We start from the raw sequence: 57,671 nt of genomic DNA on the forward strand, positions 1-57,671 counted from the left end.
TGATTGTCCGTCGGATCGGCCCCTCATGCACAATACAAGATCAGGGGCGCATTGGGTATCTGGATCAGGGTTTGTCCCGCTCTGGCGCTGCCGACATATTCGCTTTGCATGAAGGGGCTGCGTTGCTGGGGCAGAGCCCGGACCTTGCGGCGCTGGAAATGGCCGGGATGGGAGGCGAATTCGAAGCCGCGCAAGATATGCACATCGCTTTGACCGGTGCACCAATGCAGGTGACCGTTGATGGTAGCCCTGTGGCCTGGAATGCGTCGCATCATTTGGTCGCCGGGCAAAGACTGGTCATCGGGGCCGCTGTGAAAGGGAATTACGGCTATCTTCATTTAGGGGGTGGAATAGAGTCTGAGGTTTTTCTGGGATCGCGGGCGGCGCATTTAACGGCGCGGATCGGTCAAGCGATACAACAGGGCGACAGGCTGAGCTGTGGCCCTCATGCGGGTAAGAGCGGGTTGAAACTGCAGCCCGCTGATCGGTTTTCAGGTGGCACGTTGCGTGTGGTGGCCAGCTTTCAAACACCGCTGTTCGATCAGGCGACGTTGGATCGGTTTGCTGCGACCACATTCCGACGCGGTGCACGCGCAAACCGGATGGGGATGCAAGTGGACAGTAACGGCGACGGGTTCGCGGCATCGGGGCAGTTGAACATATTGTCCGAAGTAATCACCCCAGGCGATATTCAAATGACCGGCACAGGTGATCCGTTCATTCTGTTGCCAGAGTGCCAGACCACTGGAGGTTATCCTCGTATCGCAACCGTTTTGCCCTGCGATATGCCCTGTGCGGCACAGACACCTGCGGGCGGTTCCATCCATTTCGAATTTGTCAGCATGGAAGAGGCCAACGCGTTACACACAGCCTTCCTGTCAGATCTTGCGCGCCTGCCTTCGCGGGTTGAACCTCTGGTACGTGACCCGCATGACATACCGGACCTGTTGTCCTACCAATTGATCGGCGGAGTGATCTCTGCCACCGATTAAGGAGATATGCCAATGCCAAGCGTCGATCTGAACGCTGATATGGGGGAAAGCTTTGGCCCCTGGAAGATGGGCGATGACGAAAGCTTGTTGAAAATCATCACCTCTGCCAACATCGCCTGTGGGTTTCACGCAGGCGACCCGGATGTGATGGCTACGACAATGCAATTGGCAGCTGAGAACAATGTGGGCATTGGTGCGCATCCCGGCTTTCCCGATCTGCAAGGCTTTGGTCGCCGGAACATGAAAGTGCCCCATGACGCGTTGCGCAATCTGGTCCGGTACCAGCTGGGTGCCGCGATGGGCATGGCAAAGGCGGTCGGCACAAAAGTTCGGCATCTCAAGCTGCACGGCGCGTTGGCCAATATGTGCTCGGTCGATATTGATATGGCGCGGGCCTGCTATCAGGGCGCTTTGGATGTGGACCCCGACATCATTGTCATGGTGCTTGCGGTCACAAAGCAGGAAGACGCAGTGCGCGAACTTGGCTGCAAATGGGTGGGCGAGATCTTTGCCGACCGCGCCTACAATGACGATGGCACCTTGGTCGACCGAAGCCTGCCCGGTGCCGTGATCCATGACGCTGATGTGGCTGGTCCACGTATTCTTAACATGGTCCGCGAAGGCGCGATCATAACGGAAAGCGGCAAACGGCTAGAGACCTCCATCGACACGATTTGTCTGCATGGGGACGGACCAACTGCGGTTCAGATCGCCCGTTCCGTCAGGGAAAGCCTGATCAGCGGCGGCGTCGAGGTGACGAAGTTCGTCCGGTAATCTTACATACCTTTAGTGCTGCGTTGTCATGAAAAAAGGGCTGTGGAGAACCACAGCCCAGACCCAACAGGAGAGTATTTGCCGGACCTTATGATGGTCCGATCATGAAACAGGTCACATTGCGGGCCTGTAACCGACGACACGCCAGATCGGCCTGCTCGCGGGTCATGCCCTGAAAAGTTGCGTCAAACCCGCGCGAGCTTTGGTTCACCTTGCGCAGCGTGCCCTCCAGCGTCGTCATTTCTGACAAAGCGGTTTTCAGCAGAACCTTCTCGGCCTCATACCGTGTGGTGTAACGCCCCACATTGACGCCCCACAGATGCCCGCCAGACGAAGAAAGCCGGGTGACAACTTCCTGCTCGGGCTCGGGTTGCTTCGCCGTTTCGGTTGAGGCCAGCACCAGATCGGACGGGCGTTGCGCCGGGCGTGTACCCGTTGCTTGTTCAGGCGTGGTGGTCGACGCGATATCTGCCTGGGCGATTGCCGCTGCGATACCGTTGGTGATCCGGTCGCGATTCTGATCTGCTGTCGCCGCCACTGCATTTGCAACCTGTGTCGAAGCGCTTGGGCGCACAACCGGACGCAGGCTGGTTTTGGGAGGCCCACTCAGGCGTGCAACCTGTGTGCCCAATCCTGCATTCCCCGCATAAGCCGGGCGTGCCGGTTTGCGAATAGGTGCACGCGACGGGGCACGACGGAAACCCAGATCCAAAAGCTCGGCAACTTTGGCATTGCGCGATGCGCCCGACTTTCCACCAAAAACGGTCGCTATGATCCGTTCATTTTTGCGCTTGGCTGACGCCACCAGGTTGAACCCAGCAGCGCGCGTATACCCGGTTTTGATGCCATCTGCACCTTTGTAAGCGGCCAGCAGGCGACGATTGGTATTTGGTACAGTCTTGATCCCGGCATGTGTCGATTGACGCGAGAACAGGTTATAATACTGCGGGTAATCATACAGCAGGTGCCGTCCCAGCGTGGTCATGTCACGCGCGGTGGACAAATGCCCCGACTCGGTCAGACCATGCGCGTTCTTGAAAGTGGTACGGCTCATCCCCATGGCTTTCGCGGTGCGGGTCATACGGCGGGCAAAAGCTGCCTCGGACCCGCTGATGGCGATCCCGATAGCAGTTGCCGCGTCATTGGCTGATTTCACCGCAGACGCTCGGATCAGATACCGGAAAGCAATCGTCTGTCCTGTCCGCAGGCCCAGCTTGGACGGCGGCTCAGCCGCAGCTTTCTTGGTGATCCGAACGGGGGTATCCAGCGTGATCTCACCGTTTCGCACCGCTTCGAACGCAATATAAAGCGTCATCATCTTGGTCAGCGATGCCGGATGCAGCCGCGTATCGGCATTGCGCGAATGCAAAACCTCACCGGTGCGGGCGTCAATTACCATTGCCGCGTAGGGTGCCGCCATGGGCTTGAGCGGCGCAAACGCCAGCGCACATAGCATCGCTATAAGGAATAAGCCCATTCGGGCCGGAACTGTCCGCCGAATCTGCACGATCTTTGCCTCTGTCTGCCTCGCGCCGCCGGGTTTTCCCGGTCGGCAAAATATATTTTATTGCGTTAAAGGCTAACACAGGGGGGGCATAAAAGAAACTGAAAGCTGCGCTTTTCGCGATTTCGTCATATGCGCCACAAAGCGCTATATGTAGATAAACCAATCGCGCAGACCCACCAAATGCGCGATTGTGGCATCGCTTTGCCAGAGCACAACAAGGTTTTTCCGGGACTGCGGCCAAAAGGCAACATCATCTCAAACTGCACACCAGATCGGCCAAGTCGCCCAAATCGCGCAGCTCGCGGAATCGCGGGCTGTCAACCGGGGCGTCAGCGTGCTCAACCTCCCACACCAGACCGTGTGGCACATAAACCCCCCAGCATCCGGCCTGAATCGGGGCCACCACATCCGAGCGCATGGAATTGCCGACCATCATCGCAGACGCCGGACCATCCCCGTGGGATTCGAAAATCGTCTGATAAGTTTCTGCGGTCTTTTCCGACACAATCTCGACCCCATCGAACAAGTCGCCAAGCCCGGATTGGGCCAGTTTACGCTCTTGATCGATCAGGTCGCCTTTGGTGATGAGTATGACCCGGTACGCGTCGGACACGCTCTCAATCGCATCACGGGCATGCGGCAACAGCTCGATCGGATGTGCCAGCATCTCTTGCCCGGCATCGATCAATTGCCGAATAACCGAGGCCGGAACACGATCTTCTGTCACTTCGATGGCGGTTTCGATCATCGACAGAACGAATCCCTTTATCCCATACCCATAGTGACGAATGTTGCGCTTTTCCGCGGCCAGAAGACGCTCCATCAGGTGATCCCGGTCAGCGTGATCCGCCAGCAATTCAGCAAAATGGGCCTGCGTCAGCTGGAAAAACCGTTCGTTGTGCCAAAGGGTATCATCTGCATCAAACCCGATTGTGGTCAGTTTTTCCGTCATCTTATTTACGTCCGCTTGCTCTTTTCACCGGCCATGCCCACGTTATATAAGCGCCAAGATAAACCCCAAGCCTGAATCGGACAGTTACACACGATGCTGGAAAAGACCTGGATGATGTCTGACACACCGGACGACGACGGAGACGCGTCAGTCCTGCTGCAGACGCGCCCAAAAACCAAGCGTCCGCCCCTGTACAAGGTGCTGTTGCTGAACGACGATTACACGCCGATGGAATTTGTCGTGCACGTGCTGGAGCGTTTTTTTGGCATGACCCACGCCCAAGCGTTCGAAATCATGCTGACCGTTCACAAAAAGGGCGTGGCCGTTGTCGGCGTCTTCAGCCATGAGATTGCCGAGACCAAAGTTGGCCAGGTGATGGATTTTGCCCGCAGGCACCAGCACCCGCTGCAATGCACCATGGAACGCGAAGAATAAGGCGCCCCGCCTGTCGCGCCCTCTCCTTTCTCTGCCGGAATTGCCCATGTCCCCTCGCCTGGTACTTGCATTGCAAAACGGTTTGTCGCTGTCGCAACCGCTAACTGTGATCGGCCCGGTGCCAGACCACAACCTGTCAGCGCTCCCCGCTGACGCGCAGGTGGTGCAACCGTTCAAACCTTTTCACGATCATTTTGCGGCGCAAGGCTTTGACACGGTGCCCGAAGCGGACGCACCCTGTCAGGACGCTATCGTGTTTTTGCCACGTGCCAAGGCGCTGGCGCGCGCGATGATCCAGCGGGCGTGTTCACGGGCTGCTGGGGTTGTCGTGGTCGATGGTGCCAAGACTGATGGGGTGGACAGCATATTGAAAGATGTGCGCAAGCGGGTTGATGTCGTGGGCCCCCTGTCCAAAGCACATGGCAAGATTTTCTGGTTTCAGGCTGATGCTTCTGCTTTCGAAGACTGGGCCGCGCCTACGGCGCAGATGGTCGGCGGTTTTCATACAGCGCCGGGGGTGTTTTCGGCAGATGGGATCGACCCGGCCTCGGCCATGTTGTTGAAGTCGCTGCCTTCCAAACTGGGCGCTCGCGTGGCTGATCTGGGCGCGGGTTGGGGTTTTTTGTCCGCAGACGTATTGAAGCGCGATGACGTCAAGTCTTTGCATCTGGTAGAGGCGGATCAGACCGCTCTGACATGCGCGCGCAAGAACGCTTCTGACCCAAGGGCTCAGTTCTATTGGGCAGATGCCGTCACTTGGACAGCACCCGAACCCATCGACACCGTTGTCATGAACCCCCCGTTTCACACCTCGCGCAACGCGGACCCGGCTCTGGGTCAGGGATTTATCGTCTCAGCCGCACGCAATCTAACCCGCAACGGAACCCTTTGGATGGTGGCCAATCGCCACCTGCCCTACGAGACCACACTGAACGAACATTTCGCTCAGGTCACTGAAATTGCCGGAGACAACCGGTTCAAGGTGCTTCAGGCCTCTCGCCCTCGGCGTTAAGGCTCGCTAACCTGCCCCCAATTCAGGAGGATTCGGATGTCCTTTTCCATCGCTGGCAAGACAGCAATCGTAACGGGCGGAGCCAATGGCATCGGGCTGGCCATCGGACGCCATTTCGCGGATGCAGGTGCAAATGTCATGTTCGCCGACATGGACGAAAAGCGCCTGGTCGATGAATTGGGCGAACAGGCAGAAGACGGAAATATCCGTTATTTCGCGGGCGATCTGCGCGAAAAACTGACCATAGCAAACCTGCTATCGGCCACTTTGGATGCTTTTGATCAGGTTGACATCCTGATCAATGGAGCGCGGCAAGTGATCCCTTCGGACCCATTGGACCCTGATGACGACTCGGTGCGCACCCTGCTGAACCAGAACCTGATGCCGGCCCTACGGCTGAGCCAATTGGTTGCGAAACGCATGATCAAACAGGCGGACGGGGACGAGGAAAACCTTGCCGGGTCGATCATCAACCTTTCGTCCATCGCAGCCCGCCGAACACATCCCGACCTGATGGCCTATTCCGTGTCGACTGCGGCGCTGGATCAAATGACCCGATCTCTTGCAGTTGCGCTTGCACCGAACCGTATTCGGGTCAACTCGATCGCATTGGGTTCGGTCATGAGCGCATCGCTACAATCGACCCTCAAGGAAAACCGGGACTTCCGAGACGATATCGAAAAGCACACGCCGCTGGCCCGTATCGCTTCGGCAACAGAGCTGACTGAAACCGCGCAGTTTCTGGCATCCGATGCAGCCGGTTTCATCACAGGTCAGATCCTGACAATCGACGGCGGGCGTACATTGCTTGACCCCGTAGCTGCCCCAGCCCACTAAGACACATGTTCGATACAGAAAAATCCACTGCCTCCGCCTGGTTCCGACAACTGCGCGACGATATTGTCTCTGCGTTTGAAGCCCTTGAAGACAGCCACGACACTGGACCGTTTTCCGATGCAAAACCCAGTCGGTTCGAGGTCAAAGAAACCAAGCGCCAGTCTGAGGATGGCTTGGATGCAGGGGGCGGGTTGATGTCTGTGATGCGTGGCGGTCGCGTGTTCGAGAAAGTTGGCGTCAACATCTCGACCGTCTACGGCACATTGGGTGAACGCGCGCAGCACGCAATGGCGGCGCGCAAGGGCATCCCCGGCATGACCGAGGATCCCCGTTTCTGGGCCTCGGGGATCAGCCTGGTGGCGCATATGCAAAACCCTCATGTCCCTGCGGTGCACATGAACACACGCATGTTCTGGACCCCACACGCCTGGTGGTTCGGTGGCGGATCGGACCTGAACCCCTGCATTGAATATGATGATGACACACGCCATTTCCACGCCACCCAAAAATACCATCTGGATCCGCATGGCGTCGCGCATTATCCGCGCCTGAAAGACTGGGCAGACGAGTATTTCTATATCCCTCACCGCAAACGTGCACGAGGCGTGGGTGGAATTTTCATGGATGACTACTGCACCGGTGACTGGCAGGCCGACTTTGCCCTGACTCAGGACATCGGTCGTGCCTTCCTGCCTGCCTTCCTGCCATTGGTTGAAAAACGGCGCGTTCAGGGTTTTTCGAACGCGGACAAGAACACCCAGCTGGTGCATCGCGGCCTTTATGCCGAATACAACCTGGTCTACGACCGTGGCACCAAGTTCGGGCTGGAAACCGGACATGACCCGGATGCGGTTCTGATGAGCCTGCCGCCGATGGCAAAGTGGGTCTGACGCTCAGAACGTATCCATGATGAAATTGTCATAGCAGTAATTCTGTGCCGACGACGCCGACATGTTTTCCCCAACCCGGCTAACCGTGATCGAATAACCTGGATTGGTATCGGCACCCGGAGGTGGGGTCAGCGAAAATTGCACGGTTCTGACGCCCTTTTCGTAAGCGCGCCAAATGTAGATACGCTGCGAATTTGGCACGCCCAGTGTACGAATCGCATAGTCGCCAATCCCGCACCAGTAAGTTACGGGTGCCGACGATCCAAGAGCTTTGACCTCATAGACCCCATCCGGAAGCGCTGTAATCTCGGTTCGAAATTGTGGCCGGATGTCCAGCCCGAAGCCTACCGCGTCGGCCATTGCGGGCATCAAAGCAAGCGCAGTTGGGGCGAAAATCCTTACAAATTGCATAACTTGAATATCCCGAGAATTGATCATGAGTACTTTGAACATAGCGGCAGCAGTCTTTGAGTAAAGTGGTGCAAACCTGCCTCGACGGTGACTGGGTGGCGCAAGGAATTTTTTCTACCCTTATTGCGCAGAGACGGTACAATAGACCTAAGTTTATGGTTTTAATCATATAATGGCGATCCTGTGAGCAAGAGCTTTCCAAAGGACTGGTTCGATTTCCCGCCCGAGAAATACGCTGACCTTGGCGCGATGTTCTATCTGGCGGGACTTACAAAAACTCATCAGAAACGCACCCTTGCACAGGTGCTGTATGCGTTCGAGACGCCGTTCCGCCTTGGTCAGTATCACATCTTCCGGCAAAACGGATTTCCCCGTGGCTTTGTCACCTTTGCCGGGCTTAGCACTGAGGCCGAGTACCGCTATGCAGTGCAGGAAAAACCGTTGAAGGAAGCGGATTTTACCGGTGGGCCTTCCTTTTGGATCGTTGATCTGGTCGCCCCTTTTGGACAGACGAGCCAGATTGTTGATATCCTCAAGCAAGAGATCCCTCATCCGCGTGTGCGGACAAACCGGATGGACAGCGACATGACGCGAAACCGGATTGTCGAGTGGACTCGGGATCAGGCAGGCGAAGTTCATATGCGCCTGTATCGGAAACGAGAGTTTGAACAGGTGTTGCAGCAGGGCGAAGAATAGGTGGTCTCGGTTACAATCACAGGCGAATTGACCGGCGACGTGACCGGTTCCCCACCCAACGTGGCGATGGGGCAACCGACGTTGGACAATGGCACGTTTACACCCGCAACCCAGACCTGGACCATTGCAACGCCGCCCGCCAACGGCACCGCTTCGATCGACCCGAATACAGGCGAGTGGACCTATACGGTAGACCCAGCCTTTTTTGACAGTCTGGACAACGGGCAGGTGGTTTTCGATACCTTCTTCATCAGTGTAACGGGCACCACGCTGATTGGGCCGTTCACCGTGCCGTTTTCCAACGATCCGGACCCTGTGGCTGTCACGATCAGGATCGAAGGTGTGTGCTTTGCCGCCGGTACGTTGATCGAAACCGAGGACGGCCCGCAGGCCATTGAAACACTGCGCGTGGGCCACAAGGTGGCAACCGCAGATCACGGGCTGCAACCTATTCGCTGGATTGAAAGCAGTGTGCTTGCGCCCGAACGATTATGCACAGAACCTGCAATGCAGCCGGTTCGAATCTCGGCAGGAAGTCTGGGGCCAAACACACCGTGCCGGGACCTTCTGGTTTCGCAACAACACCGCATTCTGGTGAAAGGGCCAAAGGTGGATTTGCTGTTTGGCGCTGCCGAGGCGCTGGTGGCTGCAAAACATTTATGCGACTGGCCGGGCATTTTTGTGGATGCCTCTGTGGAGGCGGTAGAGTACCTGCATATCTTGTTGGATCGGCACGAAATTCTGAATGCGGAAGGGGCGCAAGCTGAAAGCCTGTTTCTGGGGGAAGAAGCGCTTTACACTCTGTCCTCCGACGCGCTTCGGGAACTCGCTGCAATCTTTCCGGACCAGCCAGCCTCGGGTCACACCGGATTTGGCCGCGCCGCGCGTTTGATCCTGCGCGAACATGAGGCGCGCGCGCTTGCCTGAATTTACTGGCCCGCCCCGATACGCCCGCCAACATCCTGCGGCGCCAAGGCAACCGTCTTGATCACCGCGTGACATGGGCTGCCCACCTGCAAGTTTAGCGCCGCAACTGATCGACGTGTGACGCGTGCCAGAACACTACCTGCCGGGGTTGTGACGGAAACAATTGCACCAGGCCCCTCACCCGACCGGATCGAGGCCACCGAACCGCTGAGCACGTTCAACGCAGACAATCCCTCGGGCTTTTGGTTAGACAAGATCACCTCTTGCGCCGGGATACGGATGCGCAATTGCGCCCCGACGTCATGCGCAATGCGCGGCAGGAACAATCGTGCGCCGTTGGCATTCAACTCTGTCAGCCCGTCAGCGTGGTGCTGCGCGACCTGAACTTCCAAAACGGCCCCAACTGCGCGCACCCCTGCGGGGGCCACCGAAGGATCGGCTAAAACCTCGGAAGCGGGCCCATGACGCACGGCTTTTCCGTCTTGAAGCGCAACAACCGAGGTCGCCAGACGCGCGACCTCAGCCGCCGAGTGGGTTACATAGAGAATAGGAACCGACACCTCGTCCCTGAGACGTTCGAAATACGGCAGAATTTCCGCTTTCCGCGCTTCGTCCAGCGCAGCCAGAGGCTCGTCCGCAAGAATAAGGCGGGGACTTGCCAGTAGCGCCCGCCCGATAGCCACGCGTTGTTTCTCGCCCCCAGACAACCCGGCTGGACGGCGATCCAGCAGGTGGCCAATGCCCAGCATAGCAATGACCTTCTCAGGATCTTCCCGCTGCGCCCTTTTCGGAGCAAACCAGCGACCGTAAGCCAGATTTTGCCGTACGGTCAGATGGGGAAATAACCGCCCTTCCTGAAAAATATACCCCAAACGCCGACGGTGCGGCGGCAGCCATTGTCCGCGATCTGTGTCGAACAAAACCCAATCCTCGACCGCCACGCGGCCCGCCTCGGGCCGCAGCAGCCCAGCCACTGCATTGACGATGGTCGTCTTGCCCGACCCCGACCGCCCAAACAAAACGGTCACTCCGGGCGGTGCCTCAAAGCGGACATCCAGATCGAGATCCGGCAAACGATGTTGCAACCGAACGGAAAGGCTCATGACCCGGCCACCCGTGCAGCAGCGCGCCGTCCGACGTATTCTGACAAAAGAAGCGCGCTCATCGCGATAACGATTGAGATAAGAACCAGTCGCGTTGCCGCCGCCTCCCCGCCCGGCACCTGCAGGAATGCATAGACCGCGGACGGAAGCGTTTGGGTCTGGCCGGGGATGTTAGACACAAACGTGATGGTGGCCCCGAATTCGCCCATTGCCTTGGCAAAGGCAAGAATTGCACCGGCAATGACCCCCGGCAGGATCATCGGCAAGGTCACTGTCAGAAAAACCATCGGGCGTGACGCCCCCAGCGTGGCCCCTGCCTGTTCCAGCTTTTGATCCACCGCTTCGATGGACAAGCGTATGGCCCGGACCATCAACGGGAATGCCATGATCCCGGCAGCCAGCGCTGCCCCGGTCCAGCGAAACGCGACAACGATCCCGAACTCTGCCAGAACACGCCCAAGCGGCCCTTGAATGCCAAATGTCAGCAACAACAGATACCCCGTGACGACAGGTGGCAGGATCAGGGGCAAATGCACCAGACCATTCAACACCTGACGGCCGGGAAACCGCCAGCGGGCCAGCGCGTAGGCTACGAATATGCCAAACGGCAATGTCGCCAGCGTCGCCCAGAACGACACGCGCAGAGACAGCTTTAACGCTTCAACTTCGGCAGGGCCCAACCAGTCCACGAGGATCACCCGCCCGGCAGGGAAAACCCCTGCTCTTGAAAAACGGACAACGCCGCATCGCCGCGCAAATGATCCAGAAAGGCCTGTGCTCTACCCTGTGCAGATGATGTGACGGCCGCTGGATATATGATCTCAGGATGCAGGTCGTCGGGAAACGTCGCCAAAACACTGACCCGTGTTTCCACCTGTGCATCTGATCGATACACAATACCCAAGGGCGCAGCCCCTGCCGCCACAAGTGCCAGAGCTGAGCGCACATTGTCGGTCTGCGCCACATGGTCCTGTAATGCGTCCCATTGATTCAGGTTTTGCAACGCGGCTTTGCCGTAGATACCTGCTGGCACGGCATCAACCAGGGCCATCGCCAGAAAACCGCCATTCAATTCAGCCTTTAGGTCGTGACCAGGTTGGATCTCTCCCCAACTTTCTCGACCTGTCGCACCAATCACAACCAGACCATTGCCCAGCAAATCCACCCGTGAATTCGCCCGGATCAAACCGTCCTGCTCCAGTATGTCCATCCAGTCAGGATTCGCCGAGATGAACACGTCCGCAGGCGCGCCCTGCTGAATTTGTCTCGCCAGTACCGACGATGCCGCGTAAGAAACCGTGACACGGTGCCCCGTTTCCGTTTCATAGCTTTCAGCAATCTCGTCCAGCGCTGTCTTCAGACTCGCCGCTGCAAAAACCAAAACACCTTCGGCCCCGGCGCGGACTGGCGCCAACGCCAATACACCTAAGACCAGTGCCACCATCCAGAAACGGCGGGTGAAGGTTAGGGTCATGTACACTCCCGACCAGAAAATTGCAGTCCCTTCGGAAATATCGGAGGGTACAGCCCCCACGCAAGCGCCTTTGAGAAATTACCGAGTTCCGTGCCTCTGCGTTGCAGAAAGTCCAAAAGGGTCAAGGCGTCGATTAGACATGACCATCATCACACCGCGAATATTCAGATTTGCGGCAGCACGGGATTATTCAGTGTTCGGAACTCCAGACGGACAGGGCAACACGGATCGGCCAAACTATAGAATTCAAGAAAATCACTCAGACCCTCTTGCACCCGCCCTCAGGCTTGGCTACATGCAGCGTCACGGGTGATTAGCTCAGTTGGTAGAGCGCTTCGTTTACACCGAAGATGTCGGGAGTTCGAGTCTCTCATCACCCACCATCCTTTCCCCACATTGTATCAAAGTCTTACGCGACTAGCAGCTATAGCTGTGATGCGTATGAAGCTGTGTCCGCTGCGCCTCCGCTGCACTTAGACAGAAAAGATGTCTCCAAAACAGGAGATATGGGCCATGGCAACAATCGTAAAACGGCCTAGCGGAAAGTGGCAGGCGACGGTTAGGAAGGATGGGCAATCCCGATCTAAGTCCTTTCTAAAGCGTGCTGATGCGGCGAAGTGGGCGCGAGAGACGGAGTTGAGCGCGGACAGAGGATTGCTTACCCCAGCCCTCAGTGTGAGCGCATCCGAGATGACACTCGGTGAGTGTGCTGCGAAAATACCGAGATAACGTCACTAGCGAGAAACGGTGTGCGGACAATGAAAGCTATGCAATAAATGGGTTCCTGCGGAAGTACTCCAAGCTAGCCAACAGGAAGGTCAACAAGCTGCGATCCGCTGACTTTGTCCACTATCGTGACCAGCGCATTAAATCCATGAAGGCGGCGACTGTGGTGAGGGAACTGGGTTGGCTGCAGCACGCCCTTGATGTCGCCTGCGAGGATTGGGGGCAGAACCTGCCACAGGGGAACCTGGTCAAGCCTGTCCGGCGACCCAAGATCGACAACCGCCGCGAGAGGCGATTGCAGGAGGGAGAATGGCAGGCTTTGTTGGGTGCCGTGAACCAAGCTCGGTCTCCTTTTATGAAGCCGTTGCTGACGCTGGCTTTGGAGACCGGGATGCGACGCGGTGAATTGCTGTCGATACAATGGAGGCATGTAGGCATTGAGCGTCGGACAGTGTTCTTGCCGCAAACAAAAAACGGTCGCGCCCGTACAGTGCCTCTCAGCCCGAATGCCGTTGCCGTATTGATGGGCCTGCCACGCGGAGAGGACCGTTGTTTCCCCCTGTCTGGTAACTCTGTGCGATTGGCCTTTGAACGCCTCAGACAACGTGCAGGTGTGGTTGACCTTACATTTCATGATATTCGGCACGAGGCCGTGTCCCGCTTTGTGGAAAGCGGTTTATCGTTGGTGCAGGTCCAAATGATCAGCGGACATCGGGATTTGCGGATGCTGATGCGTTACACCCACCTGCAGGCCGATGACATCGTGGCAAAGTTGGCAGCCGTCGAACATGTCTAAATCGGCGTGATGCTGTTCAGGGTGGTCGTAGTCTCTCGATGCGTCAGTTTTTGACCACCCTTCTCCCTATCAAGCGACAACACTGCCCCCCTAGCCTTTTGGCTGTCCGGTGGCTGGCTTTCTGTCCCGCACACATTTGGAAATGACATTAACCCTTCCTCTTTGGAACACACAGGCGCTAACCCTCCGTCTTGTGAACTAACAAGCGTTACCACTCCTTCAGTTGAGCGAAACCCCTCCCTCAGTTGAGCATACAGGTTTCGCTTGGTCAGTGTTGATCGGGTCGCTTAGACGGCTTGGCCTTCCTTCACTCCAATGCGAGTGGAGAAAGTGGTAATTAAGCATAAGTAAATAAACACTAAATCACGCTGACCCGTAAGCAAAGGTACTAAAAAGTAGGCTATTGATCCCTCTAGTTTAGCCATTGCGTGTTCACCGGGATTTTCTCCCAATCGCCCTAACGGGGCAAATCCATCTGCTCGGCATCAGTCAGAGCGTTTTCCAAAAAATGGGTCCAATGGACCAAACACAGGAGACTTTAAGCCCCTCGGTCTATACAAGAAAGGGCCTATACGTCGCCGATCTGGTACTCACCTCAGGGATGAGTGATATTAGCTTAAGACTAAAACTCACTAAGTCTGATCTGGGCTCGATGCGGACCTTCGCTGCAGTACATCCGAACGACCACTCTGCGGACAAAGCGAACGCTCAATCGTTTGACTTTCGCCCCAATCTGTATTCTGGAAGTTTGGCCAAGGCCGATTTCAACGCGTCACCCCATCCATCGGAAACACTGCGAAAGTACTGGTCATCAGCTTCGAATCTTGACCGCGTACCGCCGTCAAGGCTGTCTTCATCGTAGAGAAGCATGTCAAGCGGAGCCCCGACAGACAGATTGGCCTTAATCGTGGAGTCAAAACTGACGAGCAAGAGTTTTACGGTTTCTGAAAAACTCATTTCCGGATCATAGGCTCGCACCAAAATAGGGCGACCATATTTTGTCTCACCAATCTGAAAGAACGGGGTGTCGTCGCCGGCTTCGATAAAATTGCCTTCAGGGTAGATCAAAAACAGGCGAGACGGGCCGCCCTTGATCTGACCTCCAACAATGAGTGTCGCGTGAAAAGCGCTGTCAGCTTGCTGACCGGATCTGGCATGTTCCTCGATGACGTCGTTCAGTGTAGCCGCGACCAGTTGCGCGACTTGAAACATTGTCGGCGCTTCCAGGATCGATGGCGAACGATCTGCGGGCGCTTTTGTACGCTCTTCCAGAAGGCTTATTGTGGCCTGAGTAGTCGCGAGGTTCCCGGCCGTCAGGATCGTGATCGACCGGTCACCTTCGACTGTCCAATTGAACATCTTGTTGAAGGTCGAAACATTGTCGACGCCAGCATTCGTGCGCGTATCGGACATGAATACCAATCCGCAATTCAACCGCATGCCCACAGCATAGGTCATCAAACTCTCCGTTACTGCTGTGCGACTTGCAATTGCACTGTCAATTGCTCGCCCGCTGTCCCAAATCTGTTCCCTATTACCGGGGCAGCTTGGGCATAGTCCAGACCAGTTGCGACACGTACGTATCGATCGTCAGGTGAGATCCCGTTAGAAACATCAAACCCGACCCAGCCAAGCCCGTCCAAATGAACTTCGGCCCAGGCATGGGTTGCGTCCTGTAGCTCCGTTTCGTTCATCATCAGGTAACCCGATACATAGCGCGCTGGCACTCCGATCTGTCGTGCGCAAGCAATGAAAACATGCGTATGGTCCTGACACACGCCGCACCCAGCTTTAAGAGCGTCCTCTGCGCTCCAGCCCGGTTGCGAACTTCCAATTTCGTACGCGACCAGAGTTCGAACGCTTTCAGACAGGTCATGCATCTGCTCCAGCGGTTCACCTTTGGGCAATGCACCAACTACACCGGCGACCCCTTTCCCTGGTGCTGTCTGAGGTGTGCTTCTTTGGAACAACCACAAAGGCGTCGACCCTTCGTGACGCCCGAGAACGCCGTGTGTGTCTTCCACCTCAACGACGCCTTCAGAAATCAACGAGATGTTTTGGGTATTGGTTTCGAAACTGATCAATTCCACCGTATTGCGGTGGTAGTCTTCAAATGTCAGTTCTTTGCGCCCGCCGGTGATTTGGGTGTTCCAACTCACTATGCTCTGATTGCGAAATGACTTTGGTGTTTTCCTCAGTTGCTGCAGCCCGAAGGGAACCGGCGCGTCGAAGTCGTATCGTGTCTCGTGTCGAATGTGCAGTTTCATTTGGCTACTCGTAGAACCGGTAATCAATCTCGATTTGACGGCTTAAGTTGCCGAGATCCGTCAAAAAATCCTGAATGTACTCATGGAGCCCAAATTCAAAGATATCGGAAATCTTCTGGTCCAGGTATTTTTCGTAGAGAGCATTTGACGCCTCGCATGACGGTCCGGCAAAACCATAGTCCTTCTTCAGGTAAGACAGGTTCTCTTGAATCTTTCTGCAGCAGAAGTGAAGACTGCGCGGCATCCGCTGATCCAGGATCAGGAACCGGGCAATATCTGACGGTCGGGTTTTTTCGCCATGGGTCATTCGATACCCCCCGCCTGCGCCGACGGACCGGAGGATGCTTTCCCATTGGATGTTGTCCAAGGACGAGCCGACCGAGAAGGCTGTGGGCAGAAGTACATAGTATTTCACGTCCAGAATGCGCCCGGTATTGTCGGCCCGCTCGACAAATGTGCCAATGCGGGTGAAGTCGAAAATGTCATTTCGCAGCATTGTTCCCAATGTGGCACCACGGACCAAAGCCGCCTGTTGCCGAATAAGCTCCAGCGTCGCTGGCAGGTCCCGCTCATTCACACGCCGCTTCATGACCTCATCAATCTGCATCCAAGTCGCATTTACAGCACTCCAGACATCGTGGGTCAGCGCGGTTCGAACGAGGCGCGCGTTGTCTCGTGCTTGCTTGATAACCGACTTGATCGAGGACGGGTTGTCAGCGTCACGCAGCATCCAATCGACGGCATTCTCTTTTGAGATGTCATCGTATTTGGCGTGATACCCGTCCAGAACCCCGGCCGTTTTCAGAACAGAGCCCCATTCTTCGGCGGAGTTCTTAGTACGGGTCAACGCCATCCTCTGACCTGTTTCCAGCAGCCTGGCCGTGTTTTCCGCTCGCTCCAGGTACCGGGACATCCAGAACAACCCACCAGCAGTTTTTCCCAGCATGGTCAGTCCTCCAGAACCCAAGTGTCTTTGGTCCCGCCACCCTGGCTCGAGTTCACGACCAGTGACCCTTTCTTCAGCGCTACGCGGGTCAGGCCGCCGGGTGTGATATTGATCCCTTCAGGTGACACCAAAACGAACGGACGCAAATCGACATGTCTGGGGGCAAGGCCCGAACGCGCGAAAATCGGCACCGTCGAGAGCGATAAGGTCGGTTGAGCAATATAGTTGGCTGGCCGCGATTTGAGCTTATCGCGGAAAGCCAAAATCTCCTTCTTGCTGGCAGTCGGGCCGATCAACATCCCGTAGCCGCCAGACCCGTGCACTTCTTTCACAACAAGCTCGGAAAGATTGTCCAGTACATAAGACAAAGAGTCGGGGTCACTGCACCGCCAGGTAGGAACATTCTGAAGCAGAGGCTTCTCGCCCGTGTAGAACTCAACGATCTCGGGCATGTAGGAATAGATCGCCTTGTCATCGGCAATACCCGTTCCGGGCGCATTGGCGATTGTGATGCCGCCTGCGCGGTAAACGTCCAGAATGCCAGGCACGCCCAATGCGCTATCAGGGTTGAAATTCAGCGGATCCAGGAAGTCGTCATCAACCCGGCGATAAAGCACGTCGATGGGAGTATAGCCTCTGGTGGTGCGCATGCAGACGCGTCCGTCGACAACCCGCAGGTCGTGACCTTCAACCAATTCCACGGCCATCTGATCAGCAAGAAACGCATGTTCGTAATAGGCCGAATTATAGATGCCGGGGGTTAAAACCGCGACAGTGGGTTCCCCGTTTGCGCAAGCCGGTGCACAGGCCGCCAGCGACCGTCGTAGATTGCGGGGGTAGTCAGAAACATTCCGAACATTGGTCGCGCTAAAAAGCTCAGGGAACATCTTCAGCATCGTCTCCCGGTTCTCCAGCATATAGCTGACCCCGGATGGCGTTCGGGCGTTGTCTTCCAGTACGAAAAACTCGTCTGGGCCGGTTCGCACCAGATCGACGCCGACAATGTGCGTATAAACCTGACCGGGCGGTGAGACACCAAGCATCTGCGGCAGGAACGCTTCATTTCCGGCAATCATCTCAGCCGGCACACGCCCGGCCCGGACTATTTCCTGACGGTGATAAATGTCGTGTAGAAATGCGTTGATTGCCCGCACCCGCTGTTCGATACCGCGTTCCAGCCGCTGCCATTCGCGCGTTGAAATGACTCGTGGCACGATATCAAACGGTATCAGGCGTTCCTCGGCCTCGGCTTTGCCGTAGACGTTAAAAGTTATACCCGTCAGCCTGAAAACCTCTTCGGCTTCGCGCTGTTTCGCCCTCAGTCGTGATGCGTCTTCCGCATTGAACCAGCGGCCGATCTCTTCGTATGGACCTCTGAGCGATCCATCGCCGTTGAACATTTCATCAAAATACACACTCATGCTTTGAGTTTTACGCATAGATCAGATTTTTCAAGTCATTCAGGCTTGGTTGGAAGCTGCCTTTAGAAGGAGCGTCTAATTTTCAGGCTAACTGGATAATTTCGTGAACTTAACAACGTGGCGTTCTTCGTGTCTCTAATTGAAGTCACATTCAGTGTTTTGAGTTCAACAGTATCTGGTTTTGTACTGCATCCGAACGTCCGCATTGGGCTCAACTCGGTCATTCGCTACCGATCTTAAAAACGTCCGCTTTGGGACCGGACGAGAATTTGCGGCACATTTTTTTGGGAGGGTATCTTACTTAAATGTGTAGCCAATTGCCCCCATACCCCCCACGGCAGGTGACGACCGCTGCGCCTCCGCTGCAAACGCGTTACTGCTCTTAATGAAATTCAGCTTTTAGGTTGAACCAAAACACACTTGCAGCATTGCATTGCTTTGTCGATTGTGAGAGCGTCAAGCTACTGGCAACGCAAGACATCTTTCAATGGGGTGTCGGTGGCGGCAGTGGAAAACAGCACCTTGTTGCACGTGCGGGTTGGGTTAGAGCGCTTCGTTTACACCGAAGATGTCGGGAGTTCGAGTCTCTCATCACCCACCATCCGTTCCAGAAAAACTTCGACACAGACACACCCCTCGGGGCCTAACTCCGTTGTTACATGTCTTGAAAACCTATCGCGAATAGAACCCATCTCGAAGTTCTTTTCTCAAAAGCAGACGCTCAGGGTATTCCTTCAGAAACTGTTCGGGTGGCTTGCCTTCCCATACCTGCGCGTAGACCCGCATCTTGTTACCGCCATATATCTTTGCAAGGTCTTCGTTGGAATAGCCACGGGCCCAAAGGTCATCGGTAATTGCCGCAAGGATTTTGGCCAGTTCGCCGTTACCGGTCGCTCCTTTGTTGAACGCATCGATCATATAGCCGCCATCGTCGTACATACTCGCGTTTGCGGTCGCCCATTGCACGACAAGTTCAAGCGAGAACATGTCATCCGTTGCAATTCCAACGTGGTCAACACCCACAAGCTGGACATAATAGTCGATCATATCAGCGGCCTGCTTAGGTGAGATATCCTCGGGCCAGACACCGTCCATCATCCATTCTGTGAACGTTGGGGAAACGTAGCCACCGGACTTGGCCGCGCGCAGCGCCTCATCGTCGGGAATGGCCCGATAACACCCTTTTAGCGTCGCATTGGGCCCATTCGCGTACAACCCTGCAGGAACTGAGTGCGTGTAAACATAGGGCACGCCGGGATAGTTCTCATCCATGTAGTCCATGGCGTCATTGGCCGTTTTCGAGCCCGTATGGCTTAGGTCCAGGAGGATGCCAAACCTGACCATTTCATCGATGACCGACTTCCCCCAGGGGGTCAGACCAATGTCGCGGCCGTTATAGGCCGCCAACTGCCCAGAACCAGTTCGGAAAATGTCATTGTAAGCCAGGATCATACTTTTGATCCCTATGTCCTTGAGCACGGCCATCTTCCTCAGGTCGCCGTCCAAAATCGTGGCCGTTTGGCTGTTCCAGATCACCGCCGTCTTGCCCTGTATGTGGGCAGCTTCAATATCACGGGTTTCATTCACGATGAGATAGTTTTCCGGTTGCTGGGCCATGGCAGCACGGAAGTGGTAATGTTGATCAAGAAAGGTGTCGAAAGACATATCCGCAGCGGCAAGCGTCATCTCATGCCCGGTGATACCGTTTTCCCGCGCACGCGCGAAGTAAGTGTGCAGCTGCTCGTCTTCAGTCCAGCCAGTGCCATAGGGGCTGGCCAACATGCCGAGGACAATTGTGTCCTGCACAAACTGCTTCGCCTCTTCTGACGCCTCCCACGTCTTGCTTTCCTCGCTCGCATGTAACGCGCCACCAAAAGTGATCGCTATGGCGCTTACGGCCAACAGGGTCTTCATGACAGAGCCTCCTAAGTTGATATGTTTTGCCGCCGCATGAACCCCCTTCAAAAAACGACCCGGGTTCTTAGGCCGAACAGCGTAATGCTGTCCTGAGTGGGGTTCAGCAGCGGGTTGGAAATGAACTGCACCGATGGTGTGATCTGCAATCCCGGTGAGATTGAAAACCGGTAGAAAGCTTCAAGCGTGAACTGTGTCCCGTCTATGCCCCTGGCTTCGGCCCAGTTCAGGCCAACACCAGCCAAATCGGTATTGCGACCGTAATATCCCAGACCGGCAGATATCGACCGATCGTAAAGAGCTGCTGTTCCTTTTGAGGCCCCTGCCCGAAAGAACGGCATCCACTTATTGTCGACAAACCATGCCGCAGAAAATGCAGCGCCATAGTCTTCCGCTCGGCTGCCATCATCAGCCGCATCCGCATGCCAGAGGGTCAAATGGATATTGTCGAAATAGATACGATCAAAGCCGGAAGTGTACCCAAGTTCGAGTGATTTGAAGAGATTGCCGTCGCTGAACACATCGAAATTTGGGTCAGACGGGTCTGCGTTCGCGTCCGACACGCTCGCAACTGCGTAGAGTTTTTCGCTTAGCTTAACCCCACCCGCGATCCCCAATCCTTGATTGGGTGTATTGATCGTCGGGTTGGTGTTGAAGGACAGGTTCTGGAATCCGCTGTAGGGACTGACCAACCCATAGATGTCCACGAAGTCCGTGACATCAATCTGCCCAACTTGCAGCGTCCACGACCCGTTCTCGGCCCTTTGGGTCCAAAACAGGTTGGTAAGTAACAAACCGTTGTCGTTGAACGCTGTCCCCGTGATAGAGAGGGCACCACCATCAAGCCCGAGAAATTGGGGGGCAACGCCGGTATAACTGTGTCGCTGCTCGATCTTGAATGTCACAGAACCACGCTCGGTTGCCTGCCAACTGCCATAGAACCGAGCAATTCCACCGGCCGCTTCACCGGTGCCCAGATCAGCATTTGTGGTTTGGCCAAGCGCCAAGTAATCAATGTTGAATCGAAACCCGTCCTCGGCCAGCCGGTCTTTCCACGTAAACCAACCCGGGGCTACGTTGCGCGGAAAATCTGAACGGTATTGCGGATCGGTCAATCCGTCGCCGGGTTCAAGCTCGGCTTGCACCGAAGAAGGGCCGGACAATCCTTGGGCCGAGGCCGTGCCAGCAGATGAAATTACCAAGGCAGTAAGCAGGTTCTTTATCATTCGGACGCTCTTGCCCCGCCCGTCTTGCGATCACCCGCCGCGCGGATGCGATCAGCGGCACGCCGTTTCCACTCCAACCTGTCCGCCTCGGTTTCTAGGGTTTCAACACTGTCCGTTTCCAGTTGGAATGTCGCGCTCATGGGCATCAGGCCATCCACGACCATCATGCTCTGAACGGACGGGTCAATTGTCAGCCTGCCCGTCAGTCTTACCGGTTCATGATAATAGCTGGGTGCCCAATCGTCGTTCAACCGCACACGGATCATCTGGTTAGGAGGAGGCGGAGGCATGTGGCTGCACATCCCACGCTCTGGCACCAAGTAGGCCACAGGTCGCCCGTCAGGATCACTTGGGGCTGGAATGGCAAAGCCGGCCAGTGTGACGGTCTGGCCGTTATGTTGCGGATTTCCATCCGTTGCTGCTTTTCTTCGGCGTTCTGTCACGACCTCTCGCTGATCGAGCAGCCAGTCGATATCAATGTCCTCTGCGGCCAAAGCATCCTCAGTCTCAGCCAGCAGTTCTTGCCATTTCTGCCGTTCTTCTTCGCTGCCATTGCCCTGCTCCATCCTGCCGCGCAGTCGGACAACAAACAGAACATCGTCGAACTGTTCCGGGCTGAGATCTCGATAAGGGTCTTCAAACACCTGCGCGGATGGGTCTGGAAGGTCCGCCCAGTCCACCGCAACCCCATTCGCGGCCAACGCGGGGGGAGCACACCAAACCAACCCTGCGACTATTATGGATCGTAACCAATTGCGCATGAACACCCTCCGGCTGCGGTATCAATCAGTCCAGCGTATTTTTGTATATCACGCCATCCTTCATAATCAGGCGGATAGTTTCAGGGCTTTCCGGCCTGGGGTCCGCACCGAACCATTGATCGCCCGTCCCAACGACAGAGAAGTCTTCGAGAGGATTTCCATCAATCAAAAGGATGTCGGCATAAGCGCCAGCTTCGATCACACCAAGCTTTCCAGCCGTATACGGGTTCATAAAGTCACCCGACAAAGCGACCACCTCACCACCTGTCGATGTCAGCGTCACCAACGAGGTGAACGGGCCGAAAAATTCATTGTTCAGGTGTTTTTCGTAGGCAATCTGGATATTGCACGCCTCCACCGACCCTACACAGTCTGTCTGGAACCCTCGCTTCACCGGGCATTCCTTCATGTTGTCGATATAGCCCGCAAACGTGGCCGAGGCAGATTTTGCCTTGGCAAGGCTCGACGGGACGTTTGCCACCGCAGGAATATCAAGCAAACCGGGATCAAAGGCCGTTAGGTTGGTCGTGATGTATGCCCCCTTTTCGTTCATGACCTCAGCGATTTCACAATCGAACGAGAACCCATGTTCGATCGACATCACACCTGCATCCAGCGCATTCAAGATTGCTTCTTTTCGGTAAGAATGCGCCATGACGTAGCTGCCATATTCATTTGCGACTTGCACGGCTGCTTTGATTTCCTCTGGCGATCCAGCCAGCAATTGCCATGGATCAAAGGCAGAAACCACGCCGCCGGATTGCATGAATTTCAACTGCGTGGCGCCCATGCGAAAGTTGTTGCGCGCAAACTTATAGACGTCATCGACACCGCTGATCTCTTGCGCCAGGTTCAGACGGCTCATGTTCGTTTCAGCGCCCGGTGGAGCAGTGAAATTTGCGAAGTCTGCATGACCACCCCGTGTTCCAATAAATGCCCCGGAAGGATAGTACCGGGGGCCGTCGATTTGCCCTGCATCAATGGCCCTTCGCAGCCCGCCATTGGCGCCACCCGCATCCCTGACTGTGGTGAAACCCTGCATCAAATACATCTCGGCCATCCGTGCACCGTGAATGGCAAAGTCCTCCCATGTCGTGTTGGCCTCCATCGCCGGCAGCGTCGGACCCATCAGCATAAGGTGAGCGTGAAGTTCAATGAAGCCGGGCGTCAGCGTTCGCCCACCACCGTCAATGACAGTTGCGTTGGGTGCATCGATCGCGTCGACGGAAACCGCCTTGATCAGATTGCCTTCAACAAGAACACTCGCATTTTCGATACGCTGCTCATTTACGCCATCAAAGACATGGACGTTGGTGAACAACGTTTGCGGCTCGTCCTGATCCTGAGCCGACGCAAACATAGGAAAAGTCAAAACCGCTACTGCAGTCACTGACGCGTAAAAGGACATTCGTGAGCCAGACATAAGGTCCCTCCTCATATTCATGTTTTTATAACTGTAGAGTGGAAACTTTTAGGTCGGTTGCCACTTTTGCATTAAGATGTTCGAATATGAAGGCTAAAGTGGCCACCGAGTAAAACTGCTGGTCCAACCAAAGGTGACAAGCTTGCCGTTCAACTCAACCTCTCAAGAACACAGCGAAGGCTTTATCCGCCTTGCTTTAGCGGCCCCGTTTTTGCAGTTTCTCACCACCCGAGGGATCAATCCACAACCAGCTTTGGATCAGGTCGGATTGAAAGCTGAACTGTTGTCCGACCCTTCTGTCTATGTCCACTCAGAGTTGGTCTATGGTCTGTTGAATGCCTTCTCTGAACTGTCGGGCGATCGATTTCTTGGACTGAATGTAGGGGAAACATTCGATCTGCAAGGATGGCCTCCGTTCGCTGATGCCTTGCAATCGACAACAACGCTTTTCGAATTTTTTGCGCGTTTTGTTGGGCTTGTTCCGCAGGAATCCAACTCTGTGCGGCACAGTCTCGTCATAGAAGCCGACAAAGCGATTTATCGGATCGAGAGACAACAGGAACCAACGGTTCAACCTATTCAGGTCACAGGTTTTGGGGCCGCAATATACGTGCGTCTGTTGCAAACCGTTGTCGGAAGTTCCTGGGACCCCGCGCAAGTGCGTTGGGAAAGCAGATACATCAATGGCCTGCCACTCGACTACAAAGGGATCGAGGTCGGCCTTGGAACCGATCCCGGGATGCAAATCAGCTTTCCCGTGGAATGGCTGTTCCTGAACCACGTTTCAAATGCATCGGCTGCGCCTGTCGCCTCAGTTCGGGAAAAGGAAGAAGTGACCGTGGTCGCTGCATTGCGATCTGTCTTGCGCGACAAGTTGGATGAAACCGATTTAGGGCCAGAAGTGGTGGCCGGGTTGCTGGGTATACCACCAGAACGATTTTCCCGAGCGCTTCAGCAGCAAGGCACAACGCTGCCCCGCGAGATCAAGCGGCTGCGCGTTGATGTCGCCAAAGAACATCTGAAAAAGAGTGCGATGACAATTGCAGAGATTGGACTAACGCTCGGCTATTCGGACAAGTCCCATTTCACCCGGTTTTTCCGCGGGCAAACCGGCACAACGCCGACGCAGTACCGACTGGAACAGAAGTCAAAGTAAACTTCGCAAGATCCCGCGCTGCATCCGCTTACGTTCCGTTTGCGCGAATATCGCCTGAGCAATTGCCGGACTTTTGGTAAACCCGGTTTACCTCGGAAGGTCACTGAGCTGCGCGTTGCTTTCTTTCCGGCCAGAACTCATCAACAACGACATATGCCGCAATGACAAAGAAAGCGGCGCTGGCGACTTGAAAAACGCGCGTGATGCTTTTGACGTCCGCCTCATCCGAAAACGGAGAAATCGACCCGCCATAAACGATAAGCACCGTCGTTAACGCCGAACCTGCCGCTGCAGCCAGCGGGATCTGAGTTTTTCCAAGGGCCCCGAGTGACAGGCAGAAAAACAGGCATACCAGGATCGGTGTCAGAATGACTGGCGCGATGACGTTTAGCTCATAGCAGATGATGGATATTGCCGCTCCGAGAAGGTTTGCTGTCAGCATGGCTTTGGCAACCGTTTTGCCCATCGATGGCATTGCAGCAAGTTGCTGGCTCAGAAGCGCAACAAAGAACAGGACCAACAACGCAGACGCGCCTGAGATAAAAAACGCCATGGCAAACGGCACCGTTACAAGCGACATTCTTACAATCCGCCGATTGGGATCAAAGTCCGAAGACGCCGCGGCTTTCTTCTGAGCGCCAGTCTGAGGTTCGGCGGGTAACAACACAAACATCAGGGTCGATACGAAACCTGCAAATAGCAGGTTCAACGGTATCCAGAACACCAGCACCAACGCCAAATCCTGTGATTGCAAAACAAGATTTGGAATCATCAATGCACCCATCAGGGCGATGACACCGGGCAGAACTCCTGCTCCTGAAACTGACCACATGAAGGACAGGATAATCCCGATGGCCACCAGAATGAGAAACACAACAGGATATGGAGCAAAGACCGACGACAGAAGGAAGGAAATGAACATCAATCCAATCGAAAAGACGAACAGTTTCGCGAAGGCCGCCAAGGGTAAAGCAGCAGGTGCCTGAAGGAACAGGGCGGTGAACACAGCCCCAACCACGGCAAGCGGCCACCCCAGAAACAGACCCAAGGCGAAGACACCGGTCACACCCAGTGCAAGCCGGATAACGGAGTTCCGATCCTCAGTACGCATAGGACAGGATGGACACCAAGCGAATGTAGGTCCGACCGACCATATTCAGCAGCGAGTTGTCGCTCAGATACATGATCACATCAGCCTGGCCGTTTAGTTGGAAGCGAAGATCATCTTCGGCGTTTCCGGCCTCATATCCTGGCAGAACGATCCGCACCGGAAATCGTTCCGGTTCACGCAGAAAGCCTTTGGTGCTGGGCGGGCTTGCCAATTGTCCCGGCTCATCCCCACCACTCAGGGATACGGCCGCGCTAAAACTCTCAATCACGCCCGGAACAATTTTGCCGGGGTGCATGTCCAGCACGACGTCAACCGGCGATCCCACCGAAGCGCGGCCAAGGTTGTTCTCGGTAAAGTAAGCCTCAACCCAGACATCCGTTGCATCCAAAAACGTCAACAGGTCCTGACCGGATCTGGCATATGTACCGGGGGCGATCAAAAGATTGGATATCACGCCCGTCGCCGGGGCACGTAATTCCGTCCATTCAAGGTTCAGCTCTGCATCTGCCAAAGCCGCCAAAGCGCGCTGAATTTTTGGGTTTTCGATACCGTCATCACCCAGCCTTTGCTTGGCTTTTTCCAAATCCGCTTTGGCATTTTCGAAATTCGCTTCAGATTCTGCAAGCTGCCCGCGAGCGTCATCGGCCTTTGAAACGGCGATCAACCCTTTCTTTTCAAGCGCAAACACGCGCTCGGTTTGAATGCGCATCGTATCAAGATCACTTTGCGCCCTGGCCAGTTTGGCTTGTGCAGCGCTTACCTCGGCCGAGGAGGCCCCCACTTCCTGTGTGGCCGCTTCCAGATCAGCTTCAGCCTTGTCGCGGTCGATTTCATAAGGTCTTGGGTCAATCCGAACCAGAACATCTCCTGCCGAGACGACCTGACCGTTTTCAACAAGAACCTCGGTCACTGTCCCAGTGACCTGCGGTACGATCTGGGTCGCGATGGCCTTTACCCTGGCGTTTCCGGTGAACGGTGTTTTTCGGTCAGCGACGAGGTACCAGACCAGAAAGATCAGAATGACGGCCAGCGTTGTCCAAATCGTCTTCCTCATTTTGCTTCTCCGTCCGCAACACCTTCAGTTGCGGGTGGGGAGTCGATCCAGACTTTGAACAACTCATAAAAGACGGCGAACAGAACCGGCCCCATAAATATGCCGATCAGACCGTAAGCCATCATGCCTCCGAGAACACCGATCAGGATAACCAGCATGGGTGTCTCAAGACCCTTTGAGATGAACACTGGTCTCAGGAAGCTGTCCATTATGGCAACGGGAATGGCCAATATTGTGAAGATCAAAGCCGCACCCCCGGACATCGAACTCCATGCGTAGATGATAACTGGCAAAAGAACCAAACCGGGCCCAATCTGAATGATCGAGAGTATCAGGCAGATAAATGCCAACGTTGCAGCCGATGAAATCCCAAAGAGAACCAGCAATATCCAAACAACGACGGCCTGAATGGCCGCCACGCCGATCACGCCTTTGGTCACGTTTCGGATTGTTGCTCCGGCCAGTGTAATGAATTCGCCGCCACGCGGAGCGAAAACACGGTTCGCAAAACGCTGCAAACCTTGAACCAGAGTTGGTCCGGGGCTGAACAAGGCCCCCATGATCAACACGGACAAAGCAAGACCGAGTAGTCCGATACCGATCCCCAGAACCTTACCAAAAAGCGACTTGGTGATCTCAAGGATTTGCGCACCGTATTTTGCCAACGCGCCGTCCAGATTGCGCTCAAACATGCCCCAAACTTCGGAAATTTTGTTTCCGACCAACGGCAGTTCCTTAAGGCCTTCTGGTGCCGGTGGGATTTTCAACTCACCTCTGTCGGCCTGCTCGGCAAAATCTGACCCAAGTTCTGCGGCACCGGATACAGCCGTTGCGACCGGCCCCAGGGTTAACACCAGGCCCAATAAAACCAGGATTGTCGCAGCAAGCTTTTTCCGCCCTCCCATCTTGGATTGCAGCCAATCAAACACAGGGTAAAGCGCGACGCACAGGATCGTGGCCCAGATGACCACACTGGCAAGCGGGGCCACCATGACCAAAGCGCTGTAGAGGAACAATCCGAGAAAGAGCAACCGTATCGCGAGGTCGACAATCTTCGCATCTTGAGTCTTTTCCATACCATCCCTCCAAAAACTTGTTTTGTGTACATTATACTCAAAAAACGTAATATGTATATTTTTTAACCCGCAAAAGACGTTAGCAAGTTGAAGAGTTTAAGAAGCCCGGCCGCGATTTAATTTCATGAAGCGCATTGCGGTCTACGCCAGAGAAGAACCGGCTAAACTTGGCGCTGCTTATTTTTGATTTTTGTCATCGTCCTGCGACAGGATCGTATCCGCCACAGTGGTCGCTGCGGTCACAAAGATACCGAGGCCAACAATGATATACACCATCGTAAAAATCTTCCCCGCCGCGGTTTCAGGAGAAAAGTCACCGAACCCAACCGTGGAGATTGTAACAACAGAAAAGTAGATAGAATCCAGCCAGCTCCAACCTTCGACATAATGGTAAAACACCGATGCCCACAGGATCATACCGGTAGTGAAGGCAAGCAGGCCCTTCACCCTGCCATCCTTAAAGGCGACGCCTATCCCTCGTGTTATTCTGGTTAACGAATTCATAACACCACAATACCTATAAATGCATTTCTACATAGTGTTTTTTGAATTTAACGTCTGAGCGATCATTTTTAGGTCGCTCTTTCCTTCCAGGATCGCATGTTGGTTGGGGTCGAGATTCAACTCAGAAAAATCAATACGCTGCAATCTGTGCGCTTCCCAGATCACCCAGCTCGAAGCAAATGGTGGCGACGCCGTCCGGTTCGCAAACAGAAAAGCCACCGCCCTCAGGGAGCGATGGCGATCTTTTGTGTTCAGAACTTCAATCTGCAACTGGTTAAGTTGCAGATTGATGCGCGCGTTCACGACATCAAGTTAATCCGGCAGGCGACGGTCTAACCACACTTGGAATGCCCGCAACTGCGGCAGGTCATGCAACCCTCGATCATCACCATGTCATACTGACCGCAGGATGGGCAGGCTTTGCCGCGTGGTGCGTCCATGTTGACGACTTGTGCCTGTGGGTCGGATTTCAGACCCATCCCCTCGCCTTCCAGAAAACCGATATTGATCATGTGCTGCTCGATCACACCGCCAATCGCGGCCAATATCGACGGGATGTATTTCCCCTGCACCCAGGCCCCACCACGCGGGTCGAACACGGCTTTCAGCTCTTCGACGACAAAGGACACATCCCCACCGCGACGGAAAACGGCCGAGATCATGCGGGTCAGTGCCAGCGTCCAGGCATAATGCTCCATGTTCTTCGAATTGATGAACACCTCGAAGGGGCGGCGGCGACCTCCGATGACGATATCGTTGATGGTCAGGTAAATCGCATGCTCGCTGTCGGGCCACTTCAGCTTGTATGTGGACCCTTCCAACGCCTGCGGACGGTCCAGCGGTTCGGACATGTAAATCACGTCTCCACCATCGACCTCATGCGGCGCATCTGCGCTTTCTCCCGGCACTTTGTCATCGCTTTCCGAAACGGTCAGGACCGAGCCGGTCACATCATTCGGACGGTAGGTGGTGCAGCCTTTGCAACCCTTATCCCAGGCTTGCATATAGACATCCTTGAACGCATCAAAGCCGATATCTTCAGGGCAGTTGATCGTCTTGGAAATCGAACTGTCGATCCATTTCTGCGCCGCCGCTTGCATCTTGACGTGATCGGACGGGGACAGGGTTTGCGCGTTGACGAAATAGTCCGGCAGTTCTGTGTCACCGAACTTGTCGCGCCACATCTGCACCGCGTAATCCACGACCTCTTCTTCGGTCCGCGAACCGTCTTTCTGCAAAACCTTGCGCGTGTAAGCGTAGGCAAAAACCGGCTCGATACCCGACGACACGTTGCCCGCGTACAATGAGATCGTACCGGTCGGCGCAATCGAAGTCAGAAGCGCATTGCGGATACCATGGTCTCGGATCGCGTCACGCACATCCTCATCCATCTGAAGCATCGTGCCGCTGGCCAGGTATTTCTCGGCGTCGAACAGGGGGAACGCCCCTTTTTCCTTCGCCAAGTCGACCGACGCCAGATACGCGGCGCGGGCGATTGCGTGCAACCAGCGCTCGGTCTGACGCGCCGCGTCGTCTGAGCCATAGCGCAAGCCCAACATCAGCAGCGCATCCGCCAGACCGGTTACGCCAAGACCGATGCGGCGTTTGTCCTGCGCCTCGGCCTCTTGTTCGGCCAGCGGAAATTTCGAGGCATCCACCACGTTGTCCATCATCCGAACAGCGGTGGCGACAAGCTTTTGCAAAGCCTCCTCGTCCAGATGGGCTGCGTCCTCAAACGGGTCCGCGACCAGACGCGCCAGGTTGATCGAGCCCAACAGACACGCGCCATAAGGCGGCAGAGGTTGTTCGCCGCACGGATTGGTGGCGGCAATGGTTTCAACGTAGCTGAGGTTATTGGCCTGATTGATGCGGTCGATGAAGATTACACCCGGCTCGGCATAGTCATAGGTCGCCTGCATGATCTTGTTCCACAGATCACGCGCCTGAACGGTGTGATAGACCTTGTCGCCAAACACCAGCTCCCACGGGCCATCGGCTTTGACGGCCTCCATGAACGGATCAGTTACAAGCACCGACATGTTGAACATGCGCAGACGGGCCGGGTCGGACTTGGCGGTGATAAACTGTTCGATATCGGGGTGGTCACAGCGCATGGTCGCCATCATCGCCCCACGGCGCGAGCCTGCGGACATGATCGTGCGGCACATCGCATCCCAGACATCCATAAAGCTCAGCGGGCCCGAGGCATCTGCCGCGACGCCTTTAACGTCTGCACCGCGCGGTCGGATGGTCGAGAAGTCATACCCGATCCCGCCGCCCTGCTGCATGGTCAACGCAGCCTCTTTCAGCATGTCGAAAATGCCGCCCATACTGTCGGGCACTGTGCCCATGACAAAGCAGTTGAACAGTGTCACCTGTCGCGCGGTACCCGCACCCGCTGTGATCCGCCCCGCAGGCAGGTATTTGAAGTCCTCCAGCGCCTGATAGAACTCTTTTTCCCAATGCGAAGGGTCTTTTTCGACCCGCGCCAGATCGCGGGCAATACGCCGCCAACTGTCTTCGACCGTCTGATCGATGGGTGTGCCGTCCGCTTGTTTAAAGCGGTATTTCATGTCCCAGATCTGCTCGGCGATGGGGGCGGCAAAGCGGCTCATTGGTGATTCCCTGTTCTGAAAGAGGTATCCAGAGTACCCTAAATCACACCCAGACCACAACACCTTGATGACTGCGTACTGTGAGCTACAATATAAAGATCGGCCTTGGGACGACTCTGTGGGAAAGCTGTGGATAAGTACGTAAACCTCATAAAACTGTCTGTCGGGTCAGAAAGCGTCGATACGCTGATAGCCTGGCAGGACAGCAGAAAGCCCCTGTATCATGACGGCTGTCCGCGCCACGTGACCCGCATGTGGCCCAAGCGCGAGGCTGAGATTCTGAATGGCGGCTCAATCTATTGGGTTATCAAAGGCGTGATCCAGTGTCGTCAGCGCATCCTGCGATTGGATGAGGTGATCGAAGAGGACGGCATCCGCCGGTGTGCCATTGTGCTAGACCCCGAGGTCCATCGGACTCAGAACGCCCTGAAGCGCCCGTTTCAGGGATGGCGTTATCTCAAGCCTGAGGACACACCAGCTGATTTGCCCAAAAACCGCGAGCAGGACGATGCCCTGCCGGATGACCTCAACCGCGCGCTGGCAGAGATAGGGGTGCTTTAACGCAGCCGATCCAGCAGGTCAGACAGAACCGCCTTCTCCGTCGCGTCGTATTTAGCAACCCGGCTACGCCACAGCGTGGCCTGCGATTGCAGGATCAGACCGTCAGACAGGATTTTCAGGTGGTTGGCCCGCAGCGTTTCGCCAGTCGAGGTGATGTCGGCGATCGCCTCAGCGGTTTCGTTCATTACCGTGCCTTCGGTCGCGCCCTGGCTGTCGACCAGAGTGTAATCGGCCACACCTGCATCGGTCAGGAACTCTCGGACCAGCCGGTGATACTTGGTCGCAATCCGAAGGCGGTGGCCATGGGTCTTGCGAAACGCCGCCGCCGCGGCATCCAGATCGTCAAGCGTATCGACATCGACCCAACAGGCCGGCGTTGCAATGATCAGATCCGCCTTGCCAAAGCCCAGCTGCGAGATCTCTTCCAACTGCTGTTCCCAACGCGGCAGTTTCTCGTGCACCAGATCAATACCGGTGACACCCATGTGGATCCGCCCCGCCGCCAGTTCGCGCGGGATTTCCCCGGCAGACAGCAGAACCAGCGAGACCCCATCAATCCCTTCGACCTTGCCCGCATATTCCCGATCTGATCCGCTGCGGGACAAAGCAATGCCGCGCTTCTCGAACCACGAGAAGGTCTTTTCCATCAACCGGCCCTTCGAGGGCACGCCCAGTTTCAGGCTCATTGCGCGCCCTCCTCGATCTCGAGCATCAGGTCGGGCCTCAGCACGCCACCAACGGCAGGGATTTCGGCCCCGTTGCCCAATTGCCGGGTCAGCGCATCATAGCGCCCGCCGGTCGCGATCGGAGGCAGATCGGGGCGGCCTTCGGCATAAAAACCGAAAACAAACCCGTCGTAGTATTCCATCGAGGTCCGGCCATACGCGGCTTCAAAATCCAAACGCGCGACATCGACACCACGCGCCTGCAACGCGGCCACGCGGGCCTCCAGCCGGTCCAGCGCCGGGGAGATCTGTGGCAAATCCACCGCGACGTCGCGCAGTTGCTCCATCGCAAAGGGCATGGTCTCACGCACATTCAGCAGCGTTTCCAAGCCGACAAGCTCACTGTCAGAAATCGGCGGGGTATCACGATCCTCGCGCAAAGCTTCGATCCGCGCCTCGATTTCCGAGGCCCGACGTTTTCCGATCATAGGCGCGTCAAATACCATCGGTTCGGTGGCGTTCAGCAGATCAGACCGCAGCTCGGGCTCTGGCGTCCTGCCCGCGTAACGATCCAGCAGAACACGGAATCGGCGTGGCCGCCACAGGTGGCGCATCAGCGCGGCTTTGCGACGCTCGGTCGTACGCAACCCGGCCACAGCGGCCGTCAGGATACCGATATCCCCGGTGGCTGCACGCAACGGCAAACCGCGCAGTTGTAGCGCAAAAAGCGAGAAGACCTCGGCATCGGCCCCGGCAGGATCGTTCCGGTCAAACACCTCATAGCCGACCTGAATGTATTCATTGGCCCGGTCCGGGTCGTGTTCCTGCCGCCTGAAAACCTCACCCGAATAGGTATAGCGCGCGGGCTCGGCCCCGTCGCTCATATGCATCTGCACTACGGGCAACGTGAAATCCGGGCGCAGCATCTGTTCGCCGCGCAGGGCGTCCGACGTCACATAGGCGCGGGCGCGGATGTCTTCGCCGTAAAGATCCAGCAAAGTTTCCGCCGGCTGCAACAGGGGCGTATCCACGACCTGAGCGCCAGCCGCCTCGAACCGGACACGCATCATTGCGGCGCGGGCCTGTATCTGGGAACGGTTGGGCATGGGTCAGTCCTGACTTTCCAGAATTTCGCGCACCTTCGCGACCAGATCACCGCGTGGCACTTCGAACTGGCTGGGGCGCTCTTTCCATTCCTCCAGCGTGGCGCTTTCGGCGATCTTGGCACCAAGGATCAGGTCCTTGATCTGCACGATGCCATTGGCTTTTTCGTCACCGCCTTCAATCACTGCTATTGGAGAATTCCGCTTGTCCGCGTATTTTAGCTGATTGCCGAAGTTCTTGGGATTGCCCAGATAGACCTCGGCGCGAATGCCCGCGTTACGCAGCTCCGCCACCATTGCCTGATAGTCGGCCATCCGGTCGCGATCCATGACCGTGACAACCACAGGACCTGTTGCTTGGGCAGCGATCCGCCCCTTTTCACGCAGAGCAGCCAGTAGACGGTCAACGCCGATCGAGATACCGGTCGCAGGCACTTCCTGCCCGGTGAAGCGTTTGACCAGATCGTCATAGCGCCCTCCACCCGAGACCGACCCGAACTGCCGCTTGCGGCCTTTCTCGTCGAAAATCTCAAAGGTCAGTTCAGCCTCATAGACCGGGCCGGTGTAGTAACCGAGACCGCGTACAACGGACGGATCTATCTCGATCCGGTCCGAACGGTAACCGCCTGCATCCAGCAGCGCGCCAATCTGTTCCAACTCGGCGATGCCATCCGCACCGATCTTGCTGTTGCCCACGGCCGCACGCAGGTTGGCCAGCGTTCCGGCAGTATCCGCAGCCTTTGAGGTCAAAAACGCAATCACCGGCTCGGCTTGGTCATCGCTCAGGCCCACGCCGTCGATAAATGCGCCTGAGGCATCCAACCGGCCTTTGGTCAGCAGTTCACGCACACCAGCCTCGCCCACCTTGTCGAACTTGTCGATGGTGCGCAGAACGTTGTCGCGCGCGGCGGCGTCCTCGCCCAGGCCCATCGCCTCGAGCACGCCGTTTAGAACCTTGCGGTTGTTGACCCGGACCAGATAGTCGCCACGCGGAATACCCACGGTCTCCAACGTATCCGACAACATCGCGCAGATCTCGGCGTCTGCAGCCATCGAGGCCGTGCCGACCGTATCCGCATCACACTGATAAAACTGACGATACCGCCCCGGCCCTGGCTTTTCGTTGCGCCAGACCGGACCCATCGCATAGCGGCGATAGGGTGTCGGAAGGTCGTTGCGGTGTTGCGCATAAACCCGCGCCAAAGGCGCAGTCAGGTCATAGCGCAAGGCCATCCAATCGCCATTGCCGCCTTCGTCGAATTCCTGCCAGGCAAAGACGCCTTCGTTTGGGCGATCCACGTCGGGCAGGAACTTGCCCAGCGCCTCGACTGTCTCAACCGCGCTGCTTTCCAACGCGTCAAACCCGTAACGATGATAGACACCCGCAATCGTCCGCAGCATCTCGGTGCGCTGCGTGACTTCCTCGCCGAAATAGTCGCGGAACCCTTTTGGCGTTACGGCCTTGGGGCGGGGCTGTTTCTTGGGCTTGGCCATGTGGGGCGTCCTCGGGAGTGTCCTTGTTCCGCGCGCGGTCTATCCCATGGCCCGCATCGGGGCAAGGCGCGCTTTCTCTGGCCATGGCGGCACAGGGTCGCTATGACCGGCACATCAAGGAGAGCACCATGCAGCATCTGGAAGAACAGATCGCCCATCTGACTCGTACGGTCGAAGAACTGAACACGGTTGTCACCCGTCAGCAAGGTGAGATCGACCGCCTGACGCGTCGGGTCGAAATGCTGCTGCAACGAGAGGCAGAACGCGCGCAGGAAGGATCAGGCGGTGTTGTCTTTGGTGACGAACGCCCACCACATTACTGAGGCGCTACAGCCCTAGCGTTGATTTCACCGCATTGTCGACGACACCACCCAAAAGGGCGTTCTTGTCTGCTGCGCACCCCTCGGACAAAGCAGCGATGAAGGTTTCGCGCAGCTGGGTTTTTTCCTCATCAGTCGTCGCGTGGTCTTCGATGTTGATTTGCCGGTTGTAGAGTGAAAGAGCCGTCATCTTCTCAACAACGGACACAACAAAAGCTTCGTCGCCATCTGCCTCTTCCGCAATCGAGGCGCAGGTGTAGTGCATAACAGGTAGTGCGTCCTGCACCATCTGCTCCGCCGCCTCATCAGCCAGCGCAGCGCCGGATAGAGACACGCAAATCCCTGCAACAAAGGTCTTGGTTAGGGTCATACGCATGGCGATCACTTCCAGTTATGTCCGATAATTGCACCGGCTACACCGCCGATGGCCGCCCCTTTGCCGTCACCGATCAAAGCGCCTACGCCAGCACCGATCAAAGCACCTTCAATCGTCTGCTTTTTCTTCTTGTCATCCTTGTCATCCGCCAGACCCGCTGAGGCGGACACCAAAGCCAGCGATGCTGCCGCACCAAATAGAACTGTTCTGAACGTGAGACCTGCAAACGTCATATCAATGCCCTCCCATGGCATGACCTAAAGACATTTCTATCAGATCAGCCTAACGAGGCGCTAACTGTCTGGCAACAAAGCGGTGTCAGATCTCTTCGACGCTCATCACACCTTCCAGCGATTTGATCGCCCCCTTGATCTGCGGGTTGATCGGAAACTCGCGCCCAAGATCCATTTCAACGTCACCCGGCAGGCTTGGGTCCAACAGCAGCAGTTGGATCGGACCTCGCGCTGCGCCTTTGGCAGCAGTCGCGGCGTCTTCCAGCACTTTGGCGACGGTTGACACCGCCTGCGCCTCATCAACGAAAATACGCAGCCCGGTTGCCCCGGCTTCGGCCACCAGCGAATCCGCCGGTCCAACCGACCGACCCAGCAGCTTGAGCTGGTCGGCCTCCATCGTTGCCTCAGCCGTCAGCACAACCTGCGCGCCGGTTTCAAGAAACTCGCGGCATTTCTCCAATGTATCTGAAAACAGCGTGACCTCATAAGCGCCTGTTGGGTCCGAGAGCTGGGCAAATGCAAAACGGTTGCCCTTGGCCGATTTCCGTTCCTGCCGTCCGGCGACAACACCAGCCATCTTGGCGATCAGTGGGCCAGAGCGGGCCTTTTCCATCACCTCATCCAACGTCAGGACCTGTTTGCGTTTAAGCGCAGGCATGTAATCGTCTAGCGGATGGCCGGAGAGGTAGAAACCGATCGCCTTGAACTCTTCGCTCAACCGTTCAGCAGGCAGCCAATCCGGCGTCGGCGACAGGCGAGGTTCAGGTAGGTCATCACCGGCTTCACCAAAAAGAGACACTTGGTTCGAGTTCTTTTGTTCATGAATCGCCGCCGAATACTGCACCAGACGATCAAGGCTTTCGAACACACGGCGGCGGTTTTTGTCGAGCTCGTCAAACGCCCCGGCCCGCGCCAACATTTCCAACGGGCGTTTGCCGACTTTCTTCAGATCCACACGACGCGCAAAGTCAAACAAGTTGACGAACGGTTTTTTCGCGCGCCCTTCAACCACAAGGTTCATCGCCTCGACGCCCACGTTTTTCAGCGCGCCCAGCGCATAAACCAGTTCACCGTTCACTACATCGAACGTCGCGATGGAACGATTCACACACGGCGGCACGTAGGGCAGTTCCAGCCCTTTGCGAACTTCTTCGAAATAGACCGCCAGCTTGTCGGTCAGATGAATATCGCAGTTCATGACACCCGCCATGAACTCGACCGGGTGGTTCGCCTTCAGCCAGCCGGTCTGATAGCTGACCACCGCATAGGCGGCCGCATGGGACTTGTTGAAGCCATAGTTGGCGAATTTCTCCAGCAGGTCGAAAACCTCGCTGGCCTTCTTGGCATCCACGCCATTCTCGCCCGCGCCTTTTTCAAACTTGGGGCGCTCAGCGTCCATCGCCTCCTTGATCTTCTTACCCATCGCACGGCGCAACAGGTCAGCACCGCCAAGGCTGTATCCCGCCATGACCTGTGCAATCTGCATCACCTGTTCCTGGTAAACGATGATGCCCTGCGTTTCCTCAAGGATATGGTCGATCAGTGGATGAACCGAGGTGATCTCGCGAAGACCGTTTTTCACCTCACAATAGGTCGGGATGTTTTCCATCGGACCCGGACGGTACAGCGCCACAAGGGCCACGATATCCTCGATACAGGTCGGCTTCATGCGCTTGAGCGCGTCCATCATGCCCGAGGATTCCACCTGGAACACCGCCACCGTCTTTGCTGCCGAGTAGAGCTTATATGTCGCCTCATCGTCCAGCGGGATGGCGTTGATCTGGTTCTCAGCCCCTTCAGCGGGTTCGTAAAGCTCGGTGCCATCAGCAGCGATGTGCAGTGCGCGACCGGACTTGAAGATCAGGTCCATGGCGTTCTGGATGACGGTCAGGGTTTTCAGGCCCAAAAAGTCGAATTTGACCAGCCCGGCCTGTTCCACCCATTTCATGTTGAACTGAGTCGCAGGCATGTCCGAGCGTGGGTCCTGATACAGAGGCACCAGTGCGTCCAAAGGCCGGTCCCCGATCACCACCCCCGCAGCGTGGGTTGATGCGTTGCGTAGCAATCCTTCGACCTGTTGGCCGTAGGTCAGAAGGCGATCCACCACCTCTTCGTTCCGCGCCTCTTCCCGCAGGCGTGGCTCGTCTTTCAGCGCTTTTTCAATGGAAACAGGTTTGACGCCCTCAACCGGGATCATCTTGGACAAACGGTCCACCTGCCCGTAAGGCATCTGCAAAACCCGCCCGATATCGCGCACGGCGGCCTTCGACAATAACGCACCAAAGGTGATAATCTGCCCCACCTTGTCGCGCCCGTATTTCTGCTGAACGTACCGGATCACCTCTTCGCGGCGGTCCATGCAGAAGTCGATATCGAAATCCGGCATCGAGACCCGCTCGGGGTTCAGGAAACGTTCGAACAGCAGCGAATAGCGCAGCGGATCAAGGTCGGTGATTGTGAGCGCATAGGCCACCAGCGAACCCGCACCCGAACCCCGCCCCGGTCCCACCGGGATATCCTCATCCTTGGCCCATTGGATAAAATCCGCAACGATCAGGAAGTAGCCCGGGAACCCCATTCCTTCGATAATGCCCAGTTCGAAATCCAACCGTTCCTGATATTCCTCGGGCGTCACCGCGTGTGGGATCACAGCCAGACGTTTCTGCAACCCCTCGTTGGCGATACGGCGCAGTTCTGCGACCTCGTCATCGGCGAATTTCGGCAGGATCGGATCTCGGCGATAGGCCATAAAGGCGCAGCGTTTGGCGATCTCGACCGTGTTCTCAATGGCTTCTGGCAGGTCGGCAAACAGCGTCACCATCTCCTGCTGCGACTTGAAGTAATGCTGTGCGGTCAGGCGGCGGCGGCCATCTTGCTGGTCAACATAAGCCCCTTCGGCGATACAGATCAGCGCATCATGCGCTTCATACATGTCCGAGGTCGGAAAATAGACGTCATTGGTGGCAACCAACGGCAAGTTCTTTGCATACGCCATCTCAACATGGCCGCGCTCGGTCAGGCGTTCCGCTTCTGGCTGGCCATCCTCACCCGGATGGCGCTGAAGCTCAATGTAAAGGCGATCCGGGAACATGCCCGCCAGCCGATCCACCAACGCCTCAGCTGCGGGACGTTGACCTTGTTGCAGCAGCATCCCAACCGGCCCGTCTGGACCGCCGGTCAAGCAAATCAAACCTTCCGACCGATCCGCCAGCTCGTCCAAAGTGACCTGCGGCAACTGCTCGCCCTTGTCCACGTAAAGGCAGGAACTCAGCTTCATAAGGTTTTCATACCCAACCTCGGATTGCGCCAGTAACACCAAAGGCGCGGGCGCTTTGGGTTTCTCACCCGGTTGCGCCTGCACATAGGTCAGATCAACCTGACACCCCATGATCGGCTGCACACCCGCCCCACTCGCCGTGACCGAGAACTCCAATGCCGAGAACATCGAGTTGGTGTCCGTCACGGCTACGGCGGGCATCTCCATCTTCTCGCACAATGCGGGCAGCTTTTTCAGCCGCACAGCGCCTTCCAACAGTGAATATTCGGTGTGAACGCGGAGGTGAATGAATCGAAGATTACTGCTCATGCGGGGTAAGCTACCCCAGCCTGTCGCGTTGCAAAAGCGCGAACCGCAGCTTTGGAATGCACAAAAAATCGGCGTTGATTATTCGGCTTTTTCAGAAGGTGCTTCGGGATTGAACGGGCTGCGCATTCAAAAAGCGCTTTATTTACAAGTGCCTGCCTTCTACACAAAAGCAGGAAAAGCATGCTGTGCGTTCGTAATGGTACATCATATAGGCAGTTTTTCTTGCCAGATAAGCCGCGCTGTTTCTAACATCTTACGGCAAGCACTTCGCCCGCCGCTCTTTCTACGTCGCATCGAAGGAGGGCCTAAGGGGCGCAACAGGGTAACGCGACGGGTTTCTCGAATGAATATCACGTTTCTTCTGAACGGAGAGACAGTGGAGCTGGCGGATGTCAATCCAACGGCGACCCTGCTGGATTGGCTGCGCGAGGATCGCGGCCTGACTGGCACCAAAGAAGGCTGCAACGAAGGCGATTGCGGGGCCTGCACCGTTATGGTCACGGATGAAGACGGCCACAAGGCACTGAATTCCTGCATCCTGTTCCTGCCCCAATTGCATGGTAAAGCCGTCCGCACCGTCGAAGGCGCCAGGGGCCCGAGTGGCGAAGCCCACCCGGTGCAACAGGCGATGGTGGATCTGCACGGATCTCAGTGCGGGTTCTGCACACCCGGCTTTGTGATGTCGATGGTCGCCAGTCATGCAAATGGCGCAACAGATCACGACACCCAGCTTGCAGGGAACCTGTGCCGCTGCACTGGTTACGCCCCAATTATCCGCGCCGCCAAAACCGCCGAGGCTGAACCAACCCCAAAATGGATCAACGACGACCGGTCCTTCTCTTGTTCACAAATACCTCGGAGGGAGGCCGCAGGCCGGGGGGCAGAGCCCCCCTTCCTCCCCAACAGCGCTGACGAACTGGCGTCTCTTTTTGCCGAGCACCCTAGCGCCACTCTGGTTGCTGGCGCAACCGATGTAGGTCTTTGGGTCACCAAGCAGCTGCGTGATCTGGACCCGGTCATATTCCTCAACCGTTGTGATGACTTGAAAGAAATCAAGATCACCGATACCGAAGCCCGCTTCGGTGCAATGGTCGACATGAACCGCATGGGAGAGGCCCTGGCCGACCTTCACCCGTCCTACGCCGAGATGATCCGCCGCTATGCCAGCGTTCAGGTCCGCCATGCAGCGACCGTTGGGGGCAACATCGCCAATGGCTCTCCTATCGGAGACAACCCACCTGCCCTGATTGCTTTGGATGCAAAACTACATCTGCGCAAAGGGGATGCGCGCCGCTCGATCCAGTTGGAAGAGTTCTTCATTGACTATGGCAAGCAGGATCGTGCCCCGGGTGAATTCGTCGAAGCCGTCAGCTTCCCGCGTCAGCCTGACAGGCTGAAGGCATACAAGCTCAGCAAACGGTTCGATCAGGATATCTCGGCCGTTTGCGGCTGTTTCAATGTGACCGTTTCGGACGGCACCGTCACACAGGCGCGTATTGCGTTTGGCGGCATGGCCGGTATCCCGAAACGGGCAACCCATGTCGAGGCCGCGCTGATCGGCAAACCCTGGACACGCGAGACCGTTGCGGCCGCGCTGCCCGCTTTTGCCGAGGACTATTCACCACTCACGGACATGCGCGCCTCGGCAACTTATCGTCTGGAAACGGCCAAAGCGATGCTGGAACGCTATTTCCTCGAAGACCAGGGCGAGATCACCAATGTGCTGGAGGTGTCGGCATGAGCGTGACCAAACCCCTCCCCCACGACGCGGCACCGCTGCATGTGTCCGGCTCGGCGCGTTATGTGGACGACATCCCGACACCAAAAGGCACGCTGCATCTGGCATTTGGTATCAGCCCGATTGCCAAGGGTAAGATTACCGCGATGGATCTTTCAGATGTGAAGGCCGCCGAAGGTGTCGTGATGGTGATGACGGCCGAGGACCTGCCTTTCGCCAATGACGTCTCGCCCTCGATCCATGATGAACCATTGCTGTCGGACGGCACGGTTCACTATATCGGCCAGCCCGTATTTCTGGTCGTCGCCACCAGCCATCTGGCCGCGCGCAAGGCCGCACGTCTGGGCAAGATCGATTATGCCCAAGAAACCCCAATTCTGACGGTCGAAGAAGCGCTTGCCGCAGACAGCCGGTTCGAGGATGGCCCGCGTATTTACGCCAAGGGCGATGCGGATGCCGCCATTGCAGGCGCGGCACATGTGATCGAAGGCACGTTCGAACTGGGCGGACAGGAGCATTTCTACCTGGAAGGTCAGGCCGCCTTGGCAGAGCCAAATGAAGGCGCAGATATGCTGGTGCACAGCTCGACCCAGCATCCGACTGAAATTCAGCACAAGGTGGCGGACGCGTTGGGCGTTCCGATGCATGCTGTCCGGGTCGAAACCCGGCGCATGGGCGGCGGCTTTGGCGGCAAGGAAAGCCAAGGCAACGCGCTGGCCGTCGCTTGCGCCGTTGCCGCGCGTGCCACAGGCAAAGCCTGCAAGATGCGCTATGACCGCGACGATGACATGATCATCACCGGCAAGCGCCACGCGTTCCGCATTTCCTACAAGGCTGGGTTCGATGAGCATGGGCATATTCAGGGCGTTTCGTTCCTTCACTACGCCATCTGCGGTTGGGCGCAGGACCTGTCCCTGCCCGTCGCCGACCGCGCCATGTTGCATTCGGACAATGCTTATCTGCTGCCCAATGCGCGGATCGAAAGCCACCGGTTGAAAACGAACACCCAATCCGCCACCGCCTATCGCGGCTTTGGCGGACCGCAGGGGATGGTTGGGATCGAGCGCGTGATGGATCACGCCGCGCATGAACTGGGGCTGGACCCGGTCGAGCTGCGTCGTCGGAACTACTATGAACCTGTACATGCAGTTGCTGAAGTCGCGCCTCGGGAGAAACCTCTGGGCCACCCCGACCCGCATGAGGACCTGACCAGCCGCGGCGCGGTGGAAACCGGGAACGCGCCGGTGCGCGCCCTTCCTGCCGGTGGCAACACGACGCCCTACGGCATGGAGGTCAGCGATTTCGAACTGCACGGAATGACCGATGCACTGCTGAAATCCAGCGACTACGCCGCGCGAAAAGCCGCCATTGCGGAATGGAACGCAAAAAATAGCGTGATCAAGAAAGGCATTGCCTTCTCTCCGGTCAAGTTCGGGATTTCCTTCACGCTGACCCACCTCAATCAGGCAGGTGCGCTGGTGCATGTGTACCAAGACGGCTCGGTCCACCTGAACCATGGCGGCACGGAAATGGGACAGGGCCTGTTCCAGAAAGTCGCGCAAGTCGCCGCGTCGCGCTTCGGCATTCCGCTTGAGATGGTGAAAATCACCGCCACGGATACAGCCAAGGTGCCCAATACCTCAGCCACGGCGGCGTCCTCGGGCAGTGACCTGAACGGCATGGCAGTGAAAGCCGCTTGTGATACGATCCGCGACCGGATGGCAGACTATCTGGCGGAACGGCATCAGGCTGATCCATCGATGGTCAGTTTCTCCGATGGTCACGTTATGGTTGGGGAAGAGAAATACACATTCGCCGAAGCCGCAGCGTTGACCTATCAGGGCCGGATCAGCTTGTCGGCGACTGGATTCTATAAAACGCCCAAGATCGAATGGGACCGGATCGCAGGGCGGGGGCGCCCGTTCTTCTACTTCGCCTATGGCGCGTCGGTCTCCGAGGTCGCTGTGGATATGCTGACGGGCGAAAATCGCATTCTACGCACGGACATCCTGCATGACGCGGGCGCATCGCTGAACCCCGCATTGGATATCGGGCAGGTCGAAGGCGGTTACGTGCAAGGCGCAGGCTGGCTGACAACCGAGGAACTGGTCTGGGATGGCAAGGGCAACCTGCGCACACATGCGCCCTCGACCTACAAGATCCCTGCCTGCTCTGACCGGCCTGACATTTTCAATGTCGCGCTTTGGGATGGCGCGAACCGCGAAGACACGATCTATCGCTCGAAAGCGGTTGGCGAACCGCCCTTCATGTTGGGCATCTCAGCATGGCTGGCCCTGTCGAACGCGGTCGCGGCCTGTGGCGATACCTACCCCGCGCTCGACGCGCCTGCCACGGCCGAAGAAGTCTGGCGCGGTGTTCAAAGGATGAAGGGAGGCATCTGATGGGATTTGACCTGGAGGCTTTGAGGGAGGCGGTCGAAACCCATGGACGAGTGGTCCGGGTGGTTATTGCCGGGATCAAAGGATCGTCTCCGCGCGAGGTTGGCGCAGCCATGCTTGTCTGGAAGGACAGTCAAAGCGGCACCATCGGCGGAGGGACGCTGGAATATCAAGCAGCCAAGGCGGCGCGGGCACAGACCCAGGCTTCGCTCCTGACACATCACGCGCTTGGACCCGAGATGGGTCAATGTTGTGGTGGCGCGGTATCGTTGCTCAGCGAGGTCTATGACCGCGCGGCGCTGGAAACGCTGGATGAAACTCTCATCGCGCGCGCCACATCAGGCGAAGAGATGCCGCTGTCGGTCAAACGATTGCTGGCAACTGCGCGTGGTCAGGGGATCACACCTGAACCCCAGATGGTTGACGGCTGGATGATCGAGCCAGTGCACAAACCAAACCGGAACCTTTGGATTTGGGGTGCCGGTCATGTTGGACGGGCTTTGGTGGATGTTCTCTCACCGCTGCCCGACCTTGCGATCACCTGGATCGACACTGGCTTGGATCGGTTTCCCGACACGATTGCCGCCGGAGTTACCACGGTTCCAGTTACCAAACCGGCCGAACTGGTTCGACACGCACCGACCGATGCCGAGCATCTTGTGCTGACCTATTCACACAATTTGGACCTGGAGCTGTGCAACAGGCTGCTTTTACATGATTTCGGCTTTGCGGGACTGATCGGCTCGGCTACGAAATGGGCGCGATTCCGGTCGCGGCTGGCGGCCCTTGGGCATTCGCCCGAGCGGATCAGCCGGATCACCTGTCCAATTGGTGATCCGAACCTGGGCAAACACCCGCAGATGATCGCCGTCGGCGTTGCCGCGCAGCTGTTGCGCCCGGCCCGGCAGAACGAGTTGAAGAAGGACCTGAGCGCGTGACCACTCCACTTCTGAGCCTGCAAGGGCTGACCAAAGCCTATCCCGGTGTCGTGGCCAATGATCAGGTGTCTTTTGACATCGGCGAGGGTGAAGTTCACGCCCTGCTGGGGGAAAACGGCGCGGGCAAATCCACGCTGGTCAAGATGATCTACGGGCTGGTGAAGCCCGACAGCGGCACGATGCTGCTGCGAGGTCAGCCTTTTGCGCCGCCCGAGCCGCGCGCCGCGCGGGCGGACGGGATCGCGATGGTGTTCCAGCATTTCTCGTTGTTCGACGCTTTGAACGTGGCCGAGAATATTGCGTTGGGGATGGAGAACCCGCCACCGATGGGCGATCTGGCCTCGCGCATCCGCGAAGTGTCCGAGACCTACGGATTGCCTTTGGACCCATATCGCACGGTTGGCGATCTGTCGGCGGGTGAGCGGCAGCGGGTCGAGATCATCCGTTGCCTGTTGCAGGACCCCAAACTGTTGATCATGGACGAACCGACGAGCGTGCTGACCCCGCAAGAGGTCGAAATCCTGTTTGAAACGCTGAACAAGCTGCGATCCGAAGGGACGTCGATCCTGTACATCTCGCACAAGCTGGAAGAAATCCGCACGCTGTGTGATCACGCGACGATCCTGCGGCTGGGCAAGAATGTGGGCGAATGCGTGCCTGCTGAAACTTCCGCGCGGGACATGGCCGAGATGATGGTGGGATCAACCCTGCAAACGCCTGAACGGTCGGGGCGCGAATTTGGTGAAATTGCGCTGGATGTCAGTGGACTGTCCGTCCCGTCGCCCTCGGAATTCGGTACAGCGCTGAAGAACATCCACATGACTGTCCGCAAGGGTGAGGTTTTGGGCATCGGTGGCGTTGCCGGGAATGGGCAGGATGAATTGCTGGGCGTGTTGTCCGGTGAAATTCTGACCGCCGCGGATGCGATCAAGTTCAACGGCCAGCGGATCGGCAAGCTCGGCCCCACCGCGCGGCGCAAGCTGGGTGTGCTGACGGCCCCCGAAGAGCGGCTGGGTCATGCGGCAGCCCCGGATATGAGCCTGACGGAAAACGCCTTGCTGACCGGATCGGTGCGGGAAGGGCTGGAAAGCAACGGTTTCCTCAAGTGGGCCGAAACCAAGAGCTTTGCCGAAAAGATCATCAGCGCTTTTGACGTCCGCACGCCGGGTCCAGAGAATGCCGCCCGGTCTTTGTCTGGCGGGAACCTGCAGAAATTCGTGATCGGTCGTGAAGTGCTGCAAAACCCCGATGTTCTGGTTGTAAACCAGCCCACCTGGGGCGTGGATGCTGCTGCTGCGGCATCTATCCGGCAGGCCATTCTGGATCTGGCCGCCAAAGGGACTGCCGTGGTCTGCATCAGCCAGGATCTGGATGAGCTGATGGAAATCTCGGACAGCTTTGCGGCGTTGAATGAAGGACGGCTAAGCGCACCGCGCCCGACTACAGGACTAACCGTGGACGAGATCGGCCTGATGATGGGCGGCGCCCACGGAATGGAGGTGGCGCATGTGTGAACCGTGGCGTCGCCTTCGGCGAGAGTATTTTAAAAAAGATGAAGAACGCAGGGGGATGTGCAGGTGATTGTGTTGGAAAAACGGCCACAGCCGTCCAAGGCGTGGTCCTATGCGACCCCTCTGGTGGCGGTTCTGGCGACAATGGTGTTTGGAGGGGTGTTGTTTGCCATTCTGGGCAAGAACCCGATCGAAGCCATTGGCACCATTTTCTGGGAACCGCTGTTTGGCGAGTTTGCTTTCTACTATCGCCCACAATTGTTGGTCAAAGGCGCGCCACTGGTTTTGATTGCTATTGGCCTGTCTTTGGGCTTTCGGGCTGGTATCTGGAACATCGGGGCTGAAGGTCAGTACATCATGGGTGCCATCTTTGGTGCAGGTGCTGGACTGACCTTTTATCCTTTGGATGCGTTTTACATCTTCCCGATCATGGTGATCGCAGGCGCGTTCGGCGGCTGGCTTTGGGCGATGATACCGGCCTTTCTGAAGGTGCGTTTTGGCACCAATGAAATCCTGGTGTCGCTTATGCTGGTCTATGTGGCCGAGCAGATGCTAGCCTCGGTTTCGCTGGGTCTGCTGAAGAACCCAGAAGGTTTTGGCTTTCCCGGATCGCGCAACCTGCAGCAATATGACAGCGCGCATAATGCCGAGTTGATCGCCGGGTCTGGGATGCATTGGGGCGTGGTTACAGCACTGATTGCTGTGATCTTTGCCTATGTGCTGCTGAACCGGCACATGCTGGGTTTTCACATCCGTTTGACAGGTGAAGCGCCACGTGCGGCGAAATTTGCAGGCGTGAACCCGGCGCGGCTAATCCTGTTCTGTCTGGGCCTGTCCGGGGCACTGGCCGGGCTGGCAGGGATGTTCGAGGTCTCAGGGCCTTCGGGCGTGGTCAGCATAGACTTTAACGTTGGCTATGGCTTCACCGCGATCATCGTTGCCTTTCTGGGCCGCCTGCATCCGGTGGGCATCCTGCTGGCCGGAGGCCTGATGGCGCTGACTTATATTGGCGGGGAAATCGCGCAGTCTCAGCTGGGTCTGCCCGCTGCTGCGATCCAAGTCTTCCAGGGGATGCTTTTGTTCTTCCTTCTGGCTTTCGATCTTCTGACAAACTACCGCATCCGTGCGGCGCGTAGCGAGGTGGCATAATGGACCTTGGTGAAATCAATCCCGTCCTTCTGGTTGCCTCGCTGATGGTGGCCGCAACCCCCCTGCTGCTGGCCGCGATCGGAGAGCTGGTCGTTGAAAAAGCAGGCGTTCTGAACCTTGGCGTCGAAGGCATGATGATTGTGGGTGCGATCAGCGGCTTTGCAATCTCGGTCGAGACCGGGTCGCCCTGGTTGGGCTTTGTCGCGGCGGCCATTGGGGGGGCGGTGCTGTCACTGCTGTTTGTTTTGCTGACACAGGTGGCCTTGGCCAATCAGGTGGCAAGTGGTCTTGCCTTGACCCTGTTCGGGCTGGGATTCAGCGCGTTGATGGGGCAAAGCTATGTGGGTGTCAAACCCCCGAGCATGGGCGACATCCATATCCCGGTGATCAGCGATATCCCGGTCATCGGCCCGATCCTGTTCCAGCATGACCCGATCCTTTATGTTGGTATCGCTTTGACCGCAGCGGTCTGGGCGACGCTGAAATACACCCGCGTCGGCCTGATCCTGCGCGCGGTTGGCGAAAACCACGATGCCGCACACGCGCTGGGCTACAAGGTCATCAAGATCCGCATCATGGCAATCCTGTTCGGCGGGGCCTGTGCGGGTCTGGGCGGTGCCTATATCAGCCTGATCCGCGTGCCGCAGTGGACCGAAGGCATGACAGCCGGTGTGGGCTGGATCGCTCTGGCCTTGGTGGTGTTTGCCAGCTGGAAACCGTGGCGCGCCTTGTTGGGTGCCTATTTGTTCGGCGGCATCACCGTGTTGCAGCTTAATTTGCAGGCAGCGGGCGTTGCCATTCCTGTCGAGTATCTGGCAATGTCGCCTTACATCATCACGATCCTTGTGCTTGTGATCCTTTCGGCCGACAAGAGCAGCGCACCTGCCTCACTGGGCCGGACCTTCCATGCCTCGAACTAGGGGCCAACTGAACCAACTTGGGGAGTAACACATGAAATTCACTACACTTCTGGCAAGTGCCGCCATGGCACTGGGCCTGGCCTCGGGGGCCATGGCCGAAGACAAAACCAAGGTCGGCTTCGTCTATGTCGGCCCCGTGGGTGACGGTGGCTGGACCTATGAGCACAACAAGGGCCGTCTGGCTGTCGAGGACCACTTTGGCGACAAGGTTGAAACCGTCTTTGTGGAGTCGGTTCCAGAAGGTCCGGACGCTGAGCGTGTGATGACCCAGATGGCGCTGGAAGGCGCTGACCTGATCTTCACCACCTCGTTCGGCTACATGGATCCAACCATCAACGTGGCCAAGAAATTCCCGGATGTTAAATTCGAGCACGCAACCGGCTATAAGACAGCAGACAACGTCTCGGTCTATTCAGCACGTTTCTACGAAGGTCGCGCCGTCCAGGGCCATATCGCGGGCAACATGACCAAGTCGAATATCATCGGCTATATCGGGTCCTACCCGATCCCCGAAGTTATCCGTGGCATCAACTCGGCCTATATCCACGCCAAGAAGGTGAACCCGGATGTCGAGTTCAAGATCGTTTGGGCCTACACTTGGTTTGATCCGGCAAAAGAGGCTGACGCCGCCACCGTTCTGATCGAACAGGGTGCAGACGTGATCCTGCAACACACCGACTCGACCGCGCCGCAGGCTGCTGCACAAGAGGCTGGCAATGTTGTCACCTTTGGTCAGGCGTCTGACATGAGCGAATACGCTCCGTTCCCGCGCGTCTCGTCGATCATCGATGATTGGGCTCCCTACTATATTGCCCGGACCCAAGCCGTCATGGATGGCACTTGGGAAAGCGCCAACACTTGGGATGGCATCCGCGAAGGCATGGTTGCAATTGGCGAGATTTCAGACGCCGTTCCGGCTGATGTGAAGGAAGAAGCCCTGGCACTGAAAGCCGCCATGGCTGCGGGCGAGTACCACCCCTTCACCGGTCCGCTGAAAAAGCAGGACGGCAGCGACTGGCTGGCTGAAGGCGAAGTGGCTGATGACGGCACGCTGGCCGGCATGAACTTCTATGTCGAAGGGCTGGAAGGCGAAATCCCGCAGTAAGTTGCTCGGAAAGTACCATGAAAAGGTCCGCAGGTTTTCTGCGGGCCTTTTCGTTTGCCTCGAAGAACCGGCGCCTGGAGATTCAGAGGTTCTGCTCTGCAACGTGATGCAGGCTGAGGCCCTCAATTTCGCAAGGTGGTGCTTCATTTGTCACCATGGTGTCGATCCTGTCGAAACCCGCGACCTGAAACTTCGGCGATCTGTTCCACTTGCCCACGTCAGCCACCAACAGCGCTTGACGGGATTGCTGCAGGATCATGCGACTGACATCCGCGTCAATGGCCTTGTAGTCCAGCAGCCCATGGTTCGGTGACAAGCCACCTGCCCCGATTACACCAAAATCTGCGCGGAACCTTTGGTAATCCAGCAATGTTTGCCCGCCAACCACATCGCGATCTTCAGGCCGCAGGACACCTGCAGTGAAATGGACCTCGGCCGTGACCGAACCGCAAAAGATGGTTGCGACTTCAAGGTTGTTGGTGACAACAGTCAGATCGGAATGCTCCAGCAAGGCCTCGGCCACGTATTGCACGGTGGTTCCGATGCCCAGCATCACCGTTGCCCCCTGCGGGATCAATTGAGCGGCGGCCTGACCGATGGCGCGCTTGGCCCCTTCGTTCATAACTCGGCGCGATCTGAAGTTCAGATTGACCGGATTGCTGGGGGCCACCACCCCGCCATGTACCCGACGCGCAAGACCCTCGTCGCACAGCGCATTGATGTCGCGTCGAATGGTCTGTGTGGCCACGTCGAATTGCCGGGACAAGTCCGTAATCGATTGCAGACCCGACTGACGGATCAGATCCAGGATCGTCCTTTGCCTGTCGTTCAAGTCCAAGACCCCGCCCCTTTCAGATGTTTGGTGCGATCCAATCCGGGTACAACCCGCTGTCATCAATGTATTTTTGCACGCGTTGGCCGGCAAAAAGGCCGTGATTGGTGATCAGAACTGATCTCCAGCCATGCGATTGCGCCCCCAGAATGTCGGTATGCAACGTATCCCCGACCATGACAATACGACGCAGGTCGACCGCGCCCGACCTGCGTTCGACCTCATGATACACGGATGCAAAGGGTTTGCCGTGAAACTGCGGCTTCAGCCCAAGCCGGGATTGCAAGTCATGTGCGTAAAATCCGGGCTCGCGCGTCAGGCAGGTTTCACGCGGCGCAACCAGATCCGGGTTCGCCACAACAACGGGCCGGGGGTTGCGGGCCAGACTGTCGAGCAACAGCGCCTGACGATCGCTGTTCCAATCCAGCGTGCTCAGAAACAGGATGCCGCCCGCCCGATCGTAGACTTCAATATCGTCCAGCAGTTGAAATGTGGGCACATCGACCTCATCCCCGGCCCAATCAGCAGGGGCGGCAACACCCCAACTCTGACCGCTTGGCAGATGCGGTAAATGTCGCTCGCACACCATTCTGCTGGAAACGATCTCTTCCAACGTAATATCAAAGCCCAGATCCCGGAAAACTTCGCGCGCTTGGGTGGCCGCGTAACTGGCAGCATTGGTCAGCACAAACACTGATTTACCAGCCGCGCGCAGGTCAGAGACGCGCCGGGCCGCACCCGGTATCGGGATCGTTCCCGTATTGAGCACACCATACGCATCAAAGACGAACACGTCGGCGTGATCTGCAATTTCCCCCAGATCGGGGATATGTTGCAACGCGCCCGTTTGGCTTGGCGCTGCGGGCAGGCGATCGCGAATGTCTTCGTACCAGCGAAACGCCATATCCGGCGTGACGGCACGCGAGATGTCGTCCCATATGGGTCCCGATGGCTCTATATTTGGGATCGATGACCGCGTGCTTGTGTCAGCGCTCATGTATTCAAACGACGCCCAGAGGCCGCATCAAATAGATGCAGATCTGACAAAGCCGCCCCAAGTTCCAGTTCACTGCCAGGTTCAGGCATGTGAACACCCTGAAGACGAACACCCAGAGGCGAAGGCGTGCCGTTGGTAGACACTTCGCCATGCACGATCGTGTCCGCGCCAAGCTGTTCGACAAAACCGGTTGTGAGCTTCACGTGCATCGCATGGCCGTGCCCACGGTGAAGATGTTCCGGGCGAATGCCAACATTCACCGATGTGCCTGCCGGTGCCTGAATGGGCGCGTCGGACGCAATCATTTGCTCTCCGATCTGCAAAGAATGCCCATCAGACCCAACCGTTGCGTCGATGAAGTTCATCGCCGGTGTGCCGATAAACTCTGCGACAAAGCGCGTTGCAGGGCGCAGATACAGGTCCATCGGTGTGCCGATTTGTTCGATCTGACCCTCGCTCATGATCACGATGCGGTCTGCCAGCGACATCGCTTCGACCTGATCGTGGGTCACATAGATAAAGGTGCCGTTCAGCCGGGCATGGAGGGCTTTCAGCTCGGCCCGCAATTGGGTACGCAGCTTGGCGTCGAGGTTAGACAGCGGTTCATCGAACAAGAACACTTTCGGTTTGCGTACGATGGCACGCCCCATGGCAACGCGCTGGCGTTGCCCGCCCGAAAGCTGGCGCGGTTTGCGATCCAGATAATCCGACAGGCGCAACGTACGCGATGCCTCGGCAATGCGCTCGGCAATCTCGTCTTTCGGCAGACCTTCGTTTTTCAGGCCATATTCCATATTCGCGCGCACGGTCATGTGCGGGTAAAGCGCATAGTTCTGGAACACCATTGCAATGTCCCGATCTCCGGGTTCCAGATCATTCACACGGCGACCATCAATATCCAGATCACCCGTCGTGATGGTTTCAAGTCCTGCAATCATCCGCAGGATAGTCGACTTGCCACAGCCCGATGGGCCGACCAGTACGATGAACTCACCATCCTGGATCTCGACATTGACGTCGCGCACAGCCGACACGCCGCCGGGATAGGTTTTGCCCAGGGATCTGATGCTCAGATTGGCCATATTATTTCTCGCTTTCCACAAGCCCTTTGACAAAGAGCTTTTGCATTGCAATCACAACCAGAACCGGCGGGATCATCGCCAGAACGGCCGTACCCATGATCAGATGCCAGACCGGCAGGCTTTCACCCGAATTCACCATGCGCTGAATGCCCATAACGATGGTGTAGAGCCCTTCGTCCGTGGTCACCAAAAGCGGCCACAGGTATTGGTTCCAGCCAAAGATGAAAAGGATAATGAACAGCGCCGCGATGTTTGTGCGGCTCAGCGGCAGCAGGATGTCCCAGAAAAAGCGCAATGGTCCGGCGCGATCAATCCGCGCGGCCTCGATCAGCTCATCAGGGATGGTCAGAAAGAACTGACGGAACAGAAGCGTTGCTGTAGCCGAGGCAATCAACGGCACGATCAGCCCTGCATAGCTGTTGAGCAGCCCCATTTTGGTGACCACATCAAAAGTGGGCAGAATGCGCACCTCGACCGGCAGCATCAGGGTGATGAAGATCATCCAGAAAAAGACCATGCGGAACGGAAACTTGAAATAAACCACAGCATAGGCCGAGATGATCGAGATGGCGATTTTGCCGAAGGTGATCCCAAACGCCATAATCGCACTGTTCAGCATCATGCGGCCCAGCGGTACTCCGCCCGCTTCGGGCAGGCCCTGGCTGATCAACAGGGAATAGTTCTGCCAGCCCTGATCGCCAAACCACATCGGGATGGGGGACGAGGACAGCGCACCTGCACTGTGTGTTGATGCCACCAGCGCCATCCAGACCGGAAAGCACAGGAACAGAACACCGGTGATCAGCGCAGCATGGGTCAAGAAGGTCAGGAAGGGGCGATTTTCGACCATCAGTAGTTCACCTTACGCTCGATATAGCGGAATTGGATGAAGGTCATGCCAACCACCAGTGCCATCAGAATAACCGACTGAGCAGCTGAACTGCCGTAATCCTGACCGACGAAGCCGGTGGAATAAACGCGATAGACAAGGATCGAGGTCGCATCGACCGGGCCGCCTTCTGTTGTCGCGTGGATCAGGGCAAAGGTGTCAAAGAAGGCATAGACAAGGTTGACCACAAGCAGAAAGAATGTGGTGGGCGTCAGCAGCGGGAACACAATCGTCCAGAACCGCCGCGCCGGGCTGGCACGGTCAATGGCAGCAGCCTCGATCAGCGATTTCGGGATGCTTTGCAAACCGGCCAAGAAGAACAGGAAGTTATAGCTGATCTGCTTCCACGCCGCCGCGACAATCACCAGCAACAGCGCCTGATCACCATTCACATAATGGTTCCAGTTCACCCCCAAGCCTTTCAGCCAATAGGCGACAATGCCAAGGCTTGGGTTCATCAGAAAATACCAGATCACCCCGGCCAAAGCGGGCGCGACTGCATAGGGCCAGATAAGCAGGGTACGATACGCGGTCGCGGCGCGGATCACACGGTTGGCCGCAACGGCCAAACCCAGCGAGATGCTCATGGCGAGGGCGGCAACCGAAACGCTGAAAATCAGCGTGGTTTTGAATGATCTGAGATAACCGGGGTCGGCAAACAGTTCTGCATAATTCTGCATTCCAACCCAGTTGCGGGAAAACCCAAACGCGTCTTCAACAAAGAAAGAGCTTTCTAAAGCCTGATAGGATGGCCAGAAAAAGAAGATCAGCGTGATGGCGATCTGTGGTGCCACCAGAAGGTAAGGCAGCAGCTTGGATCGGAAGACGACGCGTTTCTGCATGTCGGATCTCAGTAGTCAGTAGGATCGAGAGGATCGAGAACGCGGCCCCCTCAAACCAAAGGGGACCGCGCCATGAGGGGGTATTTTAGCTGTTTGCGTCCTGGAATTTACGCAACAGGGCGTTACCACGTTCAACAGCGTCATCCATTGCGGTCTGAGCGTCTTTTTCACCCGACCAGACAGCTTCCAGCTCTTCGTTGATCACGTCGCGGATCTGAACGAAGTTGCCAAAGCGCAGACCTTTCGAAGCCGGTGTGGGCTCGTTCAGGCTCAGCTGTTTGATGGCGGTATCGGTGCCCGGATCGGTCTCATAGAAACCCTGTTCCTTTGACAGCTCATACGCAGCTGTGGTGATGGGAACGTAACCCGTGGTCTGATGCCAATTGGCTTGCTGCTCAGGCTCTGACAGGAACTGGAAGAACTCGGCCGCGCACTTGTATTCGGGCTGTTCGTGTCCGTTCAGAACCCAAAGGGTCGCGCCACCGATGATCGAGTTTTGCGGGGCATCAGCCAGAGCGGAATCCAACGGCAACATGGTTTGACCGAACTCGAAATCCTTGATGTCGTTCTTGAAGCCGCCATAGTAAGCCGACGAGTTGATCCAAAGCGCGGTTTCACCGTTCACGAACTGACCGCGGCTGTCACCCCGACGACCGCCATAGACAAACAGCCCCTCTTTGCCCATGTCGGCGATACGTTGGATATGGTTTACAACCGCGTCGTTGTTGAAGGTGAATTCGGTCGACAGGCCGGCAAAGCCATTTTCTTCTGAGCCAAAGTCAATGTTATGCCAAGCCGAATAGTTTTCGAGGTTCGACCACGACTGCCAGCCGAAAGAAAACGGCTTTTCAACACCGTTGGCCTTTAGTGCGCGCGCCACCTCTTCCACTTCATCCCATGTCGTCGGAACGGCAACACCCGCCGCGTCCAGAGCGGTCTTGTTGTACCACAGAACCGGGGTCGACGAGTTGAAAGGCAGCGACAGCAGGTTGCCGTCGGTGTCCGTGTAATATGAAATCACAGCCGGCAGATATTTCGACTGATCGAATTCGATGCCCGCGTCTTCCATCAGCTTGTAGACAGGATAGATCGCACCCTTGTCGCCTGCGGCCATCATGGTTGCAGTGCCAACTTCAAAAACCTGAACGATATGCGGCTGCTCGTTGGCGCGGAAGGCGGCGATGGCGGCGGTCATGTTCTCGGTGTAGTTGCCTTTGTAAGTCGAGTTGATCACACAGCTGTCCGACTGTGCGTTGAAATCATCGGCAAACTTGTCGGTGATTTCGCCCAACTGGCCGCCCATGGCGTGCCAGAACTGAACTTCTGCCTTATCGGCGGCAAAGGCGGTAGGCGCAGCGAAAATCGCAGCGGTCGCAGCAGCGTATTTCGTCGTTGTTTTCATTGGATCCTCCAGGCTGGGTCACAAAGCAATGTTGGGGCAGGTCGTGTCAAGATTGACGCCTGACCGCCCTGTAAAGCGATTCTGTAACGTTCACATGAAGTACCACAGTGTTCAAATGAACCAAAACGAAGATTTTCTTCTGACCTTGACGGAAAATACCAAGAGTTCTGTTTCAATTGAACACACAGCGCCCATTTCCGCGAAATAGACCTTTTTGATCACTGGGTGCTGAGCGCAGTTGCATTTGCGTCCGTTTCCAGTGTGTCTTAGGCCAAGGCAACTGAACCTAAAGGCAGAGTCTTGGCGTCCGAGCTGTTTCGGAACACATAATTCACATTTCGATGAAGATTTTACGACTGAAGATCTGTCTTTTGATGTTTTGCAACCGGTTGCGGGAATTGGTCGATAATGCATAATGAACTTACAATGACAATCGCCTCAATGCCCCTTCCCTTTTGCCCTTGGAGCCACCCTTGAGCGTGACACTCAAAGACGTCGCTGCCCTTGCCGGTGTTTCGCGATCTGCTGTCTCTCGCACCTTCACCGAAGGCGCTTCGGTTTCGGCAAAAACACGCAGCAAAGTCGAAAAAGCGGCGCGCGAATTGGGTTACAGCCCCAACGCACTTGCTTCGTCTTTGACGACGGGGCGGACAAAGCTGATCGGCTTGATTTCGAACAACTTCCACAACCCCATTTTCCTTGAGGTCTTCGATCAATTCACACGCGCCTTGCAGGAACGCGGCCTGCGCCCATTGATCGTGAACCTAACGGATGAGACCGAGCCCGCCAATTCCGTCCGCATGTTGCGGCAATACTCGGTGGATGCTGCCATCGTGGCGTCGTCAACGCTGCCGCCGAGCTTTGCCAAAGCTTTTCACGACGCGGGCGTGCCCGTGGTGCATACATTTGGACGTTCGGCCACTTCACCCGAAGTGCATGTCGTCGGCATCGACAACGTGGAATGCGGGCGTATGGCCGCCCGTGAACTTTTGGCACGCGGGTACACACGCGTCGGCTATCTGGGCGGGCCCAAAGACGCGACCTCGGCCCTGGATCGACATCGCGGCTTTATGGAAGAGATGGCTGAGCACCCGGAGATTGAAGTAAACCATTGTTTTGCTGGGGCTTACTCTTTCGAGGCAGGGCGGGTCGAGATGCTGGGCCTTTTGACCAACAACCCAGCCCAGGCTTATTTCTGCGGTGACGACATCCTGTCGATTGGCGCACTTTCAGCGCTGAAGGATCACGGTTTGCAGCCGGGCAAAGATGTTGGAATCATTGGGTTGAACGACATGGAAATGTCGCGCTGGGAAAGCATCGACCTGACGACGATCCACCAGCCGATCAAGCAGATCATTACCTCATCCGTCGATCTAGTTGTCGAGATGTTGAAAGAGCCCCAGCGCTATCCCGAGGCCCGTATTTTCCCCTGCCGGGTGATTGAGCGGGGCACGTTGCGGCCCCGCCCCTGATCAGCGAAACATTGGCGGGCGGGCATCCTGCCACGCACCATCCGCTTTGCCCGAAGCAACAGCCGCATGGACAGCGGCGATGGAGCGGACCCCATCAGCCGCCCCCGGCAGCCCATCCCGGCTTTCACCACGAATTGCATCGGCCAGATCGCAATAGATATTGGCAACAGCCAGCGGGAACCCTTCGGGGTGCGCGATTGCGACCCGAGACAAGCGCTGAACCTCGTCGTGAAGTCCGCCCTCACCCTTTTCGATGATCTGAGTGCGCCCACCCACCGGGGTATAGATTAACTGGTTGGGTTGCTCGGACGCCCAGCGTAACCCGCCGGTTTCGCCAAAGACCTGAATGTCAAAGCCGTGTTGCCGCCCGATTGCCACCGATGACGTCCAAAGGCGTCCAACCGTGCCGCCCTCCATCCGGAAGTTGATCATTGCATCGTCTTCCAGTTCACGGCTCGCGATGGTCGAAGCCATATCGGCGGAAAGGGTCTTCACCTCGTCATCGCAGATAAAGCTGGCCATATGCAGCGCGTGGATACCGCAATCTGCGAACTGCCCCGAGACACCTGCCATCGCAGGATCATAGCGCCAGCGTACACGCGGGTTGTCTGCGTCGGTCGCATCGCCATGGTGGCCATGGCTGAAGTTCGTCACAACCAACCGCACCTTGCCGATGTCGCCTGCACGCACCATCGCACGCGCCTGACGCACCATCGGGTAAGCGGAATAGCAATAGTTCACCGCGCAGATCTTGCCCGAAGCTTCAGCGACGCGGACGATCTCTTCGCCCTCTTCAACCGTCATGGTCATCGGCTTTTCGCACAACACGTTAAAGCCCGCCTCAAGATACGCCTTGGCGATCTCGAAATGAGTCGAGTTTGGCGTGGCGATGGTCACCAGATCAATTCGATCATCCCGGTCTTTCTCGCCCGCCAGCATCTCTTGCCAGTTGCCATATGCACGGTCGGCAGCAACACCCAGTCGTTGCGCGTATTCGCGGCCCGCTTCGGGCCGGTGGTCCAGCGCGCCAGCAGCAAACTCAAACAGCCCG

53 protein-coding genes, 1 tRNA gene and 1 pseudogene (2 of these 55 running past the window's edge) are annotated in these 57,671 nt (G+C 56.8%); 22 read left to right on the forward strand and 33 right to left on the reverse strand.

The genetic code is table 11. From position 1 onward, the window contains the following. A protein-coding gene (locus tag ACR3EH_RS07365; RefSeq protein WP_171184224.1) for a 5-oxoprolinase subunit C family protein crosses the window boundary here: on the forward strand, positions 1-992 show its 3' portion. It extends 7 nt beyond the left edge of the window; only the last 992 of its 999 coding nucleotides appear in the window; the start codon falls outside the window, past its left edge; its stop codon occupies positions 990-992. Between the two features lie 12 nt (positions 993-1,004). Beyond that, positions 1,005-1,766, forward strand: a complete 762-nt coding sequence (locus ACR3EH_RS07370; protein WP_171184222.1) for a LamB/YcsF family protein — start codon at positions 1,005-1,007, stop codon at positions 1,764-1,766. Positions 1,767-1,854: 88 nt separating this feature from the next. On the opposite strand, the gene ACR3EH_RS07375 is transcribed toward ACR3EH_RS07370, so the two are convergent. Both ACR3EH_RS07375 and ACR3EH_RS07380 read right to left on the reverse strand, forming a co-directional pair. Continuing rightward, positions 1,855-3,243: a D-alanyl-D-alanine carboxypeptidase family protein gene (locus ACR3EH_RS07375; RefSeq protein ID WP_171676883.1), complete on the reverse strand. Its 1,389-nt coding sequence runs from the start codon at positions 3,241-3,243 to the stop codon at positions 1,855-1,857. Positions 3,244-3,523: 280 nt separating this feature from the next. Next, a complete protein-coding gene (locus ACR3EH_RS07380; RefSeq protein ID WP_171093377.1) occupies positions 3,524-4,225 on the reverse strand; it encodes an HAD family hydrolase in 702 nt (233 codons plus the stop codon). Between the two features lie 93 nt (positions 4,226-4,318). On the opposite strand from ACR3EH_RS07380, the gene clpS reads away from it, so the two are divergent. Genes clpS through hemF form a run of 4 tightly spaced genes read left to right on the forward strand, consistent with a single transcriptional unit; the run spans position 4,319 to position 7,399 of the window. Continuing rightward, positions 4,319-4,660: an ATP-dependent Clp protease adapter ClpS gene (clpS, locus tag ACR3EH_RS07385; RefSeq protein WP_171093379.1), complete on the forward strand. Its 342-nt coding sequence runs from the start codon at positions 4,319-4,321 to the stop codon at positions 4,658-4,660. Positions 4,661-4,706: 46 nt separating this feature from the next. Next, the gene (locus ACR3EH_RS07390) at positions 4,707-5,672 is read left to right on the forward strand and encodes a class I SAM-dependent methyltransferase (RefSeq protein ID WP_171184218.1); all 966 of its coding nucleotides are present in this window, start codon (positions 4,707-4,709) and stop codon (positions 5,670-5,672) included. A 36-nt stretch (positions 5,673-5,708) separates the two neighbouring features. Continuing rightward, the gene (locus ACR3EH_RS07395) at positions 5,709-6,509 is read left to right on the forward strand and encodes an SDR family NAD(P)-dependent oxidoreductase (protein WP_171184216.1); all 801 of its coding nucleotides are present in this window, start codon (positions 5,709-5,711) and stop codon (positions 6,507-6,509) included. 5 nt (positions 6,510-6,514) lie between these two features. Further along, positions 6,515-7,399: an oxygen-dependent coproporphyrinogen oxidase gene (hemF, locus tag ACR3EH_RS07400; RefSeq protein WP_171184214.1), complete on the forward strand. Its 885-nt coding sequence runs from the start codon at positions 6,515-6,517 to the stop codon at positions 7,397-7,399. Positions 7,400-7,402: 3 nt separating this feature from the next. Here the strand turns inward: hemF and ACR3EH_RS07405 are convergent, their stop codons facing one another. Continuing rightward, positions 7,403-7,759 carry a hypothetical protein gene (locus tag ACR3EH_RS07405; RefSeq protein ID WP_253284752.1) on the reverse strand — a complete coding sequence of 119 codons (357 nt, stop codon included), beginning with the start codon at positions 7,757-7,759 and terminating at the stop codon, positions 7,403-7,405. 234 nt (positions 7,760-7,993) lie between these two features. On the opposite strand from ACR3EH_RS07405, the gene ACR3EH_RS07410 reads away from it, so the two are divergent. Further along, a complete protein-coding gene (locus tag ACR3EH_RS07410; protein ID WP_171184212.1) occupies positions 7,994-8,506 on the forward strand; it encodes a toxin-activating lysine-acyltransferase in 513 nt (170 codons plus the stop codon). Then, the gene (locus ACR3EH_RS07415) at positions 8,507-9,433 is read left to right on the forward strand and encodes a Hint domain-containing protein (RefSeq protein ID WP_171184210.1); all 927 of its coding nucleotides are present in this window, start codon (positions 8,507-8,509) and stop codon (positions 9,431-9,433) included. It begins immediately after the preceding gene. Positions 9,434-9,435: 2 nt separating this feature from the next. Here ACR3EH_RS07415 and modC read toward each other — a convergent pair whose 3' ends face one another. From modC to modA, 3 genes are read right to left on the reverse strand one after another with little or no spacing between them, the layout of a single operon-like run. Next, positions 9,436-10,536 carry a molybdenum ABC transporter ATP-binding protein gene (gene modC, locus ACR3EH_RS07420; protein ID WP_171184209.1) on the reverse strand — a complete coding sequence of 367 codons (1,101 nt, stop codon included), beginning with the start codon at positions 10,534-10,536 and terminating at the stop codon, positions 9,436-9,438. After that, complete coding sequence (gene modB, locus ACR3EH_RS07425; protein ID WP_171184206.1) at positions 10,533-11,225, reverse strand: molybdate ABC transporter permease subunit; 693 nt, start codon at positions 11,223-11,225, stop codon at positions 10,533-10,535. Before modB ends, modC begins: the two co-directional genes overlap by 4 nt. Positions 11,226-11,230: 5 nt before the next feature. Further along, complete coding sequence (gene modA, locus ACR3EH_RS07430; protein WP_253762253.1) at positions 11,231-12,010, reverse strand: molybdate ABC transporter substrate-binding protein; 780 nt, start codon at positions 12,008-12,010, stop codon at positions 11,231-11,233. 307 nt (positions 12,011-12,317) lie between these two features. Between modA and ACR3EH_RS07435 the strand changes: the two genes are divergently transcribed. The 3 genes and pseudogenes from ACR3EH_RS07435 to ACR3EH_RS07445 form a co-directional block, all read left to right on the forward strand. Further along, a tRNA-Val gene (locus ACR3EH_RS07435) sits at positions 12,318-12,393 on the forward strand. Between the two features lie 317 nt (positions 12,394-12,710). Continuing rightward, positions 12,711-13,532 carry a site-specific integrase gene (locus tag ACR3EH_RS07440; RefSeq protein ID WP_216600422.1) on the forward strand — a complete coding sequence of 274 codons (822 nt, stop codon included), beginning with the start codon at positions 12,711-12,713 and terminating at the stop codon, positions 13,530-13,532. 545 nt (positions 13,533-14,077) lie between these two features. Further along, positions 14,078-14,137: pseudogene (locus ACR3EH_RS07445) on the forward strand (DUF3604 domain-containing protein); the annotation flags it as partial. A 103-nt stretch (positions 14,138-14,240) separates the two neighbouring features. Here ACR3EH_RS07445 and ACR3EH_RS07450 read toward each other — a convergent pair. The 8 genes from ACR3EH_RS07450 to ACR3EH_RS07485 all read right to left on the reverse strand — a co-directional run bounded on the left by ACR3EH_RS07450 (position 14,241) and on the right by ACR3EH_RS07485 (position 23,490). Further along, complete coding sequence (locus ACR3EH_RS07450; RefSeq protein WP_171675927.1) at positions 14,241-14,990, reverse strand: proteasome-type protease; 750 nt, start codon at positions 14,988-14,990, stop codon at positions 14,241-14,243. An 11-nt stretch (positions 14,991-15,001) separates the two neighbouring features. Beyond that, positions 15,002-15,799, reverse strand: a complete 798-nt coding sequence (locus ACR3EH_RS07455) for a transglutaminase family protein (protein ID WP_171675925.1) — start codon at positions 15,797-15,799, stop codon at positions 15,002-15,004. 4 nt (positions 15,800-15,803) lie between these two features. Next, the gene (locus ACR3EH_RS07460; protein ID WP_171184201.1) at positions 15,804-16,745 is read right to left on the reverse strand and encodes an alpha-E domain-containing protein; all 942 of its coding nucleotides are present in this window, start codon (positions 16,743-16,745) and stop codon (positions 15,804-15,806) included. A gap of 2 nt (positions 16,746-16,747) precedes the next feature. Further along, positions 16,748-18,166, reverse strand: coding sequence for a circularly permuted type 2 ATP-grasp protein (locus ACR3EH_RS07465; protein ID WP_171675923.1), 1,419 nt, complete (start codon positions 18,164-18,166; stop codon positions 16,748-16,750). A gap of 672 nt (positions 18,167-18,838) precedes the next feature. After that, positions 18,839-20,080 (reverse strand): membrane dipeptidase, encoded by a 1,242-nt coding sequence (locus tag ACR3EH_RS07470; protein ID WP_171184198.1) that lies wholly within the window; start codon positions 20,078-20,080, stop codon positions 18,839-18,841. 47 nt (positions 20,081-20,127) lie between these two features. Further along, complete coding sequence (locus ACR3EH_RS07475; RefSeq protein WP_171184195.1) at positions 20,128-21,306, reverse strand: carbohydrate porin; 1,179 nt, start codon at positions 21,304-21,306, stop codon at positions 20,128-20,130. Then, positions 21,303-22,067: a DUF3299 domain-containing protein gene (locus ACR3EH_RS07480; RefSeq protein ID WP_171675921.1), complete on the reverse strand. Its 765-nt coding sequence runs from the start codon at positions 22,065-22,067 to the stop codon at positions 21,303-21,305. Before ACR3EH_RS07480 ends, ACR3EH_RS07475 begins: the two co-directional genes overlap by 4 nt. 25 nt (positions 22,068-22,092) lie before the next feature. Beyond that, positions 22,093-23,490 (reverse strand): amidohydrolase family protein, encoded by a 1,398-nt coding sequence (locus ACR3EH_RS07485; protein ID WP_216600423.1) that lies wholly within the window; start codon positions 23,488-23,490, stop codon positions 22,093-22,095. Between the two features lie 142 nt (positions 23,491-23,632). Here ACR3EH_RS07485 and ACR3EH_RS07490 point away from each other — a divergent pair, with 142 nt between their 5' ends. Continuing rightward, entirely contained in the window at positions 23,633-24,646 is a 1,014-nt protein-coding gene (locus tag ACR3EH_RS07490) for an AraC family transcriptional regulator (RefSeq protein WP_171184191.1), read from the forward strand. A gap of 100 nt (positions 24,647-24,746) precedes the next feature. On the opposite strand, the gene ACR3EH_RS07495 is transcribed toward ACR3EH_RS07490, so the two are convergent. The 6 genes from ACR3EH_RS07495 to ACR3EH_RS07520 all read right to left on the reverse strand — a co-directional run bounded on the left by ACR3EH_RS07495 (position 24,747) and on the right by ACR3EH_RS07520 (position 31,006). After that, positions 24,747-25,757 (reverse strand): DUF2955 domain-containing protein, encoded by a 1,011-nt coding sequence (locus tag ACR3EH_RS07495; RefSeq protein WP_171184189.1) that lies wholly within the window; start codon positions 25,755-25,757, stop codon positions 24,747-24,749. Continuing rightward, positions 25,747-26,811 carry an HlyD family secretion protein gene (locus tag ACR3EH_RS07500; RefSeq protein WP_171093418.1) on the reverse strand — a complete coding sequence of 355 codons (1,065 nt, stop codon included), beginning with the start codon at positions 26,809-26,811 and terminating at the stop codon, positions 25,747-25,749. Before ACR3EH_RS07500 ends, ACR3EH_RS07495 begins: the two co-directional genes overlap by 11 nt. Then, a complete protein-coding gene (locus tag ACR3EH_RS07505) occupies positions 26,808-27,887 on the reverse strand; it encodes an AI-2E family transporter (RefSeq protein WP_171184185.1) in 1,080 nt (359 codons plus the stop codon). Before ACR3EH_RS07505 ends, ACR3EH_RS07500 begins: the two co-directional genes overlap by 4 nt. Positions 27,888-28,064: 177 nt before the next feature. Further along, a complete protein-coding gene (locus ACR3EH_RS07510) occupies positions 28,065-28,334 on the reverse strand; it encodes a potassium channel family protein (RefSeq protein WP_371732012.1) in 270 nt (89 codons plus the stop codon). Positions 28,335-28,418: 84 nt separating this feature from the next. Next, a complete protein-coding gene (locus tag ACR3EH_RS07515) occupies positions 28,419-28,694 on the reverse strand; it encodes a hypothetical protein (protein WP_171184181.1) in 276 nt (91 codons plus the stop codon). Between the two features lie 29 nt (positions 28,695-28,723). Beyond that, positions 28,724-31,006, reverse strand: a complete 2,283-nt coding sequence (locus ACR3EH_RS07520; RefSeq protein WP_171184179.1) for an adenosylcobalamin-dependent ribonucleoside-diphosphate reductase — start codon at positions 31,004-31,006, stop codon at positions 28,724-28,726. A 129-nt stretch (positions 31,007-31,135) separates the two neighbouring features. Between ACR3EH_RS07520 and ACR3EH_RS07525 the strand changes: the two genes are divergently transcribed. Then, complete coding sequence (locus ACR3EH_RS07525) at positions 31,136-31,567, forward strand: DUF1489 family protein (protein ID WP_171675920.1); 432 nt, start codon at positions 31,136-31,138, stop codon at positions 31,565-31,567. Here the strand turns inward: ACR3EH_RS07525 and hisG are convergent. Genes hisG through hisS form a run of 3 tightly spaced genes read right to left on the reverse strand, consistent with a single transcriptional unit; the run spans position 31,564 to position 34,829 of the window. After that, the gene (gene hisG / locus ACR3EH_RS07530; RefSeq protein WP_171093427.1) at positions 31,564-32,253 is read right to left on the reverse strand and encodes an ATP phosphoribosyltransferase; all 690 of its coding nucleotides are present in this window, start codon (positions 32,251-32,253) and stop codon (positions 31,564-31,566) included. The two genes, ACR3EH_RS07525 and hisG, sit on opposite strands and share 4 nt — an antisense overlap. Then, entirely contained in the window at positions 32,250-33,338 is a 1,089-nt protein-coding gene (locus ACR3EH_RS07535; RefSeq protein WP_171184175.1) for an ATP phosphoribosyltransferase regulatory subunit, read from the reverse strand. Before ACR3EH_RS07535 ends, hisG begins: the two co-directional genes overlap by 4 nt. A gap of 3 nt (positions 33,339-33,341) precedes the next feature. Further along, the gene (hisS, locus tag ACR3EH_RS07540; protein WP_171184173.1) at positions 33,342-34,829 is read right to left on the reverse strand and encodes a histidine--tRNA ligase; all 1,488 of its coding nucleotides are present in this window, start codon (positions 34,827-34,829) and stop codon (positions 33,342-33,344) included. 128 nt (positions 34,830-34,957) lie between these two features. Between hisS and ACR3EH_RS07545 the strand changes: the two genes are divergently transcribed. Beyond that, positions 34,958-35,152, forward strand: coding sequence for a SlyX family protein (locus tag ACR3EH_RS07545; RefSeq protein ID WP_170573549.1), 195 nt, complete (start codon positions 34,958-34,960; stop codon positions 35,150-35,152). Between the two features lie 4 nt (positions 35,153-35,156). Here the strand turns inward: ACR3EH_RS07545 and ACR3EH_RS07550 are convergent, their stop codons facing one another. From ACR3EH_RS07550 to dnaE, 3 genes are all read right to left on the reverse strand, one after another. Continuing rightward, on the reverse strand, positions 35,157-35,525 hold the full coding sequence (locus tag ACR3EH_RS07550; protein ID WP_253746491.1) for a YmgD family protein: 369 nt from the start codon (positions 35,523-35,525) through the stop codon (positions 35,157-35,159). A 5-nt stretch (positions 35,526-35,530) separates the two neighbouring features. Continuing rightward, the gene (locus ACR3EH_RS07555) at positions 35,531-35,758 is read right to left on the reverse strand and encodes a YMGG-like glycine zipper-containing protein (protein ID WP_171093435.1); all 228 of its coding nucleotides are present in this window, start codon (positions 35,756-35,758) and stop codon (positions 35,531-35,533) included. Positions 35,759-35,843: 85 nt separating this feature from the next. After that, positions 35,844-39,344 carry a DNA polymerase III subunit alpha gene (dnaE, locus tag ACR3EH_RS07560; protein ID WP_171184171.1) on the reverse strand — a complete coding sequence of 1,167 codons (3,501 nt, stop codon included), beginning with the start codon at positions 39,342-39,344 and terminating at the stop codon, positions 35,844-35,846. 343 nt (positions 39,345-39,687) lie between these two features. Between dnaE and xdhA the strand changes: the two genes are divergently transcribed. The 7 genes from xdhA (at position 39,688) to ACR3EH_RS07595 (ending at position 49,104) form a co-directional block, all read left to right on the forward strand. Continuing rightward, a complete protein-coding gene (gene xdhA, locus ACR3EH_RS07565) occupies positions 39,688-41,085 on the forward strand; it encodes a xanthine dehydrogenase small subunit (RefSeq protein ID WP_171184169.1) in 1,398 nt (465 codons plus the stop codon). Continuing rightward, positions 41,082-43,484, forward strand: a complete 2,403-nt coding sequence (gene xdhB / locus ACR3EH_RS07570) for a xanthine dehydrogenase molybdopterin binding subunit (RefSeq protein ID WP_171647328.1) — start codon at positions 41,082-41,084, stop codon at positions 43,482-43,484. The genes xdhA and xdhB overlap by 4 nt, the downstream gene beginning before the upstream one ends. Then, positions 43,484-44,419 (forward strand): xanthine dehydrogenase accessory protein XdhC, encoded by a 936-nt coding sequence (xdhC, locus tag ACR3EH_RS07575; RefSeq protein WP_171184165.1) that lies wholly within the window; start codon positions 43,484-43,486, stop codon positions 44,417-44,419. The genes xdhB and xdhC overlap by 1 nt, the downstream gene beginning before the upstream one ends. Continuing rightward, on the forward strand, positions 44,416-45,933 hold the full coding sequence (locus tag ACR3EH_RS07580) for an ABC transporter ATP-binding protein (protein ID WP_171647330.1): 1,518 nt from the start codon (positions 44,416-44,418) through the stop codon (positions 45,931-45,933). The genes xdhC and ACR3EH_RS07580 overlap by 4 nt, the downstream gene beginning before the upstream one ends. A 63-nt stretch (positions 45,934-45,996) precedes the next feature. Continuing rightward, positions 45,997-47,079: an ABC transporter permease gene (locus ACR3EH_RS07585; protein ID WP_171184161.1), complete on the forward strand. Its 1,083-nt coding sequence runs from the start codon at positions 45,997-45,999 to the stop codon at positions 47,077-47,079. After that, positions 47,079-47,999: an ABC transporter permease gene (locus ACR3EH_RS07590; protein ID WP_171184158.1), complete on the forward strand. Its 921-nt coding sequence runs from the start codon at positions 47,079-47,081 to the stop codon at positions 47,997-47,999. The genes ACR3EH_RS07585 and ACR3EH_RS07590 overlap by 1 nt, the downstream gene beginning before the upstream one ends. Positions 48,000-48,030: 31 nt before the next feature. Then, positions 48,031-49,104 (forward strand): BMP family ABC transporter substrate-binding protein, encoded by a 1,074-nt coding sequence (locus tag ACR3EH_RS07595; RefSeq protein WP_171184156.1) that lies wholly within the window; start codon positions 48,031-48,033, stop codon positions 49,102-49,104. A gap of 82 nt (positions 49,105-49,186) precedes the next feature. Here ACR3EH_RS07595 and ACR3EH_RS07600 read toward each other — a convergent pair whose 3' ends face one another. From ACR3EH_RS07600 to ugpB, 6 genes are all read right to left on the reverse strand, one after another. Beyond that, the gene (locus tag ACR3EH_RS07600; RefSeq protein ID WP_171184154.1) at positions 49,187-49,942 is read right to left on the reverse strand and encodes a DeoR/GlpR family DNA-binding transcription regulator; all 756 of its coding nucleotides are present in this window, start codon (positions 49,940-49,942) and stop codon (positions 49,187-49,189) included. A gap of 13 nt (positions 49,943-49,955) precedes the next feature. After that, a complete protein-coding gene (locus ACR3EH_RS07605) occupies positions 49,956-50,933 on the reverse strand; it encodes an HAD-IIA family hydrolase (protein ID WP_171184152.1) in 978 nt (325 codons plus the stop codon). Beyond that, positions 50,930-52,015 (reverse strand): ABC transporter ATP-binding protein, encoded by a 1,086-nt coding sequence (locus ACR3EH_RS07610; RefSeq protein ID WP_171184150.1) that lies wholly within the window; start codon positions 52,013-52,015, stop codon positions 50,930-50,932. The genes ACR3EH_RS07605 and ACR3EH_RS07610 overlap by 4 nt, the downstream gene beginning before the upstream one ends. A 1-nt stretch (position 52,016) precedes the next feature. Next, the gene (ugpE, locus tag ACR3EH_RS07615) at positions 52,017-52,865 is read right to left on the reverse strand and encodes a sn-glycerol-3-phosphate ABC transporter permease UgpE (protein WP_171184148.1); all 849 of its coding nucleotides are present in this window, start codon (positions 52,863-52,865) and stop codon (positions 52,017-52,019) included. Beyond that, positions 52,865-53,746: a sn-glycerol-3-phosphate ABC transporter permease UgpA gene (gene ugpA, locus ACR3EH_RS07620; protein ID WP_171093456.1), complete on the reverse strand. Its 882-nt coding sequence runs from the start codon at positions 53,744-53,746 to the stop codon at positions 52,865-52,867. The genes ugpE and ugpA overlap by 1 nt, the downstream gene beginning before the upstream one ends. Positions 53,747-53,831: 85 nt before the next feature. Continuing rightward, positions 53,832-55,148, reverse strand: a complete 1,317-nt coding sequence (gene ugpB, locus ACR3EH_RS07625) for a sn-glycerol-3-phosphate ABC transporter substrate-binding protein UgpB (protein ID WP_171184146.1) — start codon at positions 55,146-55,148, stop codon at positions 53,832-53,834. 473 nt (positions 55,149-55,621) lie between these two features. Between ugpB and ACR3EH_RS07630 the strand changes: the two genes are divergently transcribed. Next, positions 55,622-56,620, forward strand: a complete 999-nt coding sequence (locus ACR3EH_RS07630; RefSeq protein ID WP_171184144.1) for a LacI family DNA-binding transcriptional regulator — start codon at positions 55,622-55,624, stop codon at positions 56,618-56,620. Here ACR3EH_RS07630 and ACR3EH_RS07635 read toward each other — a convergent pair whose 3' ends face one another. Further along, positions 56,621-57,671 carry the 3' portion of a Gfo/Idh/MocA family protein gene (locus ACR3EH_RS07635; protein WP_171184142.1) on the reverse strand. Its footprint extends 83 nt past the window's final position, so 1,051 of the gene's 1,134 nt are visible here — the last part of the coding sequence; the start codon falls outside the window, past its right edge; the stop codon is at positions 56,621-56,623. It lies immediately after the preceding gene.

The sequence above is a fragment of the Ruegeria sp. BG7 genome, from assembly GCF_056535685.1.

Coding starts and splice junctions, on each gene's coding strand:
- ACR3EH_RS07370 (WP_171184222.1), top strand. CDS start 1,005: ATGCCAAGCGTCGATCTGAACGCTGATATGGGGGAAAGCTTTGGCCCC.
- ACR3EH_RS07375 (WP_171676883.1), bottom strand. CDS start 3,243: ATGGGCTTATTCCTTATAGCGATGCTATGTGCGCTGGCGTTTGCGCCG.
- ACR3EH_RS07380 (WP_171093377.1), bottom strand. CDS start 4,225: ATGACGGAAAAACTGACCACAATCGGGTTTGATGCAGATGATACCCTT.
- clpS (WP_171093379.1), top strand. CDS start 4,319: ATGCTGGAAAAGACCTGGATGATGTCTGACACACCGGACGACGACGGA.
- ACR3EH_RS07390 (WP_171184218.1), top strand. CDS start 4,707: ATGTCCCCTCGCCTGGTACTTGCATTGCAAAACGGTTTGTCGCTGTCG.
- ACR3EH_RS07395 (WP_171184216.1), top strand. CDS start 5,709: ATGTCCTTTTCCATCGCTGGCAAGACAGCAATCGTAACGGGCGGAGCC.
- hemF (WP_171184214.1), top strand. CDS start 6,515: ATGTTCGATACAGAAAAATCCACTGCCTCCGCCTGGTTCCGACAACTG.
- ACR3EH_RS07405 (WP_253284752.1), bottom strand. CDS start 7,759: ATGGCCGACGCGGTAGGCTTCGGGCTGGACATCCGGCCACAATTTCGA.
- modC (WP_171184209.1), bottom strand. CDS start 10,536: ATGAGCCTTTCCGTTCGGTTGCAACATCGTTTGCCGGATCTCGATCTG.
- modA (WP_253762253.1), bottom strand. CDS start 12,010: ATGACCCTAACCTTCACCCGCCGTTTCTGGATGGTGGCACTGGTCTTA.
- ACR3EH_RS07450 (WP_171675927.1), bottom strand. CDS start 14,990: ATGACCTATGCTGTGGGCATGCGGTTGAATTGCGGATTGGTATTCATG.
- ACR3EH_RS07455 (WP_171675925.1), bottom strand. CDS start 15,799: ATGAAACTGCACATTCGACACGAGACACGATACGACTTCGACGCGCCG.
- ACR3EH_RS07460 (WP_171184201.1), bottom strand. CDS start 16,745: ATGCTGGGAAAAACTGCTGGTGGGTTGTTCTGGATGTCCCGGTACCTG.
- ACR3EH_RS07465 (WP_171675923.1), bottom strand. CDS start 18,166: ATGAGTGTGTATTTTGATGAAATGTTCAACGGCGATGGATCGCTCAGA.
- ACR3EH_RS07470 (WP_171184198.1), bottom strand. CDS start 20,080: ATGAAGACCCTGTTGGCCGTAAGCGCCATAGCGATCACTTTTGGTGGC.
- ACR3EH_RS07475 (WP_171184195.1), bottom strand. CDS start 21,306: ATGATAAAGAACCTGCTTACTGCCTTGGTAATTTCATCTGCTGGCACG.
- ACR3EH_RS07480 (WP_171675921.1), bottom strand. CDS start 22,067: ATGCGCAATTGGTTACGATCCATAATAGTCGCAGGGTTGGTTTGGTGT.
- ACR3EH_RS07485 (WP_216600423.1), bottom strand. CDS start 23,490: ATGTCTGGCTCACGAATGTCCTTTTACGCGTCAGTGACTGCAGTAGCG.
- ACR3EH_RS07495 (WP_171184189.1), bottom strand. CDS start 25,757: ATGCGTACTGAGGATCGGAACTCCGTTATCCGGCTTGCACTGGGTGTG.
- ACR3EH_RS07500 (WP_171093418.1), bottom strand. CDS start 26,811: ATGAGGAAGACGATTTGGACAACGCTGGCCGTCATTCTGATCTTTCTG.
- ACR3EH_RS07505 (WP_171184185.1), bottom strand. CDS start 27,887: ATGGAAAAGACTCAAGATGCGAAGATTGTCGACCTCGCGATACGGTTG.
- ACR3EH_RS07520 (WP_171184179.1), bottom strand. CDS start 31,006: ATGAGCCGCTTTGCCGCCCCCATCGCCGAGCAGATCTGGGACATGAAA.
- hisG (WP_171093427.1), bottom strand. CDS start 32,253: ATGAGCCTGAAACTGGGCGTGCCCTCGAAGGGCCGGTTGATGGAAAAG.
- ACR3EH_RS07535 (WP_171184175.1), bottom strand. CDS start 33,338: ATGCCCAACCGTTCCCAGATACAGGCCCGCGCCGCAATGATGCGTGTC.
- hisS (WP_171184173.1), bottom strand. CDS start 34,829: ATGGCCAAGCCCAAGAAACAGCCCCGCCCCAAGGCCGTAACGCCAAAA.
- ACR3EH_RS07545 (WP_170573549.1), top strand. CDS start 34,958: ATGCAGCATCTGGAAGAACAGATCGCCCATCTGACTCGTACGGTCGAA.
- ACR3EH_RS07550 (WP_253746491.1), bottom strand. CDS start 35,525: ATGCGTATGACCCTAACCAAGACCTTTGTTGCAGGGATTTGCGTGTCT.
- ACR3EH_RS07555 (WP_171093435.1), bottom strand. CDS start 35,758: ATGACGTTTGCAGGTCTCACGTTCAGAACAGTTCTATTTGGTGCGGCA.
- dnaE (WP_171184171.1), bottom strand. CDS start 39,344: ATGAGCAGTAATCTTCGATTCATTCACCTCCGCGTTCACACCGAATAT.
- xdhA (WP_171184169.1), top strand. CDS start 39,688: ATGAATATCACGTTTCTTCTGAACGGAGAGACAGTGGAGCTGGCGGAT.
- xdhB (WP_171647328.1), top strand. CDS start 41,082: ATGAGCGTGACCAAACCCCTCCCCCACGACGCGGCACCGCTGCATGTG.
- xdhC (WP_171184165.1), top strand. CDS start 43,484: ATGGGATTTGACCTGGAGGCTTTGAGGGAGGCGGTCGAAACCCATGGA.
- ACR3EH_RS07590 (WP_171184158.1), top strand. CDS start 47,079: ATGGACCTTGGTGAAATCAATCCCGTCCTTCTGGTTGCCTCGCTGATG.
- ACR3EH_RS07595 (WP_171184156.1), top strand. CDS start 48,031: ATGAAATTCACTACACTTCTGGCAAGTGCCGCCATGGCACTGGGCCTG.
- ACR3EH_RS07605 (WP_171184152.1), bottom strand. CDS start 50,933: ATGAGCGCTGACACAAGCACGCGGTCATCGATCCCAAATATAGAGCCA.
- ACR3EH_RS07610 (WP_171184150.1), bottom strand. CDS start 52,015: ATGGCCAATCTGAGCATCAGATCCCTGGGCAAAACCTATCCCGGCGGC.
- ugpE (WP_171184148.1), bottom strand. CDS start 52,865: ATGGTCGAAAATCGCCCCTTCCTGACCTTCTTGACCCATGCTGCGCTG.
- ugpA (WP_171093456.1), bottom strand. CDS start 53,746: ATGCAGAAACGCGTCGTCTTCCGATCCAAGCTGCTGCCTTACCTTCTG.
- ugpB (WP_171184146.1), bottom strand. CDS start 55,148: ATGAAAACAACGACGAAATACGCTGCTGCGACCGCTGCGATTTTCGCT.